Raw genomic sequence first — 48,468 nt, forward strand, 5'->3', positions numbered from 1 at the left:
GTACGTGCCCTGGACCGCCGACCAACCCGCGCCGGCGCCGGGACGGGTGCCGGCGCAGCGGCGGCCACCTGGTCGCCCTGGACGCCGTGACCGCGACCGCGCCGACCAGGTCGCGCCGCGCACCCTGGCGACGCTGCGGCCGCCGGTGGAGCTGCCCGGCGCCGAGCTACCCGCTGGGTTCGCCGGCGACGGTGTCGGCTACGTGGTGCCCCTCCCTGCCACCGACGCTCAGGGTGCGGCAGCCGGGGAACTGGACCGGTGGCTACGCGAGCACGGGTTCCCGATCGGCATGGTGCCGTTCCCGGTGCGGCTGGTCGTCAACGGCACCGGCGTGGCCGTCCAGTGCCGCACCGGTGGGCCCGGAACCCCGCGGGTCTGGAGATACGCGGGTCGACTGCGCTACCTGGACGACCGGCTGGTCGATTCCCTGTGTGCGGATGTCATCGTGGGCTCGGCTGTGCGTGAGCTGATCGGTGAGGCCGCCCCGTCCCGGGACCTGTCGACCGCCTAACTGGAGGCACCGATGCACCCCCACACAACCACAGCCCTCGCGGAACGGCCCTCGCCGGAGCTGGACCTGTTCGCGGCCGCCATGCGGTCGGTGCTGCGTACCCGCCACGACTCCCCCGGCACCGGCCCGGAAGCCCTCGAGGAGCACACCCTCGTTGGGGGGTTCGTGTGGCGGTGGACGACCGACGCCGGGACGTGGCGGGTGACCGCTGGTGAGGTGGCGGACCCGCGGCCGCTGCTGCACGGCCCGGGTGGGGTGTGGAGGGTCGACGCCCGACCGGAGGACGCGACCGAGTTGGTACTGGTGCTGCTGCGCGCCGCCGGCGCGCTCCCCACCGAAGACCTGCCCCTGGCGCCGGTCCACACGATCAACGTCCGCCCGGGCGGGGCGACGATCGGCGGCCGACACTTCACCGTGCCGGTGCATCAGGAGCCGCGGCGGGCGGTGCTGCTCACGCTGAGCGACCCGGCGCCGATGCTGCCGGAAGGGTACGTGGCGGTGCGGGCGACGGCGGACGAGCCGGACGAGCAGGGCCGGTGGGACGTGGTGATGCCCGACGGGTACCACCACCACACGTACGACCCGGCGGCCCGGTGCCTGGTGCCCTACCAGACCAGCGACGACGGAACCGAGTTGCTGCTGTTCGAGCCGGGCCAGCAGCCGCACCTCGGGTACCCGTCGGTGTGCTCACCGGCCGATCTCGTTCCGAATGTGAGCCGGGCCGTCGCGTAGAACCTGCCCAAGAATGTCGTACCTGCGGGCTATGGTCCTGGGTAGAGGGAAACGAGCGTTACTGCTGCGTACGGCCCGCCATCCTGCCGGGGATGGTGGGCCGTACGCATTTCCGGACAGCCGTGCCGTCAGGTTGCTTTACATCTCGAACGCTTGGCCGTAAAGTTGCTTTACGTCCCGAGCTGAGAGGGTGACCCCATGGCGCTCACCACCATCACCAGATCCTGCGGCCACCCGGAGCAGGTGCAGATCCACGGCAGCAACACCCACGGCCAACGAGACCGCAGAGCCCAGCGACTCGCCAGCGAGCCCTGCGCCAAGTGCCAGAGCACCGGCCGCGCCGAACTGAACGCCCGCGCCGCCGACGTCGCCGAGCACGCAGGCTGGCCGCAACTCACGGGCAGCGCCCGCCAGGTCGGCTGGGCGCAGACGATCCGTGTCGACATGCTCACCGCGCTGGCCGACACGCTCGCCGCCACCGCACCCGCCAGCGTGGTCGGGCAGGTCACCAGCCTCTACACCGCCGTCCTGCTGCGGCAGACCGACGCCCCGTGGTGGATCGCCAACAAGGCCCGCGACGGCGCCCGGCTGGCTGCCCGCCTGATGACCGACGCCGACCGGGCCGAGCTGGCCGCCCTGCGCGAGATCAGCGACGAACGCACCCAGGACACGGCCACGACAGAGCAACCCACCGGCGACGCGGTCACCGCCCAACTGAGGGCCGACATCGCACGCCGCGACCGCGGTTATGCCCGAGAGACGGCACTCAAGCACGCCGGACAGCGCGCCGCCGAGGCGCGGCTGGCCCGAGCGACGGCAATCGCCGAGATCGGCCGGCTCCTGCGCGAAGACCAGGACGACAACAACGAGGTGGGCATCGTCCGCGCGGAACACCTGACCGGGCTGAGTCGGCCCACCCTCACGGACGCTCGCGACGACACGGAAGCGTGGGCCGAGGTGGTCAAGCTGGCCGAAGGCACCCTGGCCGGCTACGACGACGACGAGGCCGCGCTGCACGCCCGGCTGCCGTACCTCGCCGGCCTGGACGCCGCCGCCTCGTACCTCTACAGGCTCCACGAAGACCGGCACATCGCCCAGCACGGGTTCAGCCCCATGGACGATCTGCGACTAGACGAGCCCGTGCCGGGCGCCGATGAGTTGGCCGCCGCGTATCGGCAGGCCGTACGGCGCATCGCCGGCCGCGAGGACTGAAACCGAACGACGTTCGGCCTGTCAGATCACGGCGGAAATATTATTCCGCCCCCGGTCGTACACTCGTTCGGAACGCACGGCACGCGGAAGCCGAGCACCCCGACCAGTTGCCACGTCGCAACCGGTGGAGCACTCGCGGCACCGCCTGTCCGGCTGTGCGTGTCCCCCGGTGGCGTCGCAGGCAGCAGCCATCCCGGGCCGCCCCCCGGTTGTCCACAGAGCCCGGCCACCGTTGGCCCGGTACCCGGCCAGCTCTGGCCTGGTGCCAAGCCAACGTTGACCGGGCGCCCGGCCAACTCTGGCCGGGCAGCACTGACCGGGAGACAACCATGACCCAGCAGACCCCCACCCCGTCCGGTGACCTGGACCCGTCGGTCGACCCGGGCGGCTACCTCGCCGACCTGCTCGCCCGCTACTTCAGGCCCGGCCTGGTCGACAGCCTCGCCCGCACCTGGGTACCCGTCGGTATCGGTGCCGTCCTGACCTGGGTCAACGCCCACTACGACATCTCCCTGCCGGACCGCGCATCGTCCACCCTGGTCATCGTGACGACCGGCGTGACGATCGCCGGGTACTACTTCGCCTCTCGGCTGATCGAGCGTCGCTTCCCCCGCTTGGGTCGCTGGCTGCTCGCCCTGGGCCTGACCAAGGCCCGCCCGACCTACGCGCAGCCGGCTGCCGCCGCGCAGGTCGAGGCCGCCGCTGCCACCACCCCCGGGCAACGCTGACCAGGGGCGCACCCGTCCCGTCCCCGGCGGGGGCCAGTGGCCGGGACGGGTGCGCTCCCTTACACCGCGGTGGTGACCACGGCCTCACATGAAAGATCCACACACCCCGCACCCGCCGCCGATTCGCTTCCGATAGGACATGGTGCGCGCGGCAAACCCACCAGTGACCTGCCGAAACTAGAGGGGATGGGGCTCCCTCCGGTTGCGCGTACACGCGTTCAGACGCCCACCCGGGCGTCGCTGGGATAGGGGGATTCCATTCCATGCGTCCACACCTCGCCAGGCCCGATGCGTGACGACGACGCCCCGACCGGCATCTGTCAGGTCGGTGGCCACCCGCACGACACCGTCGCCGCCCTGTGCACCCACCACCTCGACGCCGCCCGCGCGCACCTCGCCGAGCTGCCCCGCCTGGTGCGGTCCCTGAGTCACCTCCTGGTGCCCGGCCCCGCCATCCCCGGGGAGAAGGTGTCGACCACCCGGGTCGGATCGCCGACGCCGGCGCGCCTCGACGTCCTCACCCTCGTCGGCCCCGGCTGCACCGAGATCCGCCGCGACCGCCGGTCCCTGGCACCCCAGGTGCGCCGCTGGTCCACCGTGGAGACCGTCACCGTGTCCGTCGCCCGCGGCCGCGGCCGCCCACCGGAGCAGGAACGTCGACAGATCCGGGTGTGGCACCGCGAACTGGTCGTCGACTACGCCGGGCGGCCGCTGCTCGTCGCCGACGACGACCAGGTGGGTGTGGTCCCGCCGGCGGAGTGGGCAGACCTGTGGGTACGCCGGTGGCGGCACAACCTGGGCCACCCGGTGCCGGAACGCGGCCGCGTCGGCGGGTGGGGCCGCCGGTGGCGCAAGCAAGGCGACCCGAAGGCCGGCACCCGCCCGGGTGGCGCCCCGGTGGCGTTGCCCGCCCTGGACCGGGTCGCCCAGGAACGCGCCGCGCAGCTCGCCCAGGTCGCCGAGAGCGCCGACGCGCGCCTGGCCGACGCCGCGGCCCGTGAGGCGCTCCTGATGCGCCACGGGCAGCCGCTGGTGCTCCCCGCCGTCGCCGCGTACCTCACGCTGAAAGCCACCTACCGGGCCGCACGCGACCGGGTCGGCGCCGCGGTGCTCGGCATCGGTGGTGACGGGCCCACCGCCCAGGCCCGCGCCGGCGCCGCGGTCACCGGGCAACGCGTCGACCGGCAACCGACCGACGTCGTCGCCGCCCAGTGGGCGCTGCGCTACGGCGGGGCGACGACCGCGGCGCACGTCGAGGTCGACGCCGCGTACCTCGCCGAGTGGCTGCCGTACGCCGCTGCCCGCGACAACCCCGACGACGTCGGAGTCGGCGAGTTCTGCGTCGAGCTGCGCGCCCTGGTCGCCGAGCTGGAGCACACCCTCGGGGAGACCCGCGATGATCACTGGCTGGGCCGCTGCCCGAACCTGCTGGTCGACGGCGACGGCGAGACCACCGGACGGGTGTGCGGGTACGGACTCTGGCAGGACCCGTACCGCTCCCGCGTCGAGTGCCCCCGCTGCCACGCCGCCTGGTCCGAACACGAGTGGCTGCGCCTGGCCGCGCAGATCCGCGCCAAGTGGCCGATCGACCAGCGGCGCCTCTACACCCTCGGGGACCGGGTCGCCGCCGAGCGGCACACCGAGCGGCTGCCCCAGTGCCGCGGCTGCGAACGGACCATGGCCGTCGAGTGGCGGGAGATCCGCGGCCGCGGGTACCGGGAGTCCATGTACCGACCGGTCGGGTGGGCGTGCCCCGGCGGGTGCATCGCTGGCGGAACGCAGGTAGCGGCATGACGCCTACCGAGCTGCACACCGCGGTGCTCGCCGCGCTCGCCGACGCCGAGGCGCCGCTCGGGCAGGCCGACGCGTCACCGGGCCCGTGGTTGGTGGGCTACATGCCGGGGCCGTTCGTCAAGGCCACCATCCTCAGCAGCCCCGCCGATGGGGAGTGCCGGGCCGTCGCCTACGACGTGCGGTTCCACGACGCGCACCTGGTCGTCGGGTTGGTCAACACCGCGGCCGCCGCGTACGCCGGCGCCCGCCGCACCCTCGAGCGCCACGAACCCAGCCACGACGGGCCCGACGTGGTCTGCCTCAACGGCTGCTACAGCGGCGACGCCCCGCTCTGGCCGTGCCCCGACTACCGGGATGCGGCCGCGGTGATCCCTCACCTGCCGAAGGAGGCAGCCGATGCGCTCGCACGATGACCTGACGGCGGTGCCACCCGAGGTCGCCGCGGCGATGCGGCCGCTGCACTCGGGCAGCCCGTGGGAGTACGGCGTGGTCGACCAGGAGGGGCGGCACTGGCGGTACGCCCCGTGGCGCGGGTGGCAGCTCGAGGGTCCTGCCCCGGACTACAGGCGACGCTCCGGCCAGCTCTACATCTCCACCGCGCTGCGACGGGCGCAGCGTCGCACCCACCGGGCGCAGGTCCGCACCCGGCTGCTCCGGTGGGCCGCCGGCCCCGGGCTGTTCCTCGCCGCGCTGCTGGTCCTCGCCGCCCTGGTCGACATGACTGCGGTGTGGGCCATGTTCGGGATCGTGCTCGCCGCGGTGGTGCTCGGCCTGGCCTGGGCGGTGGGCCGAGCATGACCGACCTGGGCGACCTACTCGCAACCCACCCTGTCCGCCCCACCCCCGAGCAGGAGAACGTCATGACCGACCGTCACCCCCGTGGAGTCGAGCAGCGCCGCGCACTCGGCCGTCAACTCCGCGCGCACCGCCAGGCGTCCGACCTGACCCTCCGCCAGGTCAAAGACCACGTCGGCACCGGGAAACCGCAGATGCAGGCGCTGGAGACCGGCACCCAGGACGTCCTGCTTGGCACCGCGATCGACATCGCCGCGGTGTACGGGCTGCACCTCGTCCTGGCCGGCGACCACCACCTGCCGCTGCTCAACCTGTCCTCTGCCGAGGTCGCCACCCTGCTCACCGCGGCGCTCACCGCGCTGCCCGACGGCGACGTACGTGACCGGCTGGTCGCCGCGCTGCAGGGCACACCGGAGTCCGCGTGACGATGGCCGTGGCGACCGCACTGGCGGAGATCGACGCCGCCGCCCTGCACATGGCCCGCACGTACGGGGGCAAGACCGACCCGGTCACCCTCAAGCGGTGGGCGGGCCGGATCCGGCTGTGGGCCCACCGGTACCCCCAGGAGATCACCGACCACGGGCGGGTGGGCCGCCGCGGTCAGTACGACCTGGAGGAGTTGCAGCGCGTCGCCGATCGGGTGCTCGGCGAGCCCGACGCAGCCGGTCTTTGACGGGACTGATCATCGTGTGTAACACTTCCCGCCAGCGGGCGACGTGTCCCCAGAGCCTCCGGGCCGGGAGCGTCGCCTTTGGTGTGTCCGGGCCCAGGTCGGCCCTTCTGCCCCCGCTTGCCCGCCCCGCGATCGTTCCACGATGCCGCTGGCGAGTCGCGCCCCACAGGGCCGGTGAGTGGGTCCGCGTAGTGAGTAGCCGCCCGGCAAACCGAGGTGCCGGGCGGCTACTCGCTGCGCCCATGAACGCGGCGCCGGGCCCCGTCCGCGCGGGGACCGGCGCCGTGGCCAGCGCGATCCAGGACGTGACCAGATGAGCGCCAAGCGCCGCATGCGCACGACCGAGTTGGCCGCTGCGGCCGCCGCCATGCCCGAGCACAAGTGCGGCCACTACGGCAACCTCAACAAGGCCGGGAACCTGTGCGGCCAGAACGTCGTGACCGGCACCAAGCACTGCCGGCACCACGCCGGTCGGCCACTCGAGGAGCAACGCGCCCGCGGTGCGCTCAACGTCGAGCTGTCCAAGTGGACGTTGGACGGGCACGACGGGCAGGATCTCGACCCGCGTACCGAGATCCTCCGGCTGATCGCTTTCTGGAAGTGGAAGGCGAACCTGTACGGCACCCTGCTCAGGGACGCGTACGAGGCCGCCGAGCGGTTGCAGCGCGCTGCCCGGGCCGAGGAGATCGTGCTCGCTAAGCCGGAGTGGGACGACAACCCGGACGACCCGGACGGTGGGCCGCTCCCGGAGCACCCGGCGCTGCAGACCGCGCGCCAGGATCTCGAGCGGATCTTCGCCCAGGGTGGCGTCACGGCGTTCGTGGGCCACAAGTACGACGTCGACCGCAACAGCAGGGTGTTCGCGGTCGATGAGGGCATCCGGGCGCTGGTGCAGCTCGAGAAGCAGGCCCACGAGCTACTCGGGAAGTTCTGCTCGCTCGCTGTCCAGGCGAAGATCGCCGACGCGCGGATCAAGTTGGCCGAGCAAGTCGGGCTGATGATCCAAATGGTCATAATGGGGGTGCTGCGAGACCTGGACGTCCGCGCCACCGACCAGCGCGTCCAGGAGTTGATCGTGTCGCACATGGACCTGGTGGCCACCACCGCCGGCCCGGCCATCGCTGCCTGACTGGTGGTGACCGATGACGATGGTCGACTACGCCGCGGCGTGGCAGCAGGCCCGGCAGGGGTTCGCCCCGAAGCCGCAGCGGTGGGCGTCGCCCGGGGAGATGGCCCAGGCCCTCGACCCGAAGACGATCCAGACGCCGGCGCTCGACCAGATCGACGAGGCCCTGGTCGACGTCGCGCATGGCCGCGAGACCCGGTTGATGATCTCGATGCCGCCGCAGGAGGGCAAGAGCCAGCGCACGTCGCGTCGGTTCCCGGTGTGGATGCTGGCCCGCAACCCGGACCTGCGGATCTCCATCGTGAGCTACGCGCATCGGATGGCCCGCCGGTGGGGCAAGACCATCCGCGACGACGTCGCCCGTCACGGGCACGTCCTGGGCATCCACGTCGACCCGAACGCCGCGGCGAACGAGTGGACACTGACCGGGCAAATCGGAGGAATCTACACAGTAGGGATCACCGGCGCGCTCACTGGCCAACCGGTCGATCTATTGATCATCGACGATCCCTACCGGGACATGAAGCAGGCCGAGTCGGAAGCCTGGCGCGAAGTCGTCGAGGACTTCTGGGAGACCGTCGCGGTCCCCCGGCTCGGCCCCGGCGTCGCCGTAGTCATCATCCAGACCCGCTGGCGCGACGACGACCTCACCGGCTGGCTGCAGAAGCGCGAAGACGGCGTCAAGTGGCGAGTCCTGAACATCCCCGCCCAGGCCGACCACGACCCCAACAAGGGGCAGACCGACCCGCTCGACCGGAAACCCGGCGAGTACATGGTCTCCGCCCGGGGCCGCACCGCCGCCGACTGGGAAGCCAAGAAACGCGAGGTTGGCATCCGGTCCTGGACGGCCCTGTACCAGGGCCGCCCCGCCCCGGCCGCCGGCAACATCTTCCAGGATGGCTGGTGGCGGTACTACGAGCAGCCGCAGTGGACCGCGCTCGGCAACGGCGTGCACGTCCCCGTCGGGTTCGACCAGGTCATCATCTCGGTCGACTGCTCGTTCAAGGACACCGACAGCTCGGACTACGTGTGCATGCAGGTCTGGGGCCGCCGCGGTAACCAGGCGTACCTCCTCGACCAGGTGCACGACCGGCTGTCGTTCGTCGACACCCTGATGCGGTTCCGGATGCTCGCCGCGAAGTGGCCCGCAGCGCTACTCAAGTTGATCGAGGACAAGGCCAACGGCACCGCCGTGATCAACATGCTGCGCAACCAAATCCCCGGCATCGTGCCCATCGAGCCCACCAAATCGAAGGTGGAGCGCGCGTACGCGGTGTCCCCGTACGTCGAGGCCCGCCAGGTGTGGCTGCCGGCGCCCGAGATGGCGCCGTGGGTCGAGGGGTTCACCGAGGAAGCCAAGACGTTCCCGAAGGCCGCCAACGATGACCGGGTCGACACGTTCACCCAGGCGCTCGACCGGCTGCTACTCAACCCGCTGCTGGTCGAGGACCAGATTATCGAGGACGACGAGGACGGCGACCCCGAGGGGTCGATCTCCCCCTACTGACCGCGAAGGGGGAGACGATGTCAGCACCGACGAGGCCACGCAGCCGGCGCGGGATGCCCGGTGGCGCACCGGCGAGCTGGGACACCCGAGAAGCCGCGCTACGCACCGAGCTGGTCACTGCGCAGAACAACATCGGACTGCTGGCCATGCGGCTCGAGGAAGCCACCGCCGGCACCAACCCGTTCACCGGCACCCAGGAAGCCGTCGCTGACCTCGAGCGGGCGATCACTGGCGACCCGGGGTGGCGACGGTTCACCACCATCGGGCAGCAGGAGTTCACCGCCGAGGGCATGGTGCAGCTCCGCGCGGTATGCCGGCTCATGTCGCTGGCCAACCCGCTGATCAAACGCGGTCTGAACCTGCGGTCGTACTACGTGTGGGGGCAGGGCTGCGAGATCACGGCCCGCGCCAACGGCAAGGCCAAGACCGACGGCGCCGGGAAAGAGCAGGACGTCCAGAGCGTCATCAAGGCGTTCATCGACGACCCGGGCAACCAGAGCGCCCTGTTCTCCGCTCAGGCGCGCGATGAGCTGGAGCACTCGCTCGGCACCGACGGAGAGGTGTACGTCGCGCTGTTCACCCGCCCGCAGTCGGGGTGGGTGCAGGCCCGAACGATCCTGGCCGACGAGATCCACGAGGTCATCAGCGACCCGGACGACGCGGCTACCCCCTGGTACTACCGGCGCGTCTGGACCCGCAACACACACAACGCCCAGGGTCGCCTCGAGCAGACCACCGAGGAGCTGCTGTACCCCGACGTCGACTACAAGCCGGCCAGCAAGCCGGGCATGTTCGGCGGGGTGAAAGTTCGCTGGGACGCCCCGGTCATCGCGGTGCAGGCGAACCGGCCGCGCGGGTGGCAGCGAGGCATCCCCGACGCGTACGCCTCGGTCAACTGGGCCCGCGCGTACAAAGAGTTCCTCGAGCAGTGGTCTTCGTTGATGCGGTCGCTGGCCCGGTTCGCCTGGAAGCTGACCGCAGAGGGCCGTAACAAGCCCCAGGCCAAGGCAGCGCTCGCCGCGGCGGGCGCCGGGAACACCAGCACCACCCCCGGGGAGCGCAACGACGTCGGCGGGGTGGCCGTCACCCCGGTCGGCGGGAACCTCGAAGCGATCCCGAAGACCGGCGCCGTCATCGACGCCGAATCCGGGCGGCCGCTGGCCATGATGGTCGCCGCAGGCCTGGATATCCCCGTCACCATGCTCCTCGCCGACCCCGGACAGACCGGGGCCCGCGCGACCGCCGAGACGCTGGACTGGCCGACGGAGCTGGCCATGATGGCCCGCCGGTCGCTGTGGACGGCGTTTCAGAAGCGACTGGTGCAGCACGTCATCACCGAGGCCGTCCGGGCATCTCAGGGCCCATTGAAGGGCACGGTGAAGCGGGACAAGGTCACCGGCCGCGAGGTCGTGCAGCTCGACGGCGACACCGACACCACGGTGGACGTCGACTGGCCGGACCTGGACGAGACCGACCCCAAGGCCGTCATCGACGCCGTGGTTGCCGCCGCGGCCACCAGCACGCTGCCGCCGGAGCTGATCCTGCGGCTGCTGTTGCAGGCCCTCGGTGTACGGGAGGCCGAGACGCTGCTCAGCGAGATGACCGACGACCAGGGCAACTTCAAGTGGCCACAGACACCACCGCTCGGTGGGGCCGGGCAGCAGGCCGCAGACCTGGCCCGCGCCGGTGGTGACCCCGCCACAGCCGGACCCGGACCGATGGGCCCCGACGGGCAACCGGCCGCACCAGTCGCACCGCCCCTGGGGGTGGGCACCGAGGCCGCAGCCCGGCAAGCCGACGCCGACTTCGGGCTGTTCGGTGGCCGCGGTGCCGACGACCAGGCCGACACCACCGCCGGCCCTGACCCGCAGCCGGAAGGCCCGGGCGCTGTCCCCAGCGGTGTGTTCGACCCGGCGTTCTTCCGGCTCGCCGGCGACAGGCCGCCGCCCGACGACGAAGAAGCCCCGACCGAGTAGCGACGCCGCCCCGCCGCGGCTGACACAGGAAAGGGGCTGGTCAGCCATGGCAGTCAAGAAGACCAAATGGAATCCCTCGCTGCACCCGCGCGACGCCCGCGGCCGGTTCACCCGCTCGAGCACTCGCGTGATGAAGGGGTCCGACACCACCCGCGCCCGGTCGGCGCTGGACGGTTTCTCGCCGGCGAAGGTCACCGCCCAGGGTGACGCCCTGGCGTGGATGGAACGCAAGAGCGGTGGGAAGGCCCCGGCCCCCGACTCGGCCATGGGCCAGTACCTCGCCGGTGGGTGGCGCGAGACCAACCCGGCCATCCGTGCGAACAAGACCCCACCGCCCGTCGTGGCCGACATCGACGCGGAGTTCGGGGAGCTGGACGAGGATGTCGTGCTGCGCCGTCAGGTGCCGCTGTCGATGTTCGCCCACGTCCCGATCCAGGATCTCGAGGGGATGAAGGTCCGCGACGCCGCGTACGCCAGCACCAGCATCGATACCCCCGACGCCGGGCCCAGCCCCGCCGATGCGGTCACCATGCACATCGCCGCGGCCGCGGGCACCCCCGCGTACGTCAACGCGGTCGACGGGGAGATCCTGCTCGCCCGTGACACGGAGATCGCCATCACCCGCGCCGAGCCCAACGGGCTCGGCGGGTGGGATCTGTACGGGGCGATCATCCCGAAGACCGCTACCAAACGACCCCGTGCCGCCGATAGGCAGGACGGAGGCGACACCTCCCCGGCGCCGGCTGGTACCTCCAGGCCGGACGGCGCCACCGCCACCGACGGAAACCGGGACGACGCCGGTGGCGACAGCGGCCGCGGCCGCGCGGGCAACTCCCCGCGCGCCGCGGCCGCCCCCGACGACAAGCCGGCTACCCCCGAGGATGAGCCGGCCACCCCGGAGGGCGCGCCCGCCGCGAAGACGAAGGCATACCAACAGGGCTGGGACGCCGCCAGGATCTACGGTGGCGACGCCCTGGACGACGCCGACGAGCGCGGCGAGCCGGACGACTGGTACGACGGTTTCGAGGACCAGGCCAACGGCCGGAAGAAATGGCAGTCGCTGCGGTACCGCAAGCCGAGCCCGCCGCCGGCTGCAAAGACCCCGGCGAAGCGCGTCAGCGACCAGGAACGACTCGCCGCCATGACCGACCGGGAGCTGCGTGCCACGCTGTCGCTGCTCCCCACCGGCCGCGGGGACTACGCCGACAAGATCCGCGCCGAGATGGACCGTCGGCGCAAGGGCAAGAAGAGCGGCGGATCGACTCGGGCTGGTGGCACCAGTGCGCCCGCCGACGCCGGCGAGCCCGGCCCGCTGCCCGACGACGGGCCGCTGGGCGAGTTTCCCCGCCTGGACCGTGAGCGGATCCGCGTGGCCGTCGAGGACCACGCCGCCCGCATGTTCACCTCCCCCATGATCGGTGGGTCGCGGGAGAACACCGCCCGGTATGTGGCCGAGGGCCCGCTGACGAAGTTGGCCGACCGCGATGGACTCGCGCGGGTATGGAACGCCGTCGACCAGGTGCTCGGCGACCGGCCCGAGCTGATGACCCGGTCGCCGGAGGAATCCGAGCGCGCCGCGGCCGCCCGCGCCGAGCGGGTCGAGACCATGGCCAGCCAGGCCGCCCAGCTCACCAAGGACGGCGACTACGCCGGCGCCATGGACCTGATCGACCAGGCCGAGACGATGGCACCGGACCACCTCGTTGGCACGGGGAAGACGCTGCGTACCCGGTCGTGGGACGACCTGCGTGGCATCGTGCGTCGCCGCCAGGAGACGACCCAGCCCGCCGGCGACGCCACCCCGGCTGCGGCCGCTGGCGACCAACTCGTCGACGGTGTAGAAACCGGCGCTGACCTCGACGTTTCCGACGACGAGGACGGCCCGGGCATCGTCCCCGTCGACGGTGCGCTCGCCGAGCTGCCCCCGATCGACCGGGAGCGGGTCCGGATCGCCGTCGAGGACAACGCCGCCCGGATCTTCCGCACCCCGATGATGGGCGGCACCGCGGGCAACACTGCCCGGTACGTGGCCGAGGGCCGCGACCTGGCCCCGGTCACCAACCGGCACGGCTTCAAGCCGACGGTCAACGCCGTCGCGCAGATCCTCGCCGAGCGGCCCGACCTGATGACCCTCTCCGATGAGGACGTCGAGGCTGTCCGCGCGACCCGCAACGCCGAGGCCGAGGCCCGCGCCAACGCGGCCGGAGACGCCATCACCGCCGGCGACTTCGCCGCGGCTCGCGCCGAGGTGGACGCCGGCGAGACCGCCCACCCTGACTTCACGCTGAGTCTCGGTAACGGTCCGGCCCTGGACTGGGCCGCTATCCGCCGCATCGTGGACGAGGCCGAAGCGGACGCGCCCCGCACGCCGGACGGCGACCGTGTGCCGGCGACCGCCCCCGACGCCCCTGACACCGCCCCGTTGGTGCCTGCGGGTACCCCGGTCGCTGACCTCAAGAACGGTCAGCGCGCCCAGGTGGTCGGCGTTGACCAGTACGGGCAGCGGATCTCCGGCGCCGGCTACCTGCAGGGCGACGCTGGCACGGTCAACACCGTCAAGCGTGGGAAGGTCACCGGGCAGAAGCGCGTGGTGCAGCTCGCCGAGTACCCGGACGGGCTGGCCGGGTGGCGCATGACGGTCTACACCGACATGGACGCCACCACCGACGCCGACCCCGATGCGCCGGCGGCCGACGCACCCGACACCGCGGCGGCTGGCACCAGTGTGCCCGCAGCGCCGGCCCGCGTGCCGATCGCCGACGTCAAGGACGGCAGTTACGTCCGGATAGCTGGTGTCGACATCCAGGGCCGCAAGGCAGCCACCGCCGGCTGGGTGACCAGCACCAAGCGGATCCGGTGGTCACCCGACGGCCGGACCAAGATGCGCAACATGATCATGGTCCGGATTTCCGAGCACCGCCCGGACACCGACAACCGGCTGCACAAAAAGGTGTTCTACCTCGAACCCACGGCTGTGGTGGACGTCCCCGAACTGTCCCCGCCGGTGATGTACCGAGGCGAGTTGCGGCCGGCTGGCTGGCTCGACGCCGCCGAGATGCTCGTGACCAAGAACCGCGGCGGATTCAAGGTCTCGTTCGGCGATGGCAACCTGCAGCAATTCAAGAGCAAGCGGGAAGCCGAGGCGTGGGTTGCTCAGGCCGTCGAGACCCGCCGGTGGTGGGTCGCCGAAGAACAGGCCGACCAGGCACGCGCCGCAGCGCGCGGGGTCGAGGTAATCGACGCCGTCGACCTCCAGCCGGGCGACGTCTATCGCAACACCGGGACCAGCGACCGGTGGACCCGCACGGTCACCCGGGTCGAGGATCTCGGTAACGGCATGGCCATGGTGCATCACAAGCCGGGCCCGGACGCCCCGGACGACGCCATGCCGTTCACCCTGGGACGCACGAACCTGCAGGTAGAGCGGATCAGCAGCGCACCGGACGCCCCGGCGGCCGACGCACCCGAAACCCCGGCGGTTGGCACCAGTGCGCCCAACGCCGGCGCGACGGATCCGGGCCGGCTGGACGCCGCCTCTGGCGGGTTCACGCCCCCGCCCCGTCCGGATGTCACCGGTCGGGAGTCGATGTCCGTGCGGCGCGACAGGATGGACGATGTCAGCCAGCACCTTGTGCGTCTGGACCAGCACATCAAGCAGTACGAGCAGGCACCGGGGCTGGACTACTACAGCGACGGGATCCGCAGCGCGTACGACGAGGCGTACGCGGACTCCTACGAGTTGGCCATTTCAGGCCGTACGCGGCCCGAGCGGGTCGGCCAGCGCCTCGACTCCCTGATGTCGTCGCTGCGTCGCGCCGACACCCTCGCCCGTGCACGAGACCGCCGCGCCACCCTGACCCGGTCCGCCAACCCAGACCCGGCGAACAACCCGGACGACGCGGTGCTGGCGATCGAGGACGTGCTCCAGGGCCCCGACGTCGAGATGCCCGACAAGGCTCTGCTCGACGTTGCGGCGCAGTCGATCGAGAGCGGTGTGCCGATCGCCGCCGCGGCTGACCTGGTCAAGAACGTCGCCGACAAGCAGCGCGTCGGCGCCGGCGCGGCGGCCGCCACCCGGCGGCTGCGGAACCTGCACACCCAGCTCGCCGGGCCGACGACGGCACCCCTGCTGGTGACCGGGTTGCGGCGCAATGAGTACGTCACCGTCACCGGTCGGCAGGCTGGCACCACCACCGGGCGTACCTCCACCGGCTACGTCGCCGCGGTGGTCCCCACCGGCGTCACCAACGAGCACATGGTGACGCTCTCCGAGTACCCCGGTGGCCACGGCCGGAAAGAGCTGCTCACCGTCTACAGCGGGGCGACCGTGACGCCGGCGACGCCACCAGACGACCAGGACGTTGTGCTGTGGAAGAACGCCCGCACTGGCCGCCCGGTGCCCAACCCGGCCCAGCCCGACATCGTCCGCGGTGCCGTGGTCCGGGACACCGTCCGGGAGCAGACCGTTCGCGCGCAGCTCGACGCGCAGGCCACCGAAACGCCCACCGCCGACCCGCCGATCGTGCTGTGGCGCCACGCCCGCAACGGACGCCCGTACCGCAACCCGACCGAGCGGGCCATCGAGCGCGGCGACGTGGTCCGCGACACCAGGCGAGAGGAAGCCCTCCGGCGTGCCCGCGCCTCCACCGCCGACGCCGGCGAGCAACTCGCCGCGTCCGTGGCGACCGGGGTTGTCGATGAGATGACCCTGGGTGGAGGCGCTACCGCCACGGTGGAGCTGGTGACCTTCCACGACGGCAACATGGCCGTCCGGAAGACCGCCAAGGATCTCCCCGGCCGCACCGGGGTTGAGCAGCAGGACGCCGAGGAGCTGGGCGCGCTCGCCATGGCCGCGTTCGGTGTGCGTACCCCCGCCATCCACCGCGGTGGCCCGACCGAGGTGTACGCCCAGTACGTCGAGGCGGGCACCGGCGCGGAGGCGTGGGCCAACGAGGGTCCGGCGGCCGGGCTCACTCTCACCGACGAGACCGCTGCCACCGACGCCGGTCGGCTGATGGGGCTTGCGGATGCCGTGCTGGGCAACGTCGACCGCAACGCCGGCAACTGGATGCTGGACGACGCGGACGGCACCCTGATCGGCATCGATCACGGCGACGCCTTCCGGTGGCCGATCGCTAACCCGATCGGCCCGCAGCGGCACCCCGTCGGATTCATGCGCCACTACGTGACCCTCGACGCTGAGCTGGAGAGCGCGTGGGGCGACCACGACATCAGCCCCGCCGACATCGCGGAGGCCCGCGCCCGACTCGTTGCTCTGCGGCCGGAGTTCGAGCGCCTGGACCGGGCCGGCTGGCATGACAACGCGCTGGCCCGTCTTGACGAGATCGGCGCGCACGCCAGCGGGGAACGTAACCGGCTCGCCGCCGGCGACGAGCCCAGCGCCCCCGCGGCGAACAGCACCGGCGACGAGACGCCGGCCGCTGGCACCAGTGCGCCCGCAGCCCCGCCGCAGCAGGTCGACATCTTCGGCGGTGTGAGCGACTTCGTGTCCGCCCCCCGCTCGGCGATCGGCCTGCCTGACCGGCCGAACCTCGGGCGGGAACGCGCGATCGCCGCTGTGCAGCAGCTTGGCCTGTTCGCCGACGACCGGCAGGCCGGCATGGATGGCCAGATGGCCATGATGGATGCCCTGCTCAACATCCCCGGTGGTGACGCAGCCGAGCCTCCGCCCGTGCCGTCTGCTCCGGATCCGGAGCCCACGCCGGCCGCGCCAGCGTCGATCGTGCCCGATGACCTGTCCGGGTGGAACGACGAGCAACTCGGCGAGCTGTTCCGGGCCGTCACCAGCGACGACCAGGCCGATGAGGACGGTGCGGCCCGGATCTTCGCGGAGTGGGAACGCCGCGAAGAGGCGATGACCGCTCTGGTGTCGTCGGTCCCCGACGACCTCGCCGCGCTACCCGAGGACGAGGTTGCCGGCCTGTACGCCCGGCTCACCAGCGAGCTGGGCAGCATCGACCATCCCACGGTCGAGCGGATCGGCGCTGACCTGGACCGTCGGCAGGCCGCCGAGCAGGCCGAAGCGGAGAACGCCCCGAGGCGGGCGCTGTTGGCGCGGCCGATGTCTGAGCTGACCGACGCCGAGGTAGAGACCGCCGCGACGTACGCGGCTGACCTCGGTGACGTGGCCGCCATGGAGCGGGTGTACGCCGAGTGGGAACGCCGCGACGCAGTCCGGGAAGCCGCCGCCCGGCAGGAACAAGCCGCGCGGGAGGCCCGGGAGGCAGCGGAGCGGGCAGCCGCTGTGCAGGCCGCCCAGGCGGCCGAGCGGGCCGCCGCGGCCGCGCACGCCGCCGCGCAGCAGGACCGGCTGGTCGACGCGATGGCCGCCGCGCAGGAAGCGGCGATCGTCCCCGACTACAGCAACAGTGCGGTCAACAACGCCGTGGTGGTGCTGGGCGAGGACGGGGTCCGCGAGGTACTCGGCGACGCGGTCGTCGATGACTGGTTGGCGAACCTGCCCGAGGACAGCACCGAGATCAACCGCAACGGGGCGATGATGGGCCGCGCCGTGCAGCTCCCGACCCGTGACCGGTTGCGGTTGGTGCTCGCCGCCGGCGACCGCAACGGCGCCGCGGAGTTCGCCGGCTGGTCGGACGCGGAGCTGACCACTGCGGTGTCTCAGGGCATGTTCAACGCGAGCGGCCCGGACGGCCCGAGGAAGCAGGCCCTCGGCCGCCGGGCGGGTAAGGAGTCCACCCGGCGGAAGATCCAGGCGCTACGGCACGAGAACGTCCGCGAGTTCCGGCAGTGGCAGATCAGGGCCGCGGCCGCCGACCCGACGCGGCTCACCGACGCCGAGTTGGCGCTCGCGCCCGGGCTGGTCACCGTGCTGGCCGCGGAACCGGGTGAAGACGCCGACGCCATGGGCGAACGCCTCGACGCGCTGCGCGCCGAGGCCCGCCGGCGTGAGGCTGAGGCCACCGACCGGGCTGAGAAGCTCGCTGCTGGCCCTGCCGGCCCGGCCCGGTACCGCAACCCTGTCGAGGCGTACGGGGTGCTGCGGCTCTACCAGACCGGCAGCAACCCTCGGGACGTGGCGGCGCGGGAGCGGATGCGCCGGGCGCAGGCCGCGGTGTACGGGCTGCCGGAGGACGCCGACGCGAAAGCGATCAAGGCCGCGGCGAAGAAGGACCCCCGCCCGGTCGTCGACCAGGCCGCGCAGATCATGGCGTGGTTTAGGCACATCGCCGAGCACGAGGGCGTCGCCGACGACGAGCACCCGTACTACCGGGGGCGACCGGACGACGTGGACGTGCCGGACACCCCGGACCCGCTACCGCCGGCGAACGTGGCCAAGGCCGACGAGGTGTGGAAGCAGATCCTCGGCACCGCCCAGGCGGACATGGAAGCCGGCCGGTACGAGACCGGCCGGCGGGTCGTCCAGGCGATCGGCCGCACGTACCGGATCCCGGTCGAGGACATGGAGGACACCGAGGCCGACATCCGGCGGTATCAGGTGCAGAACGGGCTGGCGCTGTCGTACGACGACCGGCACCCGCGGGTGCGGGCGGCGGACTTCATCGCCCAGTACCGGGCCCTTGCCGCGGATGACGACATCGACCCGTCCGACACGCTGCGCGCCGGACCGCCGGACAAGGGCACCCGCCGTACCAGTGCCGCACCACGTCGACCCTCGACGCCAGAGCAGGAGCGGCGCATCGACGCCCTGGTCGCGAAGGGCTGGGATTGGTTGGATGCGTACGCAGAGGTCCACGGCGCCGACTCGTCGGCGTTGCGCTCCGAACGCGGCCGCGCGATGTCCGGCGGAGAGAAGGGCATCAGGGCCGCGTACGCCGAGTACGTGGAGCTGCAATTCCGTGCCGCGGAAGCCGCAACGTCGGGGTACCTGCTCAAAAAGGGCTCCGAGGGGAAGATGGACGCGCGGCGGCTGTTCTCCGGGGCGTGGTCGACGGCCCGGGCGCACGCCTCCGAGGAATTGCTGCGCTGGTGGGGTGAGCACCCCCGGTTGACCTACGCCGATTTCAAGGCGCAGCTCACCGGCGGGGATGCACTCCGGGGCTCACGGGAGCGACTCGCGTCGGCCGGAGAGGGGAACGAGTTCGCATGACGACCACGGAGCAGGCACTCGCTGGGGCCCGACGTCTCGGGGAACGGGCCGCCCAGCGGCAGGTGGGACTCGCGGCGTGCCCGTACCCCGCTGACGGGACACCGCAGCAGGAGGCGTGTCGGCAAGCGTGGTTGCGGACGTACCGGTACTGGCGGCCAGGCGAGGCCGCCCCGGTCGACTACGGCGACGACGTCACCGCGCTCGCCGAGGGCACCGACGAAGGGCAGGCCGACGACACTCCGGCCGACCCGGCGACGTCGGCCGCTCAGGGCGTGGTCGTTCCGAGAGGCGGTAACCGATGAGGACGTTGGTGGTGACGGCCGTTGCCAGTGGCCGCGAGTTGGAACGGATCACCCTCGACAGCGATGGCCAGTGGAGCTACAGCACCGGCGCCGCCCAGGACATAGTCATGGGCCGCTGGGCGGCGCTCGGCGACAAGGCCACCGACGATGAGGTCTTCGCCGCGCTCAACGGGTGGACCAACGGATACATCGTCATCGGTCCCCCCGGAGAGGCCGCCGCCGACCAGCCGGAGGGGTGAGGGCGTGGAGACGATGAAACTGGTGGACGCCGCGACCGGCATCACCCTGGACACCATCGGCATCAACCCCGGCCGCCCACCGGTCTACGTGACCGGGGAAGCCACACCGGTGCTCGACGCGCTGGCCGAGGCGTACACCGCCCGCGGGTTGTCCCCGCTGTCTCTGGTCGACGAGCTGGACGGGTGGACCGACGGGCGGGTCCGCCTGGACGCCGCCCCGGTCGTCCTGGAGGCCGATTGGGTGCCGCCGGTGCCGAACGTGCTGCTCGACCTGCGGGAGGCCGGCAGCGACCGGAAGCTGCGCGCCTACTGGGTGCACGGGAAGGGCGCCGCGAAGATCGGGTGGGGCACCGACGGCGATTTTAAGAAGTGCGTGCGGCACCTGGCGAAGTACGTCACCGACCCCGAGGGTCTGTGCAACACGTACCACCAGGCCGCCCTCGGCGCGCCACCGGGAAAGGGGCACTGATGGGTCGCCCGTCCGCTCTGGTGTTCGTCGTGCACGTCGCCGGCGAGCCCGGCGACGACCACGTCCAGCGGTGCGTCCCGTGCGGGGCGGTGCTGCACGACGGCCGTCCATGGTTCGAGGGGCGCGTCGCGGTACCCGTCGGCAGTGGCCCGGACTACCCGTCGTGGTGGCCGCCGGGGGCACTGGTGGCCACGGACAAGCCACACGACGGCACCGGCGGCGGCATGACCTACACCATCGACGATCGCGCCCTGGACGACGACGAAGGGCCGTGCACGCCGGCGAGCTGAGACCGGCAAGGCCAACCAATCGAGGCCACCACCCCGGGCGGGGTGGTGGCCTTCACCGTGCCCAAGGGAGGACCCGGGGTGACAGAACAAGATCCGGACACGCTCGACGGTGGACACCAGGGGGTGTGCTCCGGCGGACCGCTCGACGGGCAGGCGCTCGCGTCCCGGTTCCCGCAGGGGTTCCTGCTGGTCGACAAGCCCAACGGCTGCTGCTGGTTGTACGACTGGACCGGCGACCGGTTCAAGGCGCGCAGCGAGGAGCCGATGCCAGTGCAGGACGGCCCGGCGGACGGGCCGGGCGACTCCCGGTACCGAGCAGCCGCGGAACCGTTCTACGACGTGCTCGCCGCCCCCTGGGTCGGCGCTGACGACGAGGGGGCGGCCGATGGCGACTGAGGTTGCACCCCCGACCCGCTGGCTCGCCGACGAGTGGGAGAACCGCAGCGGCTACGCCTCGGCAGTGCTGTCCGGGATCGTGCCCGACGAGCGGCACAAGAAGAACGGCGGCTACCACCCGTCGATCGAGGATCTGATCCGGTACGGCAACGGCGGTGACTACTCCAACTCGCGGCCCTTGGACAAGGCGCCGCCAGTCACCGCGAAGGGTAAGAAGTACGGCGCCGCGGTGGACATGTCGTTGTCCCGGGCCGACATGAAGAAGCTCTACGGCCGGGCGCTCGCGGTCTACAACAACCGCAGCGATCCGCGTCGGCGGTACCTCAACGCGATCAACGTGTGGGACGGCATCACCGGGCACTCGCCCCGCCGACTCGACTTCCAGGCGAACACGAACAGCACCGCCAGCAAGGACCACGAATGGCACAGCCACGAGGACCAGCCGCGGGCGTACGTGGACGTCAACCGCAACGAGCAAGAGGCATGGACGGCCGCGCGGGCGTTCATCTCGATGGTCAAGGGCGAGTCGGCCGCGCAGTGGCTGGCCAGTATCGGACAAGGAGAGGACGACGACATGGGGCAGCTAGAAGGCGCCCAGGCGAAGTGGCTGGAGCGGGCCGCCCAGCTCGCCGACTGGATGCTGAACGCCGACTACAAGGGGTTCGCGATCCGCGACGCCAACGGCAAGCTCGGGCCGGTCGAGCCGCTGGTGAAGCGGTTGGCCGACCTGCTGTTCGCGATGGTTGCCGGTCCGGGCGGCTCGGGCGCATTCGTCGCCGACTTCTTCCGGGAGCAGCAGCTCACCAACGCGGCGATGCGGTCGGCGCTGGAGGGTCTGCTCCAGCAGGTCCAAGCCGGCGGCGGCAACGTCGACTCCGCCCGGATCCTGGCTGGGGTGGATGCCGTGGTCGCCGACGCCGTGCAGACGATGCGGGCGGAGACGCGGGACGCGGTGGCGGACCTCGGCGAGGGTGGCGCCGCGCAGGTCCGCGCAGACACGTGACCGACCGGCAGCGCCGGGCCGTCGCCCAGGCGTCCTGGCGGGCGCTGGTCCTGACGATGCTGACCCTGGTGGCGGGGTGGGACGCGATCGGGTTGCTGATCGGCGACAGCGCGTACGCCTCGCCGTCGTACGACGTGCTGCGGGTGGCGACACCGTGGGGGATGCGGGCGTACGGGCCGGCGCTGCTGGTCCTGCTCGGCCTCACGGCGTACGCCCTCGGCCGTTACCAGGCCGGCGAAGGGTTGCACGGCTACCGGCTGCTGCGGGTGTGCCTGTCCCTGCTCGCCGCCTGGTACACGGGTTGGGCTGCGGGGATCGTCGGCGCCTGGTGGGTGCACTGGCAGATCCTCGCGTGGGGCGCGCCGGGCAAGCTCGCGGCGATCGCCGTCGTGCTGCTGATCCTGGCGCGCACCACTCCGGCCGAGCGGATAGCCCGAGGGGGGTAGATGAGTGTGGCCGGTCCTAGCGGTTACGGCCGCAGCAAGTGGGGACGTGCCGGCCATCACGTACGTGGCGGGGGCGCTGGCCTTGATCGCGTCGGTGACGGCGGCGGTCGTGGGTCTCGCGGGCACGATGCGAACGACGAGCGCCCAGCGGGCCGCGAACCTCGACAAGCGCGTCGATGACCGGCTGGAAAAGGAAGAGGCCCGCAACCTGGCGCTGGAGGCGCGCAACCTGGCGCTGCAGGCCCGCAACGACGTGCTGACCGCCGACCGGGACCGGTTCAAAGACGACCGAGACCGGTACCGGGAGTTGTACGTCGAGTTGCGGCTCGAAGTGATGCGTGCCGGACATGATCCGGACGACCTACTCGGGGAAGGGGCCGGCGATGGCCAGGCATGACGGCGCGGCCCCGCCCCACCCGGTACTGACCGACGAGCCGGGGCTGGTGCTGCGGCACCCTCGCCGACAACTCGCCAAGATCCTCATCCTGTACGCGGTCCTGCCGCTGGTGTGCAGCGTCGCTGGCGCGGTGATCGCCTACCAACTGTCGAACGTGGTCACCGAGCGGCGGGTCGCGGCGCTGGAGGAATACCTGGCGCAGCGGCGAGAGACGAACCTCGCCGCCGACGGTGAGCGCGACAAGCAACTCGAGCAGACCCGCCGGGACCTGTGCGTGGTCGTCGACCGGGTCCGACCGCGTGACGCCGAGGTGGAGGACATGCGCCGCCGGTACGGGTGCACCGGCGGGCCCACCGCCGCGCCCGGGCCGCCCTCCCCCACACCATCGGCACGCCCCCGCCCGGCCACGCCGACTGGCGGGGCCACGGGCCGCGCACCGACGAACGGGCAGCGCGGGCCGTCGGGATCCGGCAGGGTGGCCGGGCCGACCGGTCCGGCTGGGCCGGCTGGGCCGCCGGGTGCACCAGGACGGCCAGCACCAGTGCCGTCGCCGGCACCGCCGGCCACCCAGGCACCACCGGCAGACCAGCCCAACGACCTGCTCGACGTGTGCGTGCCGCTGCTGCGCCTGTGCCTGTAACCCCGGGAGGTGGCCACGGTGGCTGTCACCCGCCGGACCCTGTGGCTGCTCCGTGCTCTGCGCGCCGACGTCGGCGACCAGACCGACGACACCGTACGGCAGCTCACCGCGGCGTGGGTCAACGCGTGGGACGTCCTCGACGCCGAGTGGCGGGCCGCCGTCGACCAGGTCGTCGCCCTGTACGCCGCCGGCGACCGGTGGCCGGCGCCGTGGCAGCTCGCCCGCATCGACCGGCTGGCCGCCGCGCAGCAGCAGACCGCCGCGGCGCTCGCCGCGCTGACCACCACGACGAACACCACCATCGGTGCCGGCGCGACCGAAGTCGTCGCAGCGACCGCTACGGCGGAGCCGGTACTCATGGCGTCGCAGCTCCCCGCCGCGGCCGCCGCGACTGCGGTGCACACGTACGCGGCGCGGATCCTGCCCAGCGCGCTCGAGGCAATCGCCGTCCGGGCCCGGTCGCAGATCCACTCCTCCACCTGGTCGCTGACCGAGGACGCCACCCAGGCGATGCGGCGGGCGCTGATCAGCGGGGTGGCCACCGGGGCGCACCCGACCGAGGCAGCCCGGTCGATGGTCGACCAGGTCGAGGGTGCCTTCAACGGCGGACTGGCGCGGGCCATGGTGATCGCCCGGACGGAGATGCTCGACGCCTACCGGGACACGTCCGCCGCAGTGCACCACGCCAACTCGGCCGTGCTCGCCGGATGGACGTGGATCTCCACTCTGGACGGTCGCACCTGCCCGTCCTGCTGGGCCATGCACGGCACCCACCACCCGCTCGATGAGCGCGGGCCCGACGACCACCAACAGGGCCGGTGCGCGCGGATGCCACGGGTCAAGTCGTGGGCCGAGATGGGCATCCCGGGCGTCGAGGGCCAGGACGCTACCCCGGACGCGCAGAAGGTGTTCGCCGCGCTCCCCCGCGCCGACCAGCTCTCTGTGATGGGCCCGGCCCGCCTGGAGCTGCTCAACAGCGGGCAGATCACCTGGGCCGACCTGGCCACCAGCCGCGACAGCCAGGCATGGCGTCGCTCGTACGTCCCCCGGCCCGTGCGGGAGCTGCAGGCGATAGCCGCCCGCCACCAGGTGTAGCAGGCGGCGGGCGGCTATCGGTGGGCGGTGCTACTCGACCAGGTCGGCGAGGCTGGTGTCGACGCTCAAAAGGCCGGGCATCTCGTCCCGGCCGAACTCGACCACCCGGTCCGATCCCTGCCGGTCGACGTAGATGTCGAGCCCGTGCAGGGTCACCGCGATGCGGTCGGGGTGCTCGTCATCGACGCCAACCCGGATCTGGATCGCGTCCAGCAGCGCCCGCGCGGCTTCGATCGTGCGCTCCACGGGTGCCGTCTCGTCGCGCAGAACGTCGAGCGCGCTATCGATCACGGGTGCTTGGTTCGGGTCGCTGTTCATGGGGTCCTCTCCGTCTCGGAATGGCGGGTGTCCGGCCCGCACGCCATACGTTACACGACGGAAAAATATCACGCAACAACCTCGGTCGGGAGGCTCATCCGTGCTGGCCATCAAGTCCGTCGCCGACCTGCGGACCGGTGACATCGGGTTCTCGTCCATCCGTGGCCGGGTCGGTGCCGGCGTGCTCGCCGGGCAGACGTCCATCGACCTGGCGGCGTTGCTGCGCGGCCGCCGCGTCGAGAACGCCGGGTGGATCACCCACGCGTTTATCGTCAGCCAGTCCGACTACGAGTCGGCGGCGATCGTGGAGGCCATGCCGTCCGGCGCCCGCCGGGTTGTGCTCACCGGGCGGGACCGCATCGGCCCTGGCTACGCGTACGTACGGCTACCCGATGAGATCGGCCTTATCGGGTGGCGGACCGCGGCCGGGATCACGGCCGCGAAAATGGTCGGCACACCGTACGGATTCGCCCAGTACGCCGCGCTGGCCGCGCTCACCCTGACCGGTGGGAACGCCGCCAACGCGCAGGGGCCGCTGGCCCGGTACGTCAACCGCCGCGACCCGGTCACGAGGCATCCGGTGCAGATGATCTGTTCGCAGCTCGTAGACGAGGTGCTCCGGGCCGTACGCGTCCCCCTGTTCAAAGACGGGCGGCCGCCGCAGTACGTGACCCCGGGCGCTCTCTTCTGGCGGGCCGCGCAGATAGGGGATGTGTGCATCTGCTGATCGACAGAGAGGGGACGGGATGGCCACCATTCCGCGCAGCCTGACCCACCGGATCATCCGCCGCCGGCTGTCCCGGTTCGTCTGGGGTTCCGTGCCGGTGCTGTCCCCGTTCGAGCAACGCCTCCGGCTGGCCGCTCTGGGCGACCACGTCTGCCAGGCCCGGACGGTCACGCCGTGACGGGCCCCGACGAGCAGCCCACCGAGCACACCGCCCAGGAGGTCGCTGACGCCCGGGTCGCGTACACGGCGTACGGGGAGACCACCGGCGGGCTGAATGTCCGCGGGGAGCCGATGCCCGAGTGGGACGGGATCGGCCCGGTCATCCAGAGCGCGTGGGTCGCGACCGCGGCCGCCGTTCGCGCCCGGGTCGAGCAGGTCAGCCTGCCGATCGTGCTGCAACGGATGATCACGCGCGTTGACATGCTCCACGAGGGGCGCGCCGCGGCGGGCCGGCTGTACCCCGGCAACAACGAGGCCGCCCGCGAGCGCGTATGCGCGTGGCTGCGAGCGCACGCCGTCGACCCCGAAACGGTTCCTGACGGTGCCGGGTTCGAGATCCATGACGGGCAGCTCACCGTCGAAACTGTCGTCACTGACGAGGACGGCAACAGCATCGCGGCCGACCGGGGATACGACGCGGTGCAGCGGGTCGGTCTCACCGTGCCGCTGCGGGAGCCGTTCCCTGGTGACGGCTGACACCACCCCTGGGACGTCGCCGGCGTCGCCGGCGCGAGAGATGGAGGATCACGCCATGCCGAAGCACGAAGACCGGCTCGAGGACACCACCGCGTCTCCGCTGGCCCCCGCCGCGGAGCGGGGCATCACGGACGCCAACGAGCGCGACGACCTGCCCAACCCCGACACCGACACCAAGCAGTCCACCAAGGACGCCAAGGGCGACACCTCGGGCAAGTAGGGCCGACCACGCTGCCCGCCAGCGACGCTGGCGGGCAGCGTCAGCCCGTGGGCTCGGGCACAGAGAAGAGGGCCACCAGCCAGCGGAGCACCCGGGCACGGCGGACGGGGTCAAGTCGAGCGAGAAGATCGGTCACGGACTGCATGGTGGCCAGTTCTTCGGCGGTCTCGTTGTCCATGGCCCGAATCCTGACCTGCCCGTGTCGCGCTTATGTCGCAGCGAACTAGGCGGCGAACAGCTCGAGCTGCCCGGTCATCTCAGCGAGCAGGCGGTGGGCCCGGGCGGGGCGCTTCGGGACGGTCCGGGGTCGAGGCTTCGGCATGGTGGCGATCTCCTTGAGCGCGCCCATCTGCTGAAACATGCCGCGCGTGCCGTTCAGCGGCCGGTCAGCATCCGGCCAGATCGCCGTCACAACGTCGGCGTACTTCTTGCCGGCCAGCACGGTCACCCGGGCGTCGAGGATGCCCAGCAGGGCCGCCTGGCCGCGCACGGTGGCCACGGTGACGCTGCCCGGCTGGCCCATGGTCAGGTCGTACGGGTCGATGACGGTCGCCGGGTCGAGTAGGCCGTACTTCGCCGAGAGGATCAGCAGCCGACCACCCCTCGCGGCGGCCGCGCGGCGGCAGGCCCGGTGGTAGCTGCCGACGTACAGCTCACCGGCGGGCGCTGCGGTGGGCAGCTTCTTACCGCCGCACGGCACGATCACGACCTCGTCCGGGGCCGCCTCAGCCGCACGCTCGGCGATGATCCGTGCTTTCTGCTCGGCCATCGCGCGGGCACGCTCGGCCTGGTCGGCGTCGTGGGCCGGCTGCAGCTCGGCGAGCCGCTCGGCCAGCGCCAGCGCCAGCGCGCCGCGCCCCGCCTGGGCGGCCCGGAAGTAGTCACAGCGCAGCGAGGACCAGACCAGCGCGATCGTCGCGTCGGCGCTGCGCCCGGACGAGGACCAGTGCATGTAGTCGTGCACGGCCGCCTCGAGGTGGGCCGCGTCGATGCGGGCGCGCTCGATGTCTTCGACGGCGACCTCGACGGCCGGGGCGATCCAGAACCGGACCGACGCGCTCAGGTCGGCGAGGTGCTCGCCGGTGGTGGCGTCGAGGACCTGGACCCGGGCGCCGGCAGTGCGGAGGTTGACCAGCCGGCCGGCACCGACGGGCTCGCGGTCGGCGCCGAAGTACATGCCGCCGGTGGGCCGGGCGTGCGCCTTGAAGGTGGCGCGGGCCGGGCGGGTGGCCGGGGCGATCGGGCCGAAGAGGTCGAGCATCGCGGTTTTCCTCCGTCTCGGTGCGGGGTGTCCGGCCCCACACCTGTCAAGTTACACGACGGAAAAATAGACCGCAACAACCCTGGTCGTGATTCCATCGACCGGGCCCTTTGAGCTGCGCAACTTCTCATTTCTCGCCCTGAAATGAGGGGCCCCCACGTACCGACCGGGAGGTCTGACCATGTCCAACAAGCGCAGGACGCGCGTCCCCGGCCGGTACGAACGACCGGCAGCCATGCGCCCCCAGCTCGGCGACGTCGCCGGCGAGCGAGGCGTCCAGGCCGGCTACCGGGCCGCGATCCGGGCCAACACCGAGGCCGCCCGCCGCGCGGCGCAGCACTCCGCGACCGAACGCGTCCTTGGCCGGGTCCATTCGGTCGAGTTCGACGGCGTCGACATCACCCCGTTCATCACTGGCGAGGTGACCGCCTCCGGCTCCCACGACCACCGCCGCGCAGTGGCCACCGTCGAGAGCACCGCGGTGGCCGAGCGCGTCGAGCTGCACGAGGCGACCACCGGCGGGGCGATCCGGGAAGCCAAGCAGGGAGCCGGGGGCACGTACGTGATCGACGTGATCCGGAGCGGGTGGAACACCTCGGGCAGCCGGTACTACTCGCCGGCGCTGCTCGAGCGCGACGTGCCCAAGGTCTACCCCCAGGGCACCCACATGTTCATCGACCACCCCCGGGCCAGCGACGCCACTGAGCAGCCGGAGCGGTCCCTGACCACCCTGGCCGCAGTGTTCTTGGAGACCCCCTGGGCCGTTCGCGAGGACGACGGATCGGTGACCATGCGAACCACCGCCCGCGTGTTCGCGCCCTGGCAGACGTTCGTCGCCGAGGCGTGGCCGCACATCGGCGTCAGCATCAACGGCCAAGGGCACGGCGACCACGGCGAGGCCGAGGGCCGGCACGGACTCGTCATCGAGGAGCTGACGTACGGCCAGTCGGTCGACTTCGTGACCCGGCCCGGTGCGGGTGGTCGCGTCGTCGGGCTGCTCGAGTCCGCCCGGGAGGCCGCGGCGTCGCCGGCTGGCCGCGCCGCGGTGCTGCGCGAGTCCGGATCCCTGGGCGCGTACGTCGAGAGCCGCATCCACCTGGGTTTCACCCAGATCGCCGACGAGCTGTACGGCGAAGGCCGGGTCACCCGGGAGGAACGCATCGCGCTGTCCGGCGGGATCGCCGACGCCCTGGGCGCGTTCGTCGCCGGCGTCGAGCGTGACGCGCCGCAGCTCTACGAGCGCAGCCGCTGGGCGACGCCGGAGGGTGCGACCGAGACCAGCGAGGCCGCCGCCGTGCGGGTGCGGGAGACCACCGCCGAGGAGCAATCCCGGGCGCTGTCCGACGCCCTGGCGGCCGAGTACGGCGGCAGGGACCGCTACTGCTGGACCCGCGACTACGACCCCGACCGGCATCTCGTCTGGTTCGACACCGGCCATGGGGGCGACGACGCCGGGAAGCCCGGCACCTGGCAGCAGTCGTACCAGATCGGCGCTGACGGGCGGGTGGAGCTGCTCGGCGACCGGGTCGAGGTCCGGGCGCGCACCGTGTACGACCCGGTGCGCCAGGGCGGCACCACCACCACAGAGACCACCGCCGGCGACCCGCCGGTGGGCAGCGAAACGGGCTCCGCGCCCGACATCACCACGAGGGAGAACGACATGGGCGACAAAAGCCCCGAGGTCGTGGCGCGCGAGGCCGCCGAGGCGCAGCTCGCCACCGTGACCCGCGAACGCGACGAGGAGCGCGTCGCGCTGGCCCGCTACCGGGCCGGCGAGGCCGCCACGCCGATCCTGGACGGCCTGCTGGCCGAGTCCGGTCTGCCGGCGCCGGCACAGGCCCGCGTGCGGGCCGACTTCCCGGTCACGGCGCTGCCGCTGACCGAGTCCCGCGCCCTGGACGAGCCCCGGCTGCGGGTGCTCGCCGAGGCCTCGATCAAGGCGGAGACGGCATACGTCGCGCAGCTCGCCGAGGGCAACGGCGCCGGTCGCGTGACCGGCATGGGCGCCGGCATCGGTGCCGGAACGGGCGCCCCCGCGGGTGCGCTCCCCGCCGCGTTCGGTGCCCCCACGCGCACCGCCGAGGCGGACACCGTCGACCAGGCCACGCGAGAGGCCATGGTCGCCATTTACGAGCGGCGCGGCATGCCCAAGGAGGCCGCGCTGGCCGCCGCCAACGGGCGCCTCTGAGCGCCCGGAATCGGCCCGAGAAACACAGAGAGAGAGGTAGGGACCGATGGCACTTCGTGACTTCCAGGTCCACGAGGACGGCGACCAGCTCTACCGGAAGCTGACCCAGCCCGCGGCCGGCGGGAAGGTCGGCGACCCCGGCCTGGTGGGCGACCGGCCGTGCGTGCTGCTGACCGACCAGGACTCCAATGGTGGCGCTAGCTGCAAGTTCAACGGCAGCTACCGGCTGTCCGTCAAGGGCGAGAACGGTGCCGGCAACGCGGCGCTCACCGTCAACGCGCCGGTGTACTACGACGCCGCCGCCACCCCCAAGATCAACGGCGACAACACGAACGGCGTGCGCTACGGGACGACCATCGAGGCCGTCGGGTCCGGAGCCACCGCCGCCGTCGTCGTGGATCTCCACGGCTAGAAGGGGCCGACACCAACATGACGATCACCATCCAGCGCCCCGAGAAGACGCACTTCGCGTCCACCGTGGAAGCCATCGACGCGCACGCGGTCAACGTCCGCGCCCTGTTCGGCAACGGGGGCATGTCCCCGGTGGCCACGTCCACCCGCCAGGCCGGCGTCGGCCAGTTCGGCCGGCAGCAGTGGGAAACCATGGTCCTCGAGGCCGAGACGTTCGTGGAGCAGATCATCCGCGGCCGCCGCGGCACGCACCAGTTCGCCGAGGCCATGAGCACCGACCTGTTCCCGGCCCTGTTCGGCGACAGCCTGGACCGGCAGCTCTACGGGGCGTACACCGCCGCGCCGACGACCTGGCGTAACTACGCCCGACGGAGCATGGTCAACGATTTCAGGGAGGTCAAGCGGTTCGCCGCCTCCGGGGTTCGGAGCTTGCTCACCAAGACTCCGGAGTTGACGGAGCACGAGCGGCGCACGACCGAGGAGAAGGAGTACAAGTACGCCGTCGAGAAGTACGAGGCCGGCTTCGGTCTCAGCTTCGAGGCGATGGTCAACGATGACCTGGACGCGTTCGCGCGGCTGCCGCAGGATCTGGCGCAGTCGGCGGTGGACAGCGAGGAATACTTCGTCACGTCCATCTGGGCTGGCGCGTCGGGTCTGAACCCCGCCTTCTTTACCGGCCCGAACGACAACATCCTCACCGGTAACCCGGCGCTGACCCGCACCGCCCTGCAGGCCGCGATCACCAAGCTGATGAAGCGGACCGACGAGCGGGGCAACCCGATTGCCGTGACCGCGGTCGAGCTGGTCGTCGGCCCCGGCCTGGCCCTGCAGGCGCAGGAGATCATCAATGCCACCGAGTACCGGATCGTGCAGGGTGGCAACACCACGATCATCTCCGGCAACGGTGTGGCCGCGAACCTGCGGGTTTCGGTCAACTACTGGCTGCCGGTCGTGGCGAAGACCGCGAACGCGGACACCACCTGGGCGGTGTTCGCCAACCCGACCAGCTCGGCCCGCCCAGCCATCGAGGTCGGTTTCCTGCGCGGCTACGAGCAGCCGGCCCTGTTCGAGAAAATTCCCGACATGCGGCGGATCGGTGGCGGCGGCGAGGTGCCGTGGAGCTTCAACTCCAGCCAGGCGGAGAAGAAGGTGCAGCACATCTTCGGTGGCACCTTCATCGACTCCCGCATGGTCATCGGCTCGGACGGCAAGGGTTCCTGACCCGATGGCCCGTGACGACGGGCTGTCGTTCGCGCAGCGGCTCGACCGCGCTGGTCTCTCGCCTCAACAGCGTGAGACCAGCGCGGCGACCCTGCTGCTCGCCGAGCTGGCCCACGAGATGAATGAGCGGTTGGCCGCACAGGCCAGCCTGCTCGAGGAGATCCGCGACCGGCTCCCCGCCCCGGCGGACAGCACCGCGGCAGCCGACAGCGGGGAGGGAGGCGGTGCAGGCGTGCAGCTCCGTGAGCCCCAGGGGCCACCGGCCGACCCGGACGACAGCCCGGACAGCACCCCCGGGCCCCAGAAGACCACCGGGCGGGCGGCCACCCGGCGCCCGGCCACCAAGGCGACCGCCAGTAAGACGGCGCCGGCCAAGAAGACCGGCGGCCGAGCATGACCCCGTCGGCGCTGGCGCGGCGGCCGGCGCCGACGGGCACCACCAGGACCACACCAGCGAGGGGTGAAAGCAGATGACCAACCCGCGTGAGCTGTGGATCGGCGGGGTGTTCGCCGTCGACTGGGACCTGACCGTCACCGGAACCGTGGTGGTATCCGGCACCGTCCAGAAACCCGACCAGACGCCAGCGTCGATGACGATCGACCACGCGAACGGGTCGAGCACCTGGCGCGCGTCGTACTCCCCCACGTCCGCCGGCGAGTACGGCTACCGGCTGACCGCCACGGTCGACGGGGCTGCTGCCGGCGCGACCGGCGGCACGTTCCTCGTCAACCGGGATCGCACCGGGGCGCCACCGATCACCCTGAACACGGTCATGCCGATCGGCATGATCCGGTTGCTGATCACCGACACCGACGAGGCGTTCCCCCTCTTCACCGACGAGGAGATCGGCGCGCTGCTGGCCATCGAGGGCGGGGTGGTCAAGCGGGGGGCCGCGGCCGCGCTCGAGACAATCGCCACGAGCGAGACCCTGATCGGCAAGAAGATCACGACCCAGGATCTGTCGACGGACGGGCCTGCGGTCGCCAAGGAGCTGATGGCCCGGGCGCGGTCGCTGCGTGACCAGGCCGACGTCACCGACGGGGTGGCATCCGACCCGTACAGCTACGGGTTCGACTTCGTGGACATCAACACCCCCGGCGGCTGGCTCTAACCACCCACCCATGCAGCCCAGCCCGCACCCCGCCCGGGGTGCGGGCACTTCGTCGCGGGCGCGGCCCGCCACCCGTGAGGAGACACCATGGCCGAGATCCAGGCCAGACAGCCCGGCCCCGACGGGATCGCCCTCGGACTCGCTCCGGCCGCGGCGGGCGACACCGCGAAGCCCGGCAACCATCGAGCGCTGCTGGTCCTTAATGGCAGCGGATCCCCGATCACCGTGACGATCGCGGTTCCCGGCGTCACCGCGACGTTCGAGCCCATCCCCGACAACGCCGTCACGGTCGCCGCCAACGAGCTGCGGGCGATTCCCCTGCTCGGTGTGTACGCCGACCCGGAAAACAATCGGCTGGCCGCGATCACCTGGTCCTCGACCACCAGCGTTACCCGGGGCGTCATCCAGCTATGACCGGTCCGGCCCGACCAGGCCGACACGGCAGGGGGTGACGCGGTGCCGCTACGCCACACCCGGATCATCCACCCGCGCTGGCGGCCGCACTACGAACCGACGGTCCTCGGCACGATGACCGCCCGGATCCGGCTGTCCAAGCCCGAGCGGCTCGGCATCCGTGACCCCGTGAGCGGGAAGACCCCAAGGCTGCCACCGGTGCCGTACTACGAGGGTGCGGCCCGGGTCCAAGCCCGCGGAGGGTCGAGCCCGGCGGGCAGCACCGCAGAGCGGGACGTGGACGCCGCCCCGTACCTGGTGGGCGTACCGGTCGATCTGGGCGGGGCGGTGCCGGAGCGCGGCGACCTGGTCGACGTGCTCGACGCCGACGACCCGCTGCTGCCCCGCCAGCGGCTGTACGTCACCGAGGTCCCGACCGCGTCGGTCATCCTGCAACGCAACCTCGGCGCCGACCTACACCCACCCACCACGCCCCAGGGGTGACCGGTGGCGTCCGTGTGGGTCGAGGGCGTCGACCAGATGAACACCGTTGCCGCGCAGCTACACCGCAAGAACCAGCGGATCGGCGCGCAGGGCGCCGCGGTGTTGCGCATGTCGGCGTTCGCGGTCGAGGGGTGGGCGAAGACCTTCGTCCCCGTCGACTCCGGCCACCTCCTGAGCACCATCGGGCCGCCGCAGTTCAGCGGCGACGGCCGGTCCGGGGCGATGGAAGCGGCTATCTCGGCGACCGCCCGGTACGCCGTCTACGTCGAGTGGGGCACCCGGAACATGGCGCCGCGGGCGTTCATGGGCCCGGCGCTTGACCGTGTGTCCGGCCAGTTCGTCGCCGCGGTTGCCGCGATCAGTGACCCGTTCGATGGCGGCATGGTGGGGGTGCGTGGCGGTGCCTGACTTGGAACCCTCCCGGCTACACGCCGAGGCAATCAAGACCCTCGCCCAGGTCCAGCTCGCCGCGATGGGGTCCGCGCTGACCTGCTACGCGGACGACGTGCCGGACGACCCCGCGTACCCGTACGCGGTGTTTTGGTCGACGCCGGCGACGCCGTTCGCCGCGGCGGAGCGGATGCGCGGGTGGGGTCAGGAGGTCGAGACCGTCACCCAAGCCACCGTCGCCGGGCTGACCGTCAACGACGTGATCGGCGCGGTTGACCGGCTCATCCTCGCCCTGCACCGCCGTAAGCCGACCGTTCCCGGCCGGCAGGTCGGCGATTTCGAGGTCGACGGCGTCGCAGCCCGCCCGGGCCGCGACCCCGTACCAGCACCGGGAGGGCTGTCGGTCTGGACGACCGTCTTGTTCTTCCGGCTCATGTCCAGCCCCAGCAGCACACCGTAGGGAGCGTGACCCGGCATGGCCGATGACACGACAGACACCACGCCCGGGGACGCCCCGGACGTAATCAAGACCGGTTCGGACGGCAGCCTGCCCGAGGATCTCGGCGGCCGCCGGGCGTGGGTGTGGATGCAGGACACCCCCGACGGCGGTGGCGGCCGTTTCGACGTGCTCGCCTCCCGGGTCGGGGTGTGGCGCAGGAAGGGCGCCACGGTCGTCCCGAACTACCCGGTCCACTTCGGGCCGTCGGGGCGGACGGCCAAGCCGGCCGCGAACCTCGGCGGCGGCAACGCCGGCGCGGAGGGGCAGCAGCCGGCCGCGCCGACACTGTCCGACCAGCCCACCGGCGACGCCGGGCCCCCGGACACGGTGACCTTGTCCGACCAGCCCGCCGACGATGCCGGGCCCACCAACTCGGCGACGCTGGCCGCCCAGCCCAGCGACGAGGCCGCCGCGGCTGACACCACCACGACCAGGACGAAGGGCGGGCGTACCCGATGACGCAGCCGATCCCCGCGAGCGTCGGCACGAACGGCACCATGCTGGCGCTGTTCATCCCGTCGCTCTCGAACTACCTCTCCGGGTTTACGGTCGCCGAGGCGACTTCCGGCGCGGTGCTCGACATCACCTGCTACCTCACCGGCGACGGTCTGACCACCGAGACCAGCGAGAACAACATCGAGGACCCGCGGCTGTGCTCGAAGCAGGTGTTCGAGAACCGCGGCGACTCGACGAAGACCATGGAATTGACGTACGTCTTCAACCCGGCCAGCCCGACCAACGACGAGGCCCGCCTCGCGCTCCCGGCCGGCACTCGGGGGTTCATTGCCCTGCGGTGGGCCATCGACTCCGAGGTCCCCGTCGCCGCCGACCAGGAATTCGACGTTTATCCGGTCGAAATGGGCGCGCAGCGGAAGCAGACCCCGGGCCGCAACGGCGTGCACCGGATCACGCAGAAGCCGTTCATCACGGGCCTGGTCGCCGAGGACGTGTTCGTCCTCGCCGCGTAGCCGACCCCGGCCGTAGTCGTGCCGGTCCGCGTACCCCGGGCGGGGAGTACGCGGGCCGGCACTCCGCTTTCCCCGCCCACCCCGCCCAGCACAAGCAGAGGAGATGACCACCGTGGCCGACACCACCGCCGCCCCAATCGAGGGCACCCCCGACGACGAGTTCGACACCCTGATCGAGAACGCCACCATGCGCCGCAAGCCGGTGCGGTTGAGCCTCGACGGGGAGCTGCGCGGCGAATACGAGCTGGTCAAAGACAGGATCGCCCAGCGGGCCGCCAAGCGCGACGCCGCGCGCACCGCCGCGGCCGCCGCGGCGCTCACCGGCGGTGGCGACACCCGGCTTGGCACCAAGACCCCCGAGGCACCACCGGCAGACGAACGCGACCCGGAGCAGGACCACCTCGACGAGCTGGTCGAGAAGATGCGCGCCAAGGCCCCCACGATCATCGTCCAGGGCATGTCATCGACGGAGTACAACCGGCTGTTGCAGGCGCACCCGCCGCGCAAAGACCCGACCACCGGGCGGGTCGACCCGCGCGACTACGACGGCTACAACTCCGCGACGTTCCCGCCGGCGCTCGTGCGCGCGTCCATCGTCAAGCCGACCATGACCGACGCCCGGTGGGCGAAGCTCGACGCGAAGCTCGACGACACCCAGTTCGACAAGCTTTACAACGCCGCAGCCCAGGTCAACCGGAGGGACGAGGACATCCCTTTCTAGCGAACCGGCTGGCCCGCCATCCGGAGCAGCGCCGGCGGTTGACCACCGCCCGGCAGCTCGGGATCAGCCTCAAGCGGTTCGACGGGTGGGAGCCCCGGCAGATCAGCCGGGTCACCGCCTGGACCGATGATGGGCGGCCAGCCGAGTGGGAGACCCGCACCGAAACGGAATGGGACGACCGGGAACGGTCGCTGATGCTCGCCCTCGGCCTGTACGAGGCCGGGTTGTGCCGCCGGTGCGGTCACCACCTCGACGAAACGATGGACCCGGCCAACGACCAGGACAACCCGGAGACCGGGCACGGGTGGATCGCTGACGGCCCCGACGAGTGTTTCGCCTGCAAGGCGCTGCACCGGGCCGAAAAAAAGTGGGACAAGGAGGCGCCCGACGTGGCGCCCTACTCCATCTGGACGGCGGCGCTGGTCGCCAAGAAGCCCCGCCGACGACACCGGTAACGCCCAGCAGGGCAGAGGGGCGGGGCTGTGACCGAGCGCAACGTGACCGTACGGCTGAGGATGGTCGCCCGGGAGTACCTCGCCGGCGGCACCGAGGCCGAGCGGATGTCCAAGCGACTCGCAGCCGCCCAGCGGGACATGGCCGGGTCGTTCCGCGCCTCCGGTGACGAGATGGATCGCACCGGCCGCCGGGCTGAGGAGTCCGGTCGGCGGATAGAGGCGTCGGGTCGGCGCGCTAACCGGGGGATGCTGTACGCGGCCGCTGGTGTCGCCGCGCTCGGCGCCGCCGGCGGCGGCCTCAAGGTTCTGCCCGGGCTGATCACCGCGACGGCGACCGCCGGCGCGGCGCTCCCCCCGATGCTGCTCGGTGCCGCCGGCGCTGGTGGGGTGCTGATCACCACCCTCAAGGGAGTCGGCAAGGCCAGCGGCGAAGTCCTCAAGAACGACGACCCGTTCGCCGGGCTGAGTCGGAACGCCCGGTCGTTCGTGGCCGAGGTCAAGGCGTTGCAGCCGGCGATGTCTGGGGTGCGGCAGGGCTTCCAGGACCGGACGTTCTTGAACGCGGCCGAGGATCTGAACATCCTGGCGACCCGGGTGCTGCCGCAGGTACGGGGCGGGCTCAACGAGCTGGCGACCGACTGGGGACAGGCGTTCGACCAGATGACCGCCGCGGTGGCCGACCCGCAGTTCATCGAGGGGTTCAACACCGCCACCCGCGGCGCTGACTGGTTCTTCGACCTGCTCAACAACAGGATCCCGGAGACCATGCGGTCGGTGGGGTTGCTGGTCGAGTCCGCCGACCCGCTCGCCCGCGCGTTCGGCCAAGGGTTGATCAACTCGCTGGACAAGTTCAACGGGGCGATCGACCGGGCCGCCCAGGGCGGCGGGCTCGACGACTTCTTCGCCAAGGGCGCGAAGGGTGCCGCCGCGTTCGTTCGGATCGTCGATGGGGTCCTCGACGTGACCGCGATGGTGGTCCGCGAGGTCCAGGCGCAGGGCGGCACCCTCGACGACACCGCGGCGTCGCTGGACCGGTATATCGCCAGCGGCCGCGCCCAGGGCGACGTCGCCGGCATCGTGAACACGCTGACGACCGCGTACGAAGGGCTGCGCGACGTGCTCGGGCCGCTCGGCGCGATCGCCCGCGACGCGCTCGCCGACCCGGCGACCGCCGACGCCCTGGCCACGATGTTCGACGTGGCCACCGCCGGCGCGCAGGTGTTGCAGGTCCTGTTCGGCCTGTTCCAAGCGCTTCCCGGTCCGATGCAGTCGAGCGTGCTGGTGGCGATCGCGCTGGGTATCGCGGTGTCCAAGACCACCAAGGCCCTGGCGATGATGCAGGTCGCGGCCGGGCGGGCCGCGACGTCCCTCGCGGCGACCGGTACGGCGGGGGCCCGGGCGGGGCGCGGGCTCCAGACTGTCACCGCCGGCGCGGGTAAGGCTGTCGGCGCCCTGGTGGCGTTGCAGTTGGCGGGGATGGTCCTGGACCAGTTCGACGGGGCTGCCGCTGATGTGGAGGCACTCGGGCGGGCGCTGGAGGAGTACGCCAGCAAAGGCAAGATCACCGGCGAAATGTCGCGCCTGTTCGGCGAGAACCTCGACGGGATGAGCCAGTCCGCCCGCGGCGCCTCCGACAACTGGTTCCCGAAGCTGGGCCGGACCATCGAGTCGCTGATGCCACCGGCGAAGAACCTCAACGAGATCATCTGGGGCGGGTCCTTCACCGGCGACGTTGAGCGGTTCCAAGCGCTTGACGCGTCGCTGGCTCAGTACGCGAAGACGACCGGCGACACCGCCACCGTGCAGGAGGTGTGGAACAAGGCGTACGCCGCCAGCGGTATGGAGATCGCGGAGTTCTCGAAGCTGCTGCCCTCGTCGACCGCCGAGCTGACCAAGATGCAGGAGGCGGCGCACTCCGGCACGGCCGGGATGCAGGCCAACAGCGAGAGCGCGAAGCTCCTCGCCGGGTCGTTCGAGTCCGCCGCGCTGGCCGGCAAGGATCTGGCCGCCACCATGGATTTGATCAACGGCAAGAACATCAGCGCCGTCGAGGGTCAGATCAAGCTGGAGGCCGCGTACGACCAGGCCGCCGAGACGGTCGACAAGTACGGGCGGGTGACGAAGAAGGGCACCAACGAGATCAACCTCGGGACCGAGGCGGGTCGGGCCAGCATGGAGACCCTGATCGGGATCGAGCAGGCCGCCACCGCGGCCGCCGACGCTGAGGTCAAGCGCACCGGGAACACCGCGGCGGGGATCCCGATCCTCACCGCGGCCCGGGACCGGTTCATCGAGTTGGCCACGAAGATGACCGGGTCGGCGGCGGCCGCGACCGCCCTGGCTGGGGAGATTTTCAAGATCCCCAACAAGGACGTCCAGGTCGACGCGAAGACCGAGACCGCGATCGCGAAGTTGCGCGACGCCGGGTACGAGATCAAACGGTTGCCCAACGGCAAATACGTGATCATCAACGCGAAGACCGACGAAGCAAGGAGGCGGCTCAAGGAAGCCCAGGCCGCGATCGACCGGATCAATGGCAAAACCGTCACCATCACCGTGCGGCGGATCATGACCGGCGACGGGGAGGTGGTACGCGGCCCCGGCGGCGGCGGCACGCAACGCATCGACGCCAAGGGTGGGGTGCACCTGCCCCGGGCTGCTGGTGGGGTGTCGGTGCCGTACGGGCGGCCGATCGCCGCGGCGATGGGCCTGCTCCGCCCGGACATCTACCCGGCCAGCGACCCGCCGCTGTATCAGTTCGCCGAGAAGGAGACCGGCGGGGAGCTGTTCCTCCCCAAGCGGGGCATCGACCGCGAGCGCGGGCGGGCGCTGCTGATGGTCGGCGCGTCGTGGTACGGCGGGGCGTTCGTGCCGATGCGCCGCGGCGGCGCCCGGGTCCAGGCCGCCGCGTCCGGTCTGGTCAACGTTGCGCCGGCGCAGACGAGCACCACGAGCACGGGGCCGACGGCGACCCGGTTGGACTACGCGGAGGCGTACCTGCGGGCAACGAGCGCCGTCACCAGCCTCAACGCGGCGCTCAAAGAGAACGGGAAGTCGTTCTCGACGGCGACGGCGAAGGGGCAGCAGAACCGGTCGGCGGTGTACTCGGCGATCAGCGCAGCCCAGGACGCCGCCCGGACGAAGTACGAGGAGACCGGGTCGATCAAGGCCGCCAACGCGGCGTACGACGAGCACATAGCCCGGCTGCGGGCAACCTTGACGCAGCAGAAGATCAACCGTGCGACGATCAACTCGTTGTTGTCGCTGGCGCAGCGGCCGTCGTTCGCCACTGCCCCGCCGGCGCCGGCGGCACCGAAGAACAGCCAGAACTACGTGGCGTGGGCGCGGGGCGACATCGCCGCGCAGGCCGGCACCGGGGACCTGGCGGACAAGCTGAGTCTCAACCAGGCCGGCATCGACGTCCGCACCCAGCACGGCCGGGAAAACCTCGCCGCCGTGCTCGACTTCCTCGGGTTGGCGGGCACGGCTGCGCAGGCCGCGCACGACCAGTTCGGAGCAGCTAAGGCGACCGCGCTGTACGAGGCGTACATGGCCCAGCTCCGCGACATCCTGGCCACCGCGGGCTACGCCGCCGCGACGATCAACAGCTTGATCAACACGTACGGGCGGATCACCCTCACCCCGAACGCGACCGGCGGCGTCTACATGGCGGCCGCCGGCGGGGTGGGGATGCTCGGGCAGGCCGCGGTTCACCAGCAGCCGGCGTACGGCTGGGCGGAGAAGCGCACCGGCGGGGAGTTGTTCGTGCCTCGCCTCGGTGAGCAGGCCCGCGGGGAGCGGCTGCTGTCCGTCGGCGCCGGGTGGTACGGCGGCCGGTACGTGCCCCGCGGCAGCGACGGCGGCGGGCCGACGACGGTCAACAACAACCTCACCGTCCACGCGCTGCGGTCCGAGCTGACGCTCGCCGAGTTGCAAGGGCTGATGCGGCAGATGGACGTCGAGGCCCGGGTCGGCCGGCGCCGCTAACCACCACGGGGAGGGGCCGCTGTGCCGATCGTCGTCAGTTTCAGCCCGACCACGCCGCCGCCGACGACGCCCCCTCCGCCGGTTGGGGTGCCGACCCGTCGGGTCATCGAGCCGCCCGGGGTGTACCGCGCTCTGTGGTACCCCCCGGACGGCGGCGCCCCGATGGACCTCAACCCCCCGGACGAGGACTGGTGGAGCCTCAAAGCCAACGCGGGGCTCGGGGCGGTGCCGGTCGACCTGGTCACCACGCCCAACCCCGACGGCGGGGTCATCGTGGAGTCCACCCGGCCGAAGGAGCGCACGATCCTCTGGCCGATGCGGATGCGCTCGACCACCCACCTCGGGCTGCTCAAAGCGTGGCGGCACGTCCAGCACCAGATCACGCAGACCCGCGACTACGGCCCCGCCCGGCTGCGGCTGCAACGGCCGGACGGAACCGAACGCGAGATACTTTGTCACTATTCGTCCGGGTTGGAGGGTGACCCCGACGACGGGACGTGGCTCGAAGTCACTGCGGTGATCAACTTGCTGTGCCCGGACCCGTTCTGGCGGGACACCCGCGGCGTGACCATGGAGTTCGCCGACGAGCCGGAGCCGGACTACCTGGCCCCGTATCCGTCGATCGGGTCGGGGCAGACCCTCGGCACCGTCGATGTGCCCAACATTGGGCACCGGGCGGCGTGGCCGGAGTGGACGATCCGCGGCCCGCTGACGTCGCTGACGGCGAGCAACGACACCCGCGGGCAGAGCTTCACCTTGACGTACGCCCTCGCCGCCGGCGAGGTGGCCACGATCAGCAGCCGTCCCATCCAGGTCCGCGGCCCGGGCGGGGCGAACCTCGTCGGCGCGCTGGGGCTCGCCGGCGGCGGCGGGAAACCGTGGCGCCTCGACGGCCGCCGCACCAGCAAGGTCACGTTCGCCGCAGTCGGCTCCGCACCGGACAGCGCACCCGGCGCCGACGACGGCACCCGCATCTGGCTGTCCTACCCGATCGACTACGAGAGCGCATAGGAGCCGCCGTGGGCCGCCGGGCCGAGTACACCCTGCTCATCACCAATCCGTCCGGCTCGCAGACCGTGTGTGACCCGATCGAGGCCGGCGACCCGCGTACCGGGGCGCCCGGTTGGTCGGAGATCCGCCTCGGGCCGCGCCTCAACGAGGCGGGAAGCGGGACGATCACCTGCACGGCTCGGCCGGACATCCTCGCCGCGGTCAACGACCCCGACAACCGGGTTGTCGCACGGCGAGAGGACCCCAGCGGCGGCAGCTCCACCGTGGAGATGGCCGGGCCGATCGAGATGCCGAAGCACGGGTACGAGGCATCCCGCGACGGAACCGACGGGCCGGGCCGGCTCACCATCACGTTCGCCGACGACCTGGTGCTACTCACCGAGCGCGGCGTGTACCCCAACCCCGCCCTGGCGGCCACCGCGCAGACGACCACGAAGTACACAATCACCAACGTCAACCCCGAGGACGCCGCGCGGGCGCTGGTCTATCTCCAAGCCGGGCCGGGCGCACACACCAGCCCCGACCGGCGGACGCCCGGGCTGGTGCTGGGCCCCGACAACAACGTCCTGCCCGGCGTGACCATCTCGACCAGCTTCACGCGTGACGTGGTGCTCTCCGACGCGCTGCGCGAGGTCGTGCGCCTGGGCGCCGTCGCCGCGGACGTCTATCCGCGGCGGCCGCGGCTGCGCATCATCCACGCCGCCGGGCAGCTCCAGTTCGTCGTGGAGATGCCCCCAGACCTGAGCGACGCGGTGATCTTCTCCCGGGCGCTGGGCAACGTCGAGATGACGGACTACGCGCCGGAGTCGCCACGCGACACGGTCGCGATCGTCGGCGACGCCACCGCCGGCCCGGGGCGGATCGTCAAGGAGCGGACCAACGCCGACGCGCACGCGGCCGGGTGGCGCCGACGTGAGGTGTGGGTCGACGCCCGCGGCGCAGCGAACGCGGCCGAGCTGGAGCAGGCCGGCGACGACGTGCTCGCCGAGGGCGGCCCCAAGGTCGGGTTCACGCTCCGGGCGATCGACACCGCGAAGACCCGCTACGGCTACGACTACCCGCTGGGCGCGATGGTGGCCGCCGAGCCGTACGAGGGCCAGATGGTGTCCGCGCTTGTCATGGGCGCCGACATCACCGTCACCGCGGCGGCGGGCGAGGACGTGGTCCCGATCGTCGGCGTGGACGGCGACCAGGTCGACGACCGGAAAGCCGCTGAAATTCGCCGAATCTTGCGCCGCCTCGGCTCCCTCGAAGGTGCGCTCTAACACGTCAGAAAGTGGGGGTCGGTTGTGGCGTATGAATCGTTCCCGAACAACCAGCACAATAACCGGGTAATAACGCTGGCCGAGCATGAACAAATCGTGGCACCGAACAGCCTTTCCGGAATAGTGGGGCCATTCCTTTCAATCCCGCCCGTCTTCGCCGACGGGACGGGGCGACACGTTAAACTCCGCGCGGGTGTGAAGGCGTCCATTCTCGGTACGCGGTTCAACAACCTCACCGAAACTCTGATCCCTATCGGGGAGAATACGAGCGGGAAGAACCGCATCGATCTGGTGGTGTTGCGGCTGCGCCGGCAGGAGAGCAGCCTCGGCGCCGGCGATCAGTACACGATCGCGCCGTACGTCATCCAGGGCGGACCGGCGGACAACCCGGTGGCGCCGCCTCCGGTGCGCAACGACACCCCCGGGTCGGGGTTCTGGGACATCCCGATCGACGAGGTCTACGTGGTCAACGGGGTCACATCGATCGGGTCGGGCGCCACGTCCTGCCAGGCGTACCACATCGCCGGCAGCGGCTACGTCGGCCGGTGGGAATGGGCGTTCCCGCCGGTCGAGGCCGGTGTGGTTTTCAGAGATGAGCAGCACTCCGTCACCTACATCGGCACCGGCAGCGGCACCTGGCAAAGCTTGTACGAAGACACGAGCTGGGCGGCTGTCGGAGTCGCGGCGGGATGGTCGACCGCTCCGACGGGGAAGTGCCGGATCCGCCGCGTCAACCGGGTCGCGTACTTCCAGCTCGACCTGTTCCGCACCGGCGGGAGTCTCCCCCTGGGCGGCAGTCGCCAACTGGTCGCGGTACTGCCCCCCCAATTCGAGACCGACCAACAGGTAACCACGCTGGGGTCTGTCACTGTTGCTGGGTCGTCATGCCGATTCTCGGTCGACCCCGCCAACAACGTGATCATCGACATGTATTCCGCCATCCCGACCGGGCAGGCAATTTCGGTACTTATGCAGTGGCCGACGAGCGTGGTGTGAGAGGGCGGAGACGGTGACGCAATTCTGGCACGGCGGGGATATCGCCTCATACATCGTCGGGGTCGGGGCCGGCAACGCCGCAATTTTCCAGCCCGGCGCAGCCGTCAAGATCTGGAATGCCCGCACCGGCGGGGCGCAGATCACCGAGCTACTCGACGCCGCCGGCAACCCGATCACCCAACTGGCCGCAGGTAGCGGATCAGGCGGTGACGGGTGGCCGGTAGGTGGGCTGCCCCGGTACAAGGCGCCCACGAAAGCGGTGTGGGTCGGCGCGGATGGGCAGCCGCGGGTCTTGTCCATCACCACCGACATCCCCGACCTGCTCGACGCGCTCGTCCTCCAGATGCAGGGGGCGGTGTCCGCGGCCAACGCCGCGGCGGCGGCCGCCACGGAGTTGGCCGGCAGCTCGTCGGTCACCGGGCACGAGGCCGCCCTGGACCCGCACCCCGCCTACGTCAACAACACCCGCGGCGACGCGCGGTACGTGCGCGCCAACCTGGGCACCATCGCCCCGTTGCAGGCCCCGGTGGAGGTCGCGACGTTCGCGTCCACGCCGCCGCAGAACGCGGCGAACTGGATGGAGCTGTGGGTCATCGAGGGGGGCACACCGCGCCTGGTGTCGTGGGAGAACGAACGCAGATACCCGCGCCACGAGCAGGTCCCCGGCTCGCTGTGGGACAAGCTCTACGAGGCGGTGGTGGCGTACAACGGCACCGGGCGGGCCTACAGCGTGCAGATCCGCGGGGCCGACAACATCCGTCGCGACGCCGGCGGCATCGACGCGAAAGCGCGGCTGGTGACCTCCGAGCAGCCGTGGACGCAGGTCGTCGCCGTCGACCCCGACGCGACTGGGAAGTACAGCGCGTCCCCGACGGTTGGGCCGTCGCCGCTGGGTGTGCGGTGGGAGGCCGACGACGTCGTCCGGTTGCAGGGCCGGATCCGGGCCACCGGGGTCACCGCCGGCGACAGCCTCGCGTCGCTCCCGGCCGGGTTCCCGCCGCTGTCCGCCCGGTTGCACGCTGTACCGACGAGCACCGGCGCCCTGGTGGTGTGCGAGCTGCTCCCCACCGGGCGCGTTGTCGCGCGGACCACCGTGGCCGGGCCGCTGGATGTGTCGCTGGACGACGTCACGTACGTGCGGGTCGTCGCACCGCAACCGACCGGCGACTTCACTATTGCCTCGGCTGGTACGGCCACCCCGGGCACGGTCAGCCCGCTCACGGTCGCGCACGCCGGCGCGACGGGTCGGTTGTATCTGCTGGTGCTGTCTCGGTCGAGCGCGACGGACGCGTACACGACGGTGACCGACAACGCGGGCAACACCTGGACCCGGCGGACATTCGCGCCGGCGTCGGGCAGTGTGGGTCGGCGCATCGAGCTGTGGACCTGCCAGCCCGGGGCGACGTTCGCCACGGTCTCCGCCGCGTTCAGCGGGACGGGGACGGCGTACGCGAGCCTGTACTACGTCACCGGTCACAACGTGGCCAACCCCATCGACCAGATTGCGTCGAACTTCCGGGCCGCGGCGACGGCGCCGGCGGCGGTGGAGGTCACTCCGAGCGTGCCGGCGACCCTCGCGGTCGCGGCGATCGCGGCGTCACCCAACACGCTCGCCCAGACGACTCCGTCGGGTGGGTGGACGGTTCTGCCCAGCAGCACCGGCGGGCCCGCTGTCGTGTATCAGACAAACCCGGCGAACGGGGTGGCGCTGGGCGTGTCCTGGACGCTGGCGACGGCTTCCGGGTCGGGCCACGCGATCGCCACGATCCGGCCCGAGTAGACGGTTTGATGATCCGCTGTGGTCGGTGGTCGCTCGGGGCGACTGTACCGTCCGCGTTACTGGCAATTCGGACCCGCTGGGCTGATTGATTGGTCAGATTTCCCGGCCAGAAGGACGCGGCTCTAAGATCCGCACGGATGTACGATCGCGTAGCGGCGCACCAGGGTAGTTGCGGTTCGGTAAGGATCGCGGGGCCGCCGCCACGAAACGCTTGAAATGTTGGTCGTCGGCTGTGAGCGCGACTAAAGTCCCCTCCACGGGACGGCCAAGAAGTTTCACGTTTCGGTCACGAGTGACGAACACTGCCCCGCCTGAGGGGGGACGGCGACGAGAGCGGCAGGGGACTTGGGAGCGCGCGGCAAGCACTCAACCCAAGCCCCCCACCGACTCGCCGCCCGGGTAGCCGGGCGATTGAGCCCGAGCCGCCACGGGTGCGGGGATGGCGCGGGTGGGACCGCTGCCGTCCCCGCACACTGGGCAGTCTGCGGGTGTCGATGGCTAGAAGGAACGGCTGTTGCTGCGCAACCCAGCCGCCCCCAGCCAGATCCGCCGCTCACCGCCGTCGCAACGCGTAACTGCGTCGGCATGATCGAAGATACGCGTCCAACGCTATCCATCGATGCATTCCCGACCGTCCGGGGCGACAATACCCCGCGGACCCGATGATCAGCATCTCGGGATGGCACCGTTTGTATTAACGGGTAAAGAAGTGGAGCGGGGCGTCCCGCGCAGTGATCGTCGGGGCCATGGGGTAGGGCCGGCGGTCACTGCGCGGGACGCCCCGCTTTCTGCGTGCTTGCCCGTCAATACCTCGGTACGACGATCAAGCGAACGGCCCCGACCTGGGCTGGGAGCGCTCGCAGTTCACACCAGAAACCCTCGTGCTGCAGCTCCCTTTCGAGAAGATCGACTGCGGTCGTACTACTCACCGTCACCCAGGCCGCCCCGGGCTGCCCGTCGACCGGGTCGACAATGACGGGCTCGCGGTTGGTCGTGTGGGCGACGATTCGACGGACCCCTTCGGACTGGAGCCTCGACAGAGTTCGCGTCACGTCGACCGCACCAGCCGGTACGCCACGCAGGACCAACTCGTCGAGCATCACCCCGATGGACTCGCACGGGCCGTCACAGAGCGCTTCGCTGCACATGCAGAGGTCGCACCGGCAGTGGCAGTGCTGCGCGCCCAGGTCGTCGGCCGCGGGCGCCTCGCCGGCACCGTGGCAGAACGCGCACCCCGGGTCCGGGCGGCCGGTGCCGGGCAGGACCAGGTGCAGGGGCAGCAGCCGTCGGGCCATGCGCCCGGGTCCGTCGCGTTCGCCGATGAGCGCGGCGTAGAGCAGGGTCAGCGCGTCCGCCTGGCTGATGTCGTTGCGGATGCCGACCCGGGCGCGGTCGCTGGCCTGGCGGATCATCGCCACCAGGTCGAGGAATTCCGGCACGGCCGGCGTCAGGCTGTTCACTGGCCGGGTTCGTTCTTGGTGGGCGGGGCCGGGTTGAGCGCAGAGGCCGCGCTGATGAACCGCCCGGCGTCGCTGAGGAAACCGCGCATGTCCCAGCCACCCTCGGCGAATTCGACGTCGTACACGTCTTCGGATGCCAGCCGGTCGATCGTGTTCAGGCCGTCCTTGATGGTGTCAGCGGCGGCCGCCAGGGTGTCGGCGAGGTGCTGGCGCAGCTCGAGGATCAGGATCTCCTGTGCGACCAGGCTCAGTGCGCGGGTCATCAGGTCGGCTGCGCGGTCGATCGCCTCGGGCGTGCCGCCGAGCTGGATGGCGAGCCGGTCGGCGACCGCGCTCTGCTGCCAGCCGTTCATCGTCCGCAGGTACTCGAACAGGCCCTGCACGTCGGTCGGGATCGGCTCGGTGGTGTCGGGCTCGTCCCCGATCTCGACCACCGCCCGGTCGTAGTCGCTGTTGGCCATGGTCAGCGGAAGCGGGTCGGGGTGGCCCTGGGTGCGGTACTGGGCGGCGAGGAGGTCCACGACGCGGGCACGGTCGCGGGTCGGGACGTTGCGGAGGTAGTCCACGAACGCGGCGGGGTCGGTGGGGATGGGCGTGGCGAGCTGGGCGGCGTCGCCGTGGTGCTCCGGTGTTCCGGCCGGGTCGGCGGTCATGGTCAGTCGTGCGGCGGTGGGCTCGGGCATGGGTGGGTGGTCCTTCCGTCTCGGGTCATGCGGCCAGTCGGTCGCTGTCACGGGCGACCGCTGGGTGGGTGTCGGTGTGGCGTAGGGCGTCCTCGAGGACGGCGCGCCGGTCGATGGTGAGCTGCCACCTGGACGGGCCGGGGCCGCGTGCGGTGGCCAGCTCGGCCAGCGCGAGGGGCCGCGGCAGTCGGTTCTCCTCGGCCGCCAGGTCGTCCGGCGGGCCGAACCGCTCGGCCATCAGGTCGTCGCGCAGGCTGGCAGCCAGGGCGGTCGCCAGATCGGCGGCCAAGTCAGCGGCCAGGTCGGCGGCGTCCGCCTCGTCAAACCCCGGGCGTTGCTGCATCCACGGGGGCAGGCTGTCGTGCATCCAGCCCGCCCCGACCACGGTGGCCACGGGTCAGAACGGGATGTCGTCGGTCGGCTGGGCGGTGCTGATCAGCGTGAACGGGTCGACCCCGGCGTACCTGGAGGCGGCGCGCTGGAGCAGCGCGACGGCAGCAGGGGCAGGGGCGGGCGCGGGCGGGCGGGGTGCGGCCGGGCGGGTCGGCCGGGCGGGCCGGACCGGGGCAGCAGGGCGGCGGGGACCGGGCGGCGAGGTGATCGGCGTACCCGGGCGAACCGGGGTCGGGGTGGCCGTGTGGCGTCGGACAACCAGCCGGGCAGGCATGACGTCGCCGCGGCGCAGGATCTCGTCCCGGAGCGCCGATCGGCCCTTGTTGGTGAGCCAGCCGCCGGCCTTCTCGTGGTGGGTCTGACCACGCTTGGCGACCTTGCTGGTC

The 48,468-nt window shown here is 71.5% G+C and carries 51 protein-coding genes and 1 pseudogene; 45 read left to right on the forward strand and 7 right to left on the reverse strand.

The window, feature by feature from the left end; all coding sequences use genetic code 11:
- The 23 genes from AB0A95_RS30455 to AB0A95_RS30565 all read left to right on the forward strand — a co-directional run.
- Window positions 1-511 (forward strand): hypothetical protein (locus AB0A95_RS30455; protein ID WP_357559173.1); only part of this gene is annotated, 511 nt, incomplete at its 5' end.
- 12 nt (window positions 512-523) lie between these two features.
- The gene (locus AB0A95_RS30460; protein WP_357559174.1) at window positions 524-1,243 is read left to right on the forward strand and encodes a hypothetical protein; all 720 of its coding nucleotides are present in this window, start codon (window positions 524-526) and stop codon (window positions 1,241-1,243) included.
- A 198-nt stretch (window positions 1,244-1,441) separates the two neighbouring features.
- The gene (locus AB0A95_RS30465) at window positions 1,442-2,455 is read left to right on the forward strand and encodes a hypothetical protein (protein WP_357559175.1); all 1,014 of its coding nucleotides are present in this window, start codon (window positions 1,442-1,444) and stop codon (window positions 2,453-2,455) included.
- 329 nt (window positions 2,456-2,784) lie between these two features.
- Window positions 2,785-3,183 carry a hypothetical protein gene (locus AB0A95_RS30470; RefSeq protein ID WP_357559176.1) on the forward strand — a complete coding sequence of 133 codons (399 nt, stop codon included), beginning with the start codon at window positions 2,785-2,787 and terminating at the stop codon, window positions 3,181-3,183.
- A 288-nt stretch (window positions 3,184-3,471) separates the two neighbouring features.
- Window positions 3,472-4,977 carry a hypothetical protein gene (locus tag AB0A95_RS30475; protein WP_357559177.1) on the forward strand — a complete coding sequence of 502 codons (1,506 nt, stop codon included), beginning with the start codon at window positions 3,472-3,474 and terminating at the stop codon, window positions 4,975-4,977.
- Entirely contained in the window at window positions 4,974-5,390 is a 417-nt protein-coding gene (locus AB0A95_RS30480; protein WP_357559178.1) for a hypothetical protein, read from the forward strand. The genes AB0A95_RS30475 and AB0A95_RS30480 overlap by 4 nt, the downstream gene beginning before the upstream one ends.
- Window positions 5,374-5,775: a hypothetical protein gene (locus tag AB0A95_RS30485; RefSeq protein ID WP_357559179.1), complete on the forward strand. Its 402-nt coding sequence runs from the start codon at window positions 5,374-5,376 to the stop codon at window positions 5,773-5,775. The genes AB0A95_RS30480 and AB0A95_RS30485 overlap by 17 nt, the downstream gene beginning before the upstream one ends.
- Window positions 5,776-5,837: 62 nt before the next feature.
- Complete coding sequence (locus AB0A95_RS30490; RefSeq protein ID WP_357559180.1) at window positions 5,838-6,197, forward strand: helix-turn-helix transcriptional regulator; 360 nt, start codon at window positions 5,838-5,840, stop codon at window positions 6,195-6,197.
- Window positions 6,194-6,445, forward strand: a complete 252-nt coding sequence (locus AB0A95_RS30495) for a hypothetical protein (protein ID WP_357559181.1) — start codon at window positions 6,194-6,196, stop codon at window positions 6,443-6,445. The genes AB0A95_RS30490 and AB0A95_RS30495 overlap by 4 nt, the downstream gene beginning before the upstream one ends.
- A gap of 313 nt (window positions 6,446-6,758) precedes the next feature.
- Entirely contained in the window at window positions 6,759-7,574 is an 816-nt protein-coding gene (locus AB0A95_RS30500; protein WP_357559182.1) for a hypothetical protein, read from the forward strand.
- A 13-nt stretch (window positions 7,575-7,587) separates the two neighbouring features.
- On the forward strand, window positions 7,588-9,078 hold the full coding sequence (gene terL / locus AB0A95_RS30505; RefSeq protein WP_357559183.1) for a phage terminase large subunit: 1,491 nt from the start codon (window positions 7,588-7,590) through the stop codon (window positions 9,076-9,078).
- A 17-nt stretch (window positions 9,079-9,095) separates the two neighbouring features.
- Entirely contained in the window at window positions 9,096-11,054 is a 1,959-nt protein-coding gene (locus AB0A95_RS30510; RefSeq protein ID WP_357559184.1) for a hypothetical protein, read from the forward strand.
- Between the two features lie 130 nt (window positions 11,055-11,184).
- Complete coding sequence (locus AB0A95_RS30515; RefSeq protein ID WP_357559185.1) at window positions 11,185-19,146, forward strand: hypothetical protein; 7,962 nt, start codon at window positions 11,185-11,187, stop codon at window positions 19,144-19,146.
- Window positions 19,143-19,448, forward strand: coding sequence for a hypothetical protein (locus tag AB0A95_RS30520; RefSeq protein ID WP_357559186.1), 306 nt, complete (start codon window positions 19,143-19,145; stop codon window positions 19,446-19,448). Before AB0A95_RS30515 ends, AB0A95_RS30520 begins: the two co-directional genes overlap by 4 nt.
- A gap of 11 nt (window positions 19,449-19,459) precedes the next feature.
- On the forward strand, window positions 19,460-19,687 hold the full coding sequence (locus AB0A95_RS30525; protein ID WP_357559187.1) for a hypothetical protein: 228 nt from the start codon (window positions 19,460-19,462) through the stop codon (window positions 19,685-19,687).
- 4 nt (window positions 19,688-19,691) lie between these two features.
- The gene (locus AB0A95_RS30530; RefSeq protein ID WP_357559188.1) at window positions 19,692-20,156 is read left to right on the forward strand and encodes a hypothetical protein; all 465 of its coding nucleotides are present in this window, start codon (window positions 19,692-19,694) and stop codon (window positions 20,154-20,156) included.
- Window positions 20,156-20,446, forward strand: coding sequence for a hypothetical protein (locus AB0A95_RS30535; protein ID WP_357559189.1), 291 nt, complete (start codon window positions 20,156-20,158; stop codon window positions 20,444-20,446). The genes AB0A95_RS30530 and AB0A95_RS30535 overlap by 1 nt, the downstream gene beginning before the upstream one ends.
- A 78-nt stretch (window positions 20,447-20,524) precedes the next feature.
- Window positions 20,525-20,842 (forward strand): hypothetical protein, encoded by a 318-nt coding sequence (locus AB0A95_RS30540; protein WP_357559190.1) that lies wholly within the window; start codon window positions 20,525-20,527, stop codon window positions 20,840-20,842.
- Window positions 20,832-21,845 (forward strand): hypothetical protein, encoded by a 1,014-nt coding sequence (locus tag AB0A95_RS30545; protein ID WP_357559191.1) that lies wholly within the window; start codon window positions 20,832-20,834, stop codon window positions 21,843-21,845. The genes AB0A95_RS30540 and AB0A95_RS30545 overlap by 11 nt, the downstream gene beginning before the upstream one ends.
- A complete protein-coding gene (locus tag AB0A95_RS30550; protein WP_357559192.1) occupies window positions 21,842-22,291 on the forward strand; it encodes a hypothetical protein in 450 nt (149 codons plus the stop codon). The genes AB0A95_RS30545 and AB0A95_RS30550 overlap by 4 nt, the downstream gene beginning before the upstream one ends.
- 46 nt (window positions 22,292-22,337) lie before the next feature.
- Window positions 22,338-22,688 carry a hypothetical protein gene (locus AB0A95_RS30555; protein ID WP_357559193.1) on the forward strand — a complete coding sequence of 117 codons (351 nt, stop codon included), beginning with the start codon at window positions 22,338-22,340 and terminating at the stop codon, window positions 22,686-22,688.
- Window positions 22,675-23,328 (forward strand): hypothetical protein, encoded by a 654-nt coding sequence (locus tag AB0A95_RS30560; protein WP_357559194.1) that lies wholly within the window; start codon window positions 22,675-22,677, stop codon window positions 23,326-23,328. The genes AB0A95_RS30555 and AB0A95_RS30560 overlap by 14 nt, the downstream gene beginning before the upstream one ends.
- Before the next feature lie 18 nt (window positions 23,329-23,346).
- Window positions 23,347-24,423 carry a phage minor head protein gene (locus AB0A95_RS30565; protein WP_357559195.1) on the forward strand — a complete coding sequence of 359 codons (1,077 nt, stop codon included), beginning with the start codon at window positions 23,347-23,349 and terminating at the stop codon, window positions 24,421-24,423.
- Window positions 24,424-24,453: 30 nt separating this feature from the next.
- On the opposite strand, the gene AB0A95_RS30570 is transcribed toward AB0A95_RS30565, so the two are convergent.
- Complete coding sequence (locus AB0A95_RS30570; RefSeq protein ID WP_357559196.1) at window positions 24,454-24,741, reverse strand: hypothetical protein; 288 nt, start codon at window positions 24,739-24,741, stop codon at window positions 24,454-24,456.
- 100 nt (window positions 24,742-24,841) lie between these two features.
- Here AB0A95_RS30570 and AB0A95_RS30575 point away from each other — a divergent pair, with 100 nt between their 5' ends.
- From AB0A95_RS30575 to AB0A95_RS30590, 4 genes are read left to right on the forward strand one after another with little or no spacing between them, the layout of a single operon-like run.
- On the forward strand, window positions 24,842-25,468 hold the full coding sequence (locus AB0A95_RS30575) for a hypothetical protein (protein ID WP_357559197.1): 627 nt from the start codon (window positions 24,842-24,844) through the stop codon (window positions 25,466-25,468).
- Between the two features lie 19 nt (window positions 25,469-25,487).
- Entirely contained in the window at window positions 25,488-25,646 is a 159-nt protein-coding gene (locus AB0A95_RS30580; RefSeq protein WP_357559198.1) for a hypothetical protein, read from the forward strand.
- Window positions 25,643-26,164, forward strand: coding sequence for a hypothetical protein (locus AB0A95_RS30585; RefSeq protein WP_357559199.1), 522 nt, complete (start codon window positions 25,643-25,645; stop codon window positions 26,162-26,164). Before AB0A95_RS30580 ends, AB0A95_RS30585 begins: the two co-directional genes overlap by 4 nt.
- A 55-nt stretch (window positions 26,165-26,219) precedes the next feature.
- Window positions 26,220-26,384, forward strand: a complete 165-nt coding sequence (locus AB0A95_RS30590) for a hypothetical protein (RefSeq protein WP_357559200.1) — start codon at window positions 26,220-26,222, stop codon at window positions 26,382-26,384.
- A 40-nt stretch (window positions 26,385-26,424) separates the two neighbouring features.
- Here AB0A95_RS30590 and AB0A95_RS30595 read toward each other — a convergent pair whose 3' ends face one another.
- Window positions 26,425-26,562 carry a hypothetical protein gene (locus tag AB0A95_RS30595; RefSeq protein ID WP_357559201.1) on the reverse strand — a complete coding sequence of 46 codons (138 nt, stop codon included), beginning with the start codon at window positions 26,560-26,562 and terminating at the stop codon, window positions 26,425-26,427.
- 45 nt (window positions 26,563-26,607) lie between these two features.
- Window positions 26,608-27,645, reverse strand: a complete 1,038-nt coding sequence (locus AB0A95_RS30600; RefSeq protein ID WP_357559202.1) for a DUF6884 domain-containing protein — start codon at window positions 27,643-27,645, stop codon at window positions 26,608-26,610.
- 181 nt (window positions 27,646-27,826) lie between these two features.
- Here AB0A95_RS30600 and AB0A95_RS30605 point away from each other — a divergent pair, with 181 nt between their 5' ends.
- The 18 genes from AB0A95_RS30605 to AB0A95_RS30690 all read left to right on the forward strand — a co-directional run bounded on the left by AB0A95_RS30605 (window position 27,827) and on the right by AB0A95_RS30690 (window position 45,546).
- Window positions 27,827-29,833, forward strand: coding sequence for a hypothetical protein (locus AB0A95_RS30605; protein ID WP_357559203.1), 2,007 nt, complete (start codon window positions 27,827-27,829; stop codon window positions 29,831-29,833).
- 46 nt (window positions 29,834-29,879) lie between these two features.
- Entirely contained in the window at window positions 29,880-30,245 is a 366-nt protein-coding gene (locus AB0A95_RS30610) for a DUF2190 family protein (RefSeq protein ID WP_357559204.1), read from the forward strand.
- A gap of 17 nt (window positions 30,246-30,262) precedes the next feature.
- A complete protein-coding gene (locus tag AB0A95_RS30615) occupies window positions 30,263-31,465 on the forward strand; it encodes a Mu-like prophage major head subunit gpT family protein (RefSeq protein WP_357559205.1) in 1,203 nt (400 codons plus the stop codon).
- 4 nt (window positions 31,466-31,469) lie between these two features.
- Window positions 31,470-31,862, forward strand: coding sequence for a hypothetical protein (locus AB0A95_RS30620; RefSeq protein ID WP_357559206.1), 393 nt, complete (start codon window positions 31,470-31,472; stop codon window positions 31,860-31,862).
- Window positions 31,863-31,935: 73 nt separating this feature from the next.
- Window positions 31,936-32,577, forward strand: coding sequence for a hypothetical protein (locus AB0A95_RS30625; RefSeq protein ID WP_357559207.1), 642 nt, complete (start codon window positions 31,936-31,938; stop codon window positions 32,575-32,577).
- Window positions 32,578-32,664: 87 nt separating this feature from the next.
- A complete protein-coding gene (locus AB0A95_RS30630; RefSeq protein WP_357559208.1) occupies window positions 32,665-32,991 on the forward strand; it encodes a hypothetical protein in 327 nt (108 codons plus the stop codon).
- A gap of 42 nt (window positions 32,992-33,033) precedes the next feature.
- Complete coding sequence (locus tag AB0A95_RS30635) at window positions 33,034-33,474, forward strand: DUF6093 family protein (RefSeq protein WP_357559209.1); 441 nt, start codon at window positions 33,034-33,036, stop codon at window positions 33,472-33,474.
- 3 nt (window positions 33,475-33,477) lie between these two features.
- Window positions 33,478-33,882 carry a hypothetical protein gene (locus AB0A95_RS30640; RefSeq protein WP_357559210.1) on the forward strand — a complete coding sequence of 135 codons (405 nt, stop codon included), beginning with the start codon at window positions 33,478-33,480 and terminating at the stop codon, window positions 33,880-33,882.
- Window positions 33,875-34,324, forward strand: a complete 450-nt coding sequence (locus AB0A95_RS30645; RefSeq protein ID WP_357559211.1) for a hypothetical protein — start codon at window positions 33,875-33,877, stop codon at window positions 34,322-34,324. Before AB0A95_RS30640 ends, AB0A95_RS30645 begins: the two co-directional genes overlap by 8 nt.
- Before the next feature lie 15 nt (window positions 34,325-34,339).
- Window positions 34,340-34,822: a hypothetical protein gene (locus tag AB0A95_RS30650; RefSeq protein WP_357559212.1), complete on the forward strand. Its 483-nt coding sequence runs from the start codon at window positions 34,340-34,342 to the stop codon at window positions 34,820-34,822.
- Window positions 34,819-35,331: a hypothetical protein gene (locus AB0A95_RS30655; RefSeq protein WP_357559213.1), complete on the forward strand. Its 513-nt coding sequence runs from the start codon at window positions 34,819-34,821 to the stop codon at window positions 35,329-35,331. Before AB0A95_RS30650 ends, AB0A95_RS30655 begins: the two co-directional genes overlap by 4 nt.
- Before the next feature lie 103 nt (window positions 35,332-35,434).
- Window positions 35,435-36,052: a hypothetical protein gene (locus tag AB0A95_RS30660; RefSeq protein WP_357559214.1), complete on the forward strand. Its 618-nt coding sequence runs from the start codon at window positions 35,435-35,437 to the stop codon at window positions 36,050-36,052.
- 38 nt (window positions 36,053-36,090) lie between these two features.
- The gene (locus AB0A95_RS30665; protein ID WP_357559215.1) at window positions 36,091-36,507 is read left to right on the forward strand and encodes a hypothetical protein; all 417 of its coding nucleotides are present in this window, start codon (window positions 36,091-36,093) and stop codon (window positions 36,505-36,507) included.
- Window positions 36,508-36,534: 27 nt separating this feature from the next.
- Complete coding sequence (locus AB0A95_RS30670; protein ID WP_357559216.1) at window positions 36,535-40,494, forward strand: hypothetical protein; 3,960 nt, start codon at window positions 36,535-36,537, stop codon at window positions 40,492-40,494.
- A 21-nt stretch (window positions 40,495-40,515) separates the two neighbouring features.
- A complete protein-coding gene (locus tag AB0A95_RS30675) occupies window positions 40,516-41,505 on the forward strand; it encodes a hypothetical protein (protein ID WP_357559217.1) in 990 nt (329 codons plus the stop codon).
- An 8-nt stretch (window positions 41,506-41,513) separates the two neighbouring features.
- Entirely contained in the window at window positions 41,514-42,770 is a 1,257-nt protein-coding gene (locus AB0A95_RS30680; RefSeq protein ID WP_357559218.1) for a hypothetical protein, read from the forward strand.
- Window positions 42,771-42,794: 24 nt separating this feature from the next.
- Window positions 42,795-43,766 carry a hypothetical protein gene (locus AB0A95_RS30685; protein ID WP_357559219.1) on the forward strand — a complete coding sequence of 324 codons (972 nt, stop codon included), beginning with the start codon at window positions 42,795-42,797 and terminating at the stop codon, window positions 43,764-43,766.
- 13 nt (window positions 43,767-43,779) lie between these two features.
- A complete protein-coding gene (locus AB0A95_RS30690) occupies window positions 43,780-45,546 on the forward strand; it encodes a hypothetical protein (protein ID WP_357559220.1) in 1,767 nt (588 codons plus the stop codon).
- Window positions 45,547-46,349: 803 nt separating this feature from the next.
- Here AB0A95_RS30690 and AB0A95_RS30695 read toward each other — a convergent pair.
- From AB0A95_RS30695 to AB0A95_RS30710, 4 genes and pseudogenes are all read right to left on the reverse strand, one after another.
- Window positions 46,350-47,006: a hypothetical protein gene (locus AB0A95_RS30695; RefSeq protein ID WP_357559221.1), complete on the reverse strand. Its 657-nt coding sequence runs from the start codon at window positions 47,004-47,006 to the stop codon at window positions 46,350-46,352.
- Window positions 47,003-47,689 (reverse strand): hypothetical protein, encoded by a 687-nt coding sequence (locus AB0A95_RS30700; RefSeq protein ID WP_357559222.1) that lies wholly within the window; start codon window positions 47,687-47,689, stop codon window positions 47,003-47,005. Before AB0A95_RS30700 ends, AB0A95_RS30695 begins: the two co-directional genes overlap by 4 nt.
- Before the next feature lie 25 nt (window positions 47,690-47,714).
- Window positions 47,715-48,083, reverse strand: coding sequence for a hypothetical protein (locus AB0A95_RS30705; RefSeq protein ID WP_357559223.1), 369 nt, complete (start codon window positions 48,081-48,083; stop codon window positions 47,715-47,717).
- Window positions 48,084-48,086: 3 nt separating this feature from the next.
- Window positions 48,087-48,468, reverse strand: a pseudogene (locus AB0A95_RS30710) (hypothetical protein); the annotation flags it as partial.

The sequence above is a fragment of the Micromonospora sp. NPDC049230 genome (genome assembly GCF_040647875.1).
Classification (GTDB): Bacteria; Actinomycetota; Actinomycetes; order Mycobacteriales; family Micromonosporaceae; genus Micromonospora.

What these genes read in the sequence shown, in the direction of transcription:
- AB0A95_RS30655 (WP_357559213.1), top strand. Translation starts at nt 34,819, where the DNA reads ATGACGCAGCCGATCCCCGCGAGCGTCGGCACGAACGGCACCATGCTG.
- AB0A95_RS30610 (WP_357559204.1), top strand. Translation starts at nt 29,880, where the DNA reads ATGGCACTTCGTGACTTCCAGGTCCACGAGGACGGCGACCAGCTCTAC.
- AB0A95_RS30475 (WP_357559177.1), top strand. Translation starts at nt 3,472, where the DNA reads ATGCGTGACGACGACGCCCCGACCGGCATCTGTCAGGTCGGTGGCCAC.
- AB0A95_RS30580 (WP_357559198.1), top strand. Translation starts at nt 25,488, where the DNA reads ATGGCCACCATTCCGCGCAGCCTGACCCACCGGATCATCCGCCGCCGG.
- AB0A95_RS30630 (WP_357559208.1), top strand. Translation starts at nt 32,665, where the DNA reads ATGGCCGAGATCCAGGCCAGACAGCCCGGCCCCGACGGGATCGCCCTC.
- terL (WP_357559183.1), top strand. Translation starts at nt 7,588, where the DNA reads ATGACGATGGTCGACTACGCCGCGGCGTGGCAGCAGGCCCGGCAGGGG.
- AB0A95_RS30595 (WP_357559201.1), bottom strand. Translation starts at nt 26,562, where the DNA reads ATGGACAACGAGACCGCCGAAGAACTGGCCACCATGCAGTCCGTGACC.
- AB0A95_RS30660 (WP_357559214.1), top strand. Translation starts at nt 35,435, where the DNA reads ATGACCACCGTGGCCGACACCACCGCCGCCCCAATCGAGGGCACCCCC.
- AB0A95_RS30490 (WP_357559180.1), top strand. Translation starts at nt 5,838, where the DNA reads ATGACCGACCGTCACCCCCGTGGAGTCGAGCAGCGCCGCGCACTCGGC.
- AB0A95_RS30500 (WP_357559182.1), top strand. Translation starts at nt 6,759, where the DNA reads ATGAGCGCCAAGCGCCGCATGCGCACGACCGAGTTGGCCGCTGCGGCC.
- AB0A95_RS30590 (WP_357559200.1), top strand. Translation starts at nt 26,220, where the DNA reads ATGCCGAAGCACGAAGACCGGCTCGAGGACACCACCGCGTCTCCGCTG.
- AB0A95_RS30625 (WP_357559207.1), top strand. Translation starts at nt 31,936, where the DNA reads ATGACCAACCCGCGTGAGCTGTGGATCGGCGGGGTGTTCGCCGTCGAC.
- AB0A95_RS30515 (WP_357559185.1), top strand. Translation starts at nt 11,185, where the DNA reads ATGAAGGGGTCCGACACCACCCGCGCCCGGTCGGCGCTGGACGGTTTC.
- AB0A95_RS30545 (WP_357559191.1), top strand. Translation starts at nt 20,832, where the DNA reads ATGGCGACTGAGGTTGCACCCCCGACCCGCTGGCTCGCCGACGAGTGG.
- AB0A95_RS30465 (WP_357559175.1), top strand. Translation starts at nt 1,442, where the DNA reads ATGGCGCTCACCACCATCACCAGATCCTGCGGCCACCCGGAGCAGGTG.
- AB0A95_RS30520 (WP_357559186.1), top strand. Translation starts at nt 19,143, where the DNA reads ATGACGACCACGGAGCAGGCACTCGCTGGGGCCCGACGTCTCGGGGAA.
- AB0A95_RS30620 (WP_357559206.1), top strand. Translation starts at nt 31,470, where the DNA reads ATGGCCCGTGACGACGGGCTGTCGTTCGCGCAGCGGCTCGACCGCGCT.
- AB0A95_RS30480 (WP_357559178.1), top strand. Translation starts at nt 4,974, where the DNA reads ATGACGCCTACCGAGCTGCACACCGCGGTGCTCGCCGCGCTCGCCGAC.
- AB0A95_RS30605 (WP_357559203.1), top strand. Translation starts at nt 27,827, where the DNA reads ATGTCCAACAAGCGCAGGACGCGCGTCCCCGGCCGGTACGAACGACCG.
- AB0A95_RS30700 (WP_357559222.1), bottom strand. Translation starts at nt 47,689, where the DNA reads ATGCCCGAGCCCACCGCCGCACGACTGACCATGACCGCCGACCCGGCC.
- AB0A95_RS30470 (WP_357559176.1), top strand. Translation starts at nt 2,785, where the DNA reads ATGACCCAGCAGACCCCCACCCCGTCCGGTGACCTGGACCCGTCGGTC.
- AB0A95_RS30600 (WP_357559202.1), bottom strand. Translation starts at nt 27,645, where the DNA reads ATGCTCGACCTCTTCGGCCCGATCGCCCCGGCCACCCGCCCGGCCCGC.
- AB0A95_RS30560 (WP_357559194.1), top strand. Translation starts at nt 22,675, where the DNA reads ATGGCCAGGCATGACGGCGCGGCCCCGCCCCACCCGGTACTGACCGAC.
- AB0A95_RS30485 (WP_357559179.1), top strand. Translation starts at nt 5,374, where the DNA reads ATGCGCTCGCACGATGACCTGACGGCGGTGCCACCCGAGGTCGCCGCG.
- AB0A95_RS30650 (WP_357559212.1), top strand. Translation starts at nt 34,340, where the DNA reads ATGGCCGATGACACGACAGACACCACGCCCGGGGACGCCCCGGACGTA.
- AB0A95_RS30570 (WP_357559196.1), bottom strand. Translation starts at nt 24,741, where the DNA reads ATGAACAGCGACCCGAACCAAGCACCCGTGATCGATAGCGCGCTCGAC.
- AB0A95_RS30615 (WP_357559205.1), top strand. Translation starts at nt 30,263, where the DNA reads ATGACGATCACCATCCAGCGCCCCGAGAAGACGCACTTCGCGTCCACC.
- AB0A95_RS30460 (WP_357559174.1), top strand. Translation starts at nt 524, where the DNA reads ATGCACCCCCACACAACCACAGCCCTCGCGGAACGGCCCTCGCCGGAG.
- AB0A95_RS30535 (WP_357559189.1), top strand. Translation starts at nt 20,156, where the DNA reads ATGGGTCGCCCGTCCGCTCTGGTGTTCGTCGTGCACGTCGCCGGCGAG.
- AB0A95_RS30510 (WP_357559184.1), top strand. Translation starts at nt 9,096, where the DNA reads ATGTCAGCACCGACGAGGCCACGCAGCCGGCGCGGGATGCCCGGTGGC.